The organism is Candidatus Paceibacterota bacterium, assembly GCA_028716825.1.
GTDB lineage: Bacteria > Patescibacteriota > Minisyncoccia > Minisyncoccales.
This window is the reverse complement of record JAQUPA010000002.1, coordinates 1-56,630: the sequence shown is the minus strand read 5'-3', so window position 1 is coordinate 56,630 and position 56,630 is coordinate 1. Positions and strand designations below refer to the sequence as shown.

General features: G+C 32.2%; 56 protein-coding genes and 5 tRNA genes. All 61 read left to right on the top strand.

Annotated features, from left to right (window positions below; genetic code table 11):
• Positions 1–554, top strand: a 554-nt coding sequence (locus tag PHI88_00795; GenBank protein MDD5551687.1) for a hypothetical protein, incomplete at its 5' end; no start/stop codon positions are given.
• Between the two features lie 45 nt (positions 555–599).
• Positions 600–1,910 carry a hypothetical protein gene (locus PHI88_00790; GenBank protein ID MDD5551686.1) on the top strand — a complete coding sequence of 437 codons (1,311 nt, stop codon included), beginning with the start codon at positions 600–602 and terminating at the stop codon, positions 1,908–1,910.
• A 23-nt stretch (positions 1,911–1,933) separates the two neighbouring features.
• Entirely contained in the window at positions 1,934–2,845 is a 912-nt protein-coding gene (locus PHI88_00785; protein MDD5551685.1) for a cohesin domain-containing protein, read from the top strand.
• A gap of 72 nt (positions 2,846–2,917) precedes the next feature.
• A complete protein-coding gene (locus PHI88_00780) occupies positions 2,918–4,294 on the top strand; it encodes a cohesin domain-containing protein (GenBank protein MDD5551684.1) in 1,377 nt (458 codons plus the stop codon).
• 8 nt (positions 4,295–4,302) lie between these two features.
• Positions 4,303–5,526, top strand: coding sequence for a cohesin domain-containing protein (locus tag PHI88_00775; GenBank protein MDD5551683.1), 1,224 nt, complete (start codon positions 4,303–4,305; stop codon positions 5,524–5,526).
• Positions 5,527–5,713: 187 nt separating this feature from the next.
• Positions 5,714–6,148 carry a division/cell wall cluster transcriptional repressor MraZ gene (gene mraZ / locus PHI88_00770; protein ID MDD5551682.1) on the top strand — a complete coding sequence of 145 codons (435 nt, stop codon included), beginning with the start codon at positions 5,714–5,716 and terminating at the stop codon, positions 6,146–6,148.
• A gap of 20 nt (positions 6,149–6,168) precedes the next feature.
• Positions 6,169–7,059 carry a 16S rRNA (cytosine(1402)-N(4))-methyltransferase RsmH gene (rsmH, locus tag PHI88_00765; protein ID MDD5551681.1) on the top strand — a complete coding sequence of 297 codons (891 nt, stop codon included), beginning with the start codon at positions 6,169–6,171 and terminating at the stop codon, positions 7,057–7,059.
• 7 nt (positions 7,060–7,066) lie between these two features.
• The gene (locus PHI88_00760) at positions 7,067–7,456 is read left to right on the top strand and encodes a hypothetical protein (GenBank protein ID MDD5551680.1); all 390 of its coding nucleotides are present in this window, start codon (positions 7,067–7,069) and stop codon (positions 7,454–7,456) included.
• Positions 7,457–7,498: 42 nt separating this feature from the next.
• The gene (locus PHI88_00755) at positions 7,499–9,220 is read left to right on the top strand and encodes a penicillin-binding protein 2 (protein MDD5551679.1); all 1,722 of its coding nucleotides are present in this window, start codon (positions 7,499–7,501) and stop codon (positions 9,218–9,220) included.
• A 79-nt stretch (positions 9,221–9,299) separates the two neighbouring features.
• Positions 9,300–9,372 (top strand) — tRNA-Lys (locus tag PHI88_00750).
• Positions 9,373–9,389: 17 nt separating this feature from the next.
• Positions 9,390–10,379, top strand: coding sequence for an LCP family protein (locus PHI88_00745; GenBank protein ID MDD5551678.1), 990 nt, complete (start codon positions 9,390–9,392; stop codon positions 10,377–10,379).
• 6 nt (positions 10,380–10,385) lie between these two features.
• The gene (locus PHI88_00740) at positions 10,386–11,570 is read left to right on the top strand and encodes a S41 family peptidase (protein MDD5551677.1); all 1,185 of its coding nucleotides are present in this window, start codon (positions 10,386–10,388) and stop codon (positions 11,568–11,570) included.
• Between the two features lie 11 nt (positions 11,571–11,581).
• The gene (locus tag PHI88_00735; protein ID MDD5551676.1) at positions 11,582–12,187 is read left to right on the top strand and encodes a rhomboid family intramembrane serine protease; all 606 of its coding nucleotides are present in this window, start codon (positions 11,582–11,584) and stop codon (positions 12,185–12,187) included.
• Positions 12,188–12,203: 16 nt separating this feature from the next.
• Positions 12,204–12,276 (top strand) — tRNA-Glu (locus PHI88_00730).
• 130 nt (positions 12,277–12,406) lie between these two features.
• A complete protein-coding gene (locus PHI88_00725) occupies positions 12,407–13,519 on the top strand; it encodes a hypothetical protein (GenBank protein ID MDD5551675.1) in 1,113 nt (370 codons plus the stop codon).
• Between the two features lie 614 nt (positions 13,520–14,133).
• Positions 14,134–14,217: transfer RNA gene (locus PHI88_00720), tRNA-Ser, on the top strand.
• A gap of 87 nt (positions 14,218–14,304) precedes the next feature.
• The gene (locus PHI88_00715) at positions 14,305–14,781 is read left to right on the top strand and encodes a DUF4446 family protein (protein ID MDD5551674.1); all 477 of its coding nucleotides are present in this window, start codon (positions 14,305–14,307) and stop codon (positions 14,779–14,781) included.
• A gap of 15 nt (positions 14,782–14,796) precedes the next feature.
• Positions 14,797–16,281, top strand: a complete 1,485-nt coding sequence (infB, locus tag PHI88_00710) for a translation initiation factor IF-2 (protein ID MDD5551673.1) — start codon at positions 14,797–14,799, stop codon at positions 16,279–16,281.
• An 8-nt stretch (positions 16,282–16,289) separates the two neighbouring features.
• A complete protein-coding gene (locus PHI88_00705) occupies positions 16,290–16,613 on the top strand; it encodes a ribosome-binding factor A (GenBank protein MDD5551672.1) in 324 nt (107 codons plus the stop codon).
• A gap of 2 nt (positions 16,614–16,615) precedes the next feature.
• Positions 16,616–17,620: a DHH family phosphoesterase gene (locus PHI88_00700; protein ID MDD5551671.1), complete on the top strand. Its 1,005-nt coding sequence runs from the start codon at positions 16,616–16,618 to the stop codon at positions 17,618–17,620.
• A 16-nt stretch (positions 17,621–17,636) separates the two neighbouring features.
• A tRNA-Cys gene (locus PHI88_00695) sits at positions 17,637–17,707 on the top strand.
• Positions 17,708–17,711: 4 nt separating this feature from the next.
• A tRNA-Leu gene (locus tag PHI88_00690) sits at positions 17,712–17,797 on the top strand.
• Positions 17,798–17,883: 86 nt separating this feature from the next.
• Positions 17,884–20,961 carry an isoleucine--tRNA ligase gene (gene ileS, locus PHI88_00685; GenBank protein ID MDD5551670.1) on the top strand — a complete coding sequence of 1,026 codons (3,078 nt, stop codon included), beginning with the start codon at positions 17,884–17,886 and terminating at the stop codon, positions 20,959–20,961.
• A gap of 2 nt (positions 20,962–20,963) precedes the next feature.
• A complete protein-coding gene (recO, locus tag PHI88_00680; protein MDD5551669.1) occupies positions 20,964–21,701 on the top strand; it encodes a DNA repair protein RecO in 738 nt (245 codons plus the stop codon).
• An 85-nt stretch (positions 21,702–21,786) separates the two neighbouring features.
• The gene (locus PHI88_00675; GenBank protein ID MDD5551668.1) at positions 21,787–22,710 is read left to right on the top strand and encodes a HAMP domain-containing sensor histidine kinase; all 924 of its coding nucleotides are present in this window, start codon (positions 21,787–21,789) and stop codon (positions 22,708–22,710) included.
• A 92-nt stretch (positions 22,711–22,802) separates the two neighbouring features.
• Positions 22,803–23,171 (top strand): response regulator, encoded by a 369-nt coding sequence (locus tag PHI88_00670; protein ID MDD5551667.1) that lies wholly within the window; start codon positions 22,803–22,805, stop codon positions 23,169–23,171.
• Between the two features lie 15 nt (positions 23,172–23,186).
• Positions 23,187–24,944 (top strand): GspE/PulE family protein, encoded by a 1,758-nt coding sequence (locus tag PHI88_00665; protein ID MDD5551666.1) that lies wholly within the window; start codon positions 23,187–23,189, stop codon positions 24,942–24,944.
• Between the two features lie 12 nt (positions 24,945–24,956).
• Positions 24,957–26,165 (top strand): type II secretion system F family protein, encoded by a 1,209-nt coding sequence (locus PHI88_00660; protein ID MDD5551665.1) that lies wholly within the window; start codon positions 24,957–24,959, stop codon positions 26,163–26,165.
• Between the two features lie 14 nt (positions 26,166–26,179).
• The gene (locus PHI88_00655; protein MDD5551664.1) at positions 26,180–26,626 is read left to right on the top strand and encodes a prepilin-type N-terminal cleavage/methylation domain-containing protein; all 447 of its coding nucleotides are present in this window, start codon (positions 26,180–26,182) and stop codon (positions 26,624–26,626) included.
• 9 nt (positions 26,627–26,635) lie between these two features.
• Entirely contained in the window at positions 26,636–27,073 is a 438-nt protein-coding gene (locus PHI88_00650; protein ID MDD5551663.1) for a hypothetical protein, read from the top strand.
• Positions 27,074–27,078: 5 nt separating this feature from the next.
• Entirely contained in the window at positions 27,079–27,888 is an 810-nt protein-coding gene (locus PHI88_00645) for a hypothetical protein (GenBank protein ID MDD5551662.1), read from the top strand.
• Positions 27,889–27,893: 5 nt separating this feature from the next.
• The gene (locus PHI88_00640) at positions 27,894–29,231 is read left to right on the top strand and encodes a hypothetical protein (protein MDD5551661.1); all 1,338 of its coding nucleotides are present in this window, start codon (positions 27,894–27,896) and stop codon (positions 29,229–29,231) included.
• Between the two features lie 142 nt (positions 29,232–29,373).
• Positions 29,374–30,621 (top strand): type IV pilus assembly protein PilM, encoded by a 1,248-nt coding sequence (gene pilM, locus PHI88_00635; protein MDD5551660.1) that lies wholly within the window; start codon positions 29,374–29,376, stop codon positions 30,619–30,621.
• A gap of 4 nt (positions 30,622–30,625) precedes the next feature.
• Positions 30,626–31,297 (top strand): hypothetical protein, encoded by a 672-nt coding sequence (locus tag PHI88_00630; protein MDD5551659.1) that lies wholly within the window; start codon positions 30,626–30,628, stop codon positions 31,295–31,297.
• A gap of 17 nt (positions 31,298–31,314) precedes the next feature.
• Entirely contained in the window at positions 31,315–31,932 is a 618-nt protein-coding gene (locus PHI88_00625) for a hypothetical protein (GenBank protein MDD5551658.1), read from the top strand.
• 37 nt (positions 31,933–31,969) lie between these two features.
• The gene (locus tag PHI88_00620) at positions 31,970–32,242 is read left to right on the top strand and encodes a hypothetical protein (protein MDD5551657.1); all 273 of its coding nucleotides are present in this window, start codon (positions 31,970–31,972) and stop codon (positions 32,240–32,242) included.
• The gene (locus PHI88_00615) at positions 32,232–33,908 is read left to right on the top strand and encodes a hypothetical protein (protein MDD5551656.1); all 1,677 of its coding nucleotides are present in this window, start codon (positions 32,232–32,234) and stop codon (positions 33,906–33,908) included. The genes PHI88_00620 and PHI88_00615 overlap by 11 nt, the downstream gene beginning before the upstream one ends.
• Position 33,909: 1 nt before the next feature.
• Positions 33,910–35,268: a glycine--tRNA ligase gene (locus tag PHI88_00610; protein MDD5551655.1), complete on the top strand. Its 1,359-nt coding sequence runs from the start codon at positions 33,910–33,912 to the stop codon at positions 35,266–35,268.
• Positions 35,268–36,524, top strand: a complete 1,257-nt coding sequence (locus tag PHI88_00605) for a pitrilysin family protein (protein ID MDD5551654.1) — start codon at positions 35,268–35,270, stop codon at positions 36,522–36,524. The genes PHI88_00610 and PHI88_00605 overlap by 1 nt, the downstream gene beginning before the upstream one ends.
• Before the next feature lie 48 nt (positions 36,525–36,572).
• Positions 36,573–37,628, top strand: a complete 1,056-nt coding sequence (locus PHI88_00600) for an AI-2E family transporter (protein MDD5551653.1) — start codon at positions 36,573–36,575, stop codon at positions 37,626–37,628.
• A gap of 60 nt (positions 37,629–37,688) precedes the next feature.
• Entirely contained in the window at positions 37,689–38,666 is a 978-nt protein-coding gene (gene trpS / locus PHI88_00595) for a tryptophan--tRNA ligase (protein ID MDD5551652.1), read from the top strand.
• 10 nt (positions 38,667–38,676) lie between these two features.
• Positions 38,677–39,372: a hypothetical protein gene (locus PHI88_00590; GenBank protein ID MDD5551651.1), complete on the top strand. Its 696-nt coding sequence runs from the start codon at positions 38,677–38,679 to the stop codon at positions 39,370–39,372.
• 11 nt (positions 39,373–39,383) lie between these two features.
• Positions 39,384–39,992, top strand: coding sequence for an HD domain-containing protein (locus PHI88_00585; protein MDD5551650.1), 609 nt, complete (start codon positions 39,384–39,386; stop codon positions 39,990–39,992).
• Between the two features lie 175 nt (positions 39,993–40,167).
• Entirely contained in the window at positions 40,168–40,752 is a 585-nt protein-coding gene (locus PHI88_00580) for a hypothetical protein (protein ID MDD5551649.1), read from the top strand.
• A gap of 15 nt (positions 40,753–40,767) precedes the next feature.
• Complete coding sequence (locus PHI88_00575) at positions 40,768–41,304, top strand: GreA/GreB family elongation factor (GenBank protein MDD5551648.1); 537 nt, start codon at positions 40,768–40,770, stop codon at positions 41,302–41,304.
• A 76-nt stretch (positions 41,305–41,380) separates the two neighbouring features.
• Positions 41,381–41,926, top strand: a complete 546-nt coding sequence (cyaB, locus tag PHI88_00570) for a class IV adenylate cyclase (GenBank protein MDD5551647.1) — start codon at positions 41,381–41,383, stop codon at positions 41,924–41,926.
• Between the two features lie 6 nt (positions 41,927–41,932).
• The gene (locus PHI88_00565; GenBank protein MDD5551646.1) at positions 41,933–43,195 is read left to right on the top strand and encodes a hypothetical protein; all 1,263 of its coding nucleotides are present in this window, start codon (positions 41,933–41,935) and stop codon (positions 43,193–43,195) included.
• Positions 43,192–44,256 (top strand): hypothetical protein, encoded by a 1,065-nt coding sequence (locus PHI88_00560; GenBank protein ID MDD5551645.1) that lies wholly within the window; start codon positions 43,192–43,194, stop codon positions 44,254–44,256. The genes PHI88_00565 and PHI88_00560 overlap by 4 nt, the downstream gene beginning before the upstream one ends.
• A gap of 42 nt (positions 44,257–44,298) precedes the next feature.
• On the top strand, positions 44,299–44,610 hold the full coding sequence (locus PHI88_00555; protein ID MDD5551644.1) for an RNHCP domain-containing protein: 312 nt from the start codon (positions 44,299–44,301) through the stop codon (positions 44,608–44,610).
• A 60-nt stretch (positions 44,611–44,670) separates the two neighbouring features.
• Positions 44,671–45,639: a phenylalanine--tRNA ligase subunit alpha gene (gene pheS / locus PHI88_00550; GenBank protein MDD5551643.1), complete on the top strand. Its 969-nt coding sequence runs from the start codon at positions 44,671–44,673 to the stop codon at positions 45,637–45,639.
• A gap of 2 nt (positions 45,640–45,641) precedes the next feature.
• Positions 45,642–47,672 (top strand): phenylalanine--tRNA ligase subunit beta, encoded by a 2,031-nt coding sequence (gene pheT / locus PHI88_00545; GenBank protein ID MDD5551642.1) that lies wholly within the window; start codon positions 45,642–45,644, stop codon positions 47,670–47,672.
• A gap of 594 nt (positions 47,673–48,266) precedes the next feature.
• Positions 48,267–48,701, top strand: a complete 435-nt coding sequence (locus PHI88_00540) for an NUDIX hydrolase (protein ID MDD5551641.1) — start codon at positions 48,267–48,269, stop codon at positions 48,699–48,701.
• 154 nt (positions 48,702–48,855) lie between these two features.
• Complete coding sequence (locus PHI88_00535) at positions 48,856–49,101, top strand: hypothetical protein (GenBank protein MDD5551640.1); 246 nt, start codon at positions 48,856–48,858, stop codon at positions 49,099–49,101.
• 91 nt (positions 49,102–49,192) lie between these two features.
• Positions 49,193–50,596 carry a radical SAM protein gene (locus PHI88_00530; protein ID MDD5551639.1) on the top strand — a complete coding sequence of 468 codons (1,404 nt, stop codon included), beginning with the start codon at positions 49,193–49,195 and terminating at the stop codon, positions 50,594–50,596.
• Between the two features lie 58 nt (positions 50,597–50,654).
• Complete coding sequence (locus PHI88_00525; GenBank protein MDD5551638.1) at positions 50,655–51,428, top strand: hypothetical protein; 774 nt, start codon at positions 50,655–50,657, stop codon at positions 51,426–51,428.
• 183 nt (positions 51,429–51,611) lie between these two features.
• Entirely contained in the window at positions 51,612–52,379 is a 768-nt protein-coding gene (locus PHI88_00520) for a ThiF family adenylyltransferase (GenBank protein MDD5551637.1), read from the top strand.
• Between the two features lie 158 nt (positions 52,380–52,537).
• The gene (locus tag PHI88_00515) at positions 52,538–53,224 is read left to right on the top strand and encodes a hypothetical protein (protein MDD5551636.1); all 687 of its coding nucleotides are present in this window, start codon (positions 52,538–52,540) and stop codon (positions 53,222–53,224) included.
• Positions 53,225–53,302: 78 nt separating this feature from the next.
• Complete coding sequence (locus PHI88_00510; protein ID MDD5551635.1) at positions 53,303–54,928, top strand: ATP-binding protein; 1,626 nt, start codon at positions 53,303–53,305, stop codon at positions 54,926–54,928.
• A 43-nt stretch (positions 54,929–54,971) separates the two neighbouring features.
• Positions 54,972–55,367 (top strand): GxxExxY protein, encoded by a 396-nt coding sequence (locus PHI88_00505; protein MDD5551634.1) that lies wholly within the window; start codon positions 54,972–54,974, stop codon positions 55,365–55,367.
• A gap of 59 nt (positions 55,368–55,426) precedes the next feature.
• On the top strand, positions 55,427–55,810 hold the full coding sequence (locus PHI88_00500) for a response regulator (protein ID MDD5551633.1): 384 nt from the start codon (positions 55,427–55,429) through the stop codon (positions 55,808–55,810).
• A gap of 131 nt (positions 55,811–55,941) precedes the next feature.
• Positions 55,942–56,538 carry a hypothetical protein gene (locus tag PHI88_00495; GenBank protein ID MDD5551632.1) on the top strand — a complete coding sequence of 199 codons (597 nt, stop codon included), beginning with the start codon at positions 55,942–55,944 and terminating at the stop codon, positions 56,536–56,538.
• The last annotated feature ends 92 nt before the right edge of the window (positions 56,539–56,630 follow it).

Genomic DNA, 56,630 nt, shown 5'->3' with positions numbered 1-56,630 from the left:
GCGTTACTGGTGTTACGGGACCAAAGCAAAGTGGAGCAACCATTAATCCAAAAATAGGTTCTTTACTTTTAGTTTCTGTTTCGGGTCCGATAGAAGAAGATGTTCAGGTAAAAGATTTTTCAGTTCCCGGCTTTATTAGCCGAGGGCCTGTACCTTTAGTTCTTCGTTTGTTAAATGAGGGTACGGTGCATGAAAAACCAACGGGCGTCATTACAGTTACTGATATTTTTGGAAATGAAGTTGCGAAAGTTAACGTTCCACAAAAGAATGTTTTGCCAGGCGCTGTCAGGAAAGTAGAGACCCAGTTGAAAAATCAGTGGCTTTGGGGAATAAGGTACCGAGCAACGCTTTCTGGAAGCTATGGTTCTCAGAATACCCCCTTGACGGCTTCAGTTGATTTTTGGGCTTTTCCTTGGCAAATTGCTCTTCCTGCTTTAATAGTTTTGATTATTGTTGTTTGGATTATTGCTAGGACAAACAAAAAAATCAAAAAAGCAAATCAAGTATTAAAAGAAAAAGAAGGGGGACAAGAGCCGCCGAAAAAAGTAGTATAAATTTTCTAAAAAGAAATTTATTCCTTTTTACATTTATTTAAATGGATGTATTACTTTTTAAATTTAAAAAACAGCTCACCAGGAAGATTCAAAAATAGAAAAATAATTTCTAAAAAATTTTGGATTTTTCTTGTGAGCTGTTTTTTTATTCTTTTTTTCTTTATATTTTTTTCTCCAAAAATAATCGCAGCACAACTTACTAATCAATCAACAACTATTTCTGACTCAAGACCTTCAATGAGTAATGTAACTTATAATTATCAGTGGGAAGGTTCCTCGCCCGACGTTTTGCGTTGTATTATAATTAAATCTTGTACAAGCTCAACGGGCAGTTGTACAACGCCAACAGGAATGCAAACTACGAGCGCTTCAAAAGGAACTTTTACGGGCTTTACTTCTGGCAACTGGACATTAGATACTGCAACAAACGGCACTTTAAAATTAACAAATATAGCAGGAGAGGCACCTGGCGCAAACATTTCTTTGGTTCTTTCTGGAATTAAAAATCCCTCATCAAGTGGATCTTTTGCTACGAGAATTTATACATATTCTAATTCTTCTTGTACTGCCGATGTTGATTTTGCAAGGTCAAGGTTTGATATTTTATCTGGTATAAGTATTACAGCAACAGTAATTGCTCAACCAACTACTGCAGAAATTATTTTTAAGGGCAAGGGTTCTCCAGGTGCATTTGTCACAATTTTAAGAGGAGGTGCTATTGTTGGGACAACGCAAATTTTAACTAATGGATCTTTTTCAAAGAAAATAACAGCTGTGTCACCTGGTATTTCCGTTTTTGGAATTTATGGAAAAGATTCGAAAGGAAGAGATACAAGAACTATTTTTTATACACTTAATCTTGCTGCAGGCACTTCGACCACGGTTTCTGGAGTTTTTTTATCTCCAACAATTTCTCTTTCAACAAATCAAGTTTATAAAGGAGAAAATATTACAATATCCGGAACAACCTATCCTTCAAGCACTGTGACTACATTTTTATCTCCAGGGAATAAATTATTTACAATAAAGGCAGGCATAAACGGAAGATGGTCTTATAGCCTTAATACAGATAATTTTGGGAAAGGAACTTATAATTTAATAGCAAGGGCTTTATCGCCACTTGGTGAATATAGTGATTTTAGCAAGGAGTTAAGTTTTGATATTTTTGCGATTTCTGAAAGAGAGTGTAAAGGGGCTGATTTAAACCTTGATGGAGAAATTAACATTATTGACTTTTCAATACTTCTTTACTTTTGGGGGCAAAGAAATCCAATTAATAATTGTGCGAATATAAATGATTCAGATACGGTAGATCTTATTGACTTTAGTATAATGATGTATTATTGGACAGAATAGTTTAAAAAAAATTAAAAATCAAAATGCAAAAATCAAAATTACAATTTAAAATTAAAAAATCATTACTTAGTATTTTTACCTTCAGTTTTTTATTTTTATTTTTCTATTTTACCAATGCGGCAAATTTATATTTTGAACCCGCAGAGAGTAATTACGCAAAAGGAGATACCTTTATTGAGAACTTAATTTTAGATACTCAAAACGAAACAATTAATGCAATTGAGGCAAAGATTAGCTATTCCGTTGATTTACTTGAAGTTAAAGAAATAAGTACAGGAAATTCTATTTTAGAATTGTGGACCAATCAGCCATCAGCGACAAAAGGAATTATTTCTTTTTCTGGGGGTAAACCAGATGGCTATAAAGGAAAAGATGGAAAGATTATTTCAATCGTTTTTAGAGTTTTAAAAAAGGGAAAAGGGGAAATTAAAATAGACAACAATGCGAGGGTTCTTTTAAATGACGGAAAAGGTACAGAAACAAAATTAGAAACAAAATCCGCTTTAATTAATACTACAGGGGATAAAGCCACGGGAGACGAATGGGAAAAATTACTTAAAGAAGATAAGACCCCGCCCCAACCCTTTAAAATTAAATTATCAAAAGATTCTTTTGTTTTTGATAATCAGTATTTTATTTCTTTTGCAACTACAGACAAAGAAACGGGTATTGATTATTATGAAGTATTAGAAGTGCCTTTAGATAAAAAAAATAATAAAGTTTCTGAGTGGGTAAGAACAGAAAGTCCTTATTTATTAAAGGATCAGTCCTTGAAAAGCGAAATTATGGTAAAAGCAGTGGATAAAGCGGGCAATGAAAGAATAGAAAAATTGAATCCACAAAATAAAGCTTATTATTTAGTAATATTAATTTTGTTAATTATTTTTTCTGGTGTAATTTTTTTGATAGTAAAAAAAAGACGAAAAAGGAACTAATTTTTATCTCTATTTTAAAACTTGTGTTATAATTTATAAAATCAAAAATTATACCAATTTTAATATGAAAATATGAAAAGGAAATTCATATTATTTTTTTCGTTATTAATTTTTATTATTTTTATTTCTGTGTCTTCGGTTAACGCACAAGGTGCGGTTTTAAATTTTTCTCCAAAGACTAAAACTACTTTTGTTGGTAGCACTTTTGATGTTGATATAATATTAGATACCAAAAACCAATACATAAACGCTATTCAGGTTGATTTAAGATTTCCTCAGGATAAAATTCAAATTGTTGAACCATTTTCAGGAAAATCAATAATCCAAATATGGACTTCACCTCCTGATTATTCCAATATTGATGGTACTCTTTCTTTAAGGGGAGGTATACCAAACCCTGGAATTAAAACTTCTTCTGGTCTTATCTTTAAAGTAAAGTTTAGAGCAAAGTCACCAGGAGAAGCTAATCTTTATTTTAGTGGATCTTCAAAAATTCTTTTAAATGATGGAAAGGGGACAGAGCTTCCGATTTCAACAGTGGGGGGAAAGTACACGATTAAAATTCCTCCACCAAAAGGACCCTTTGTTTATTCCACAACTCACCCAGATCAAGAAAAATGGTATAGAGACAATAATCCAATTATTTTGTGGAAAGAAGATACTGGTGTTACAGATTATAGTTATGTTTTGACGCGTGAACCAACAACTATTCCTGATAATGTTTCCGAAGGCATTAAAAATTCTACTTATTATGAAAACATTGAGAGTGGTTTTTGGTATTTTCACATAAAATCAAAAAAAGCTGGTAATTGGGGAGGTGTTACTACTTTTCTTTTGAGAATAGATAATCAATCGCCAGCCGATTTTGAAATTCAATGTGATACACCAAGAACTTCAAGTCCTCGGCCAGTTATTTCTTTTTTAACGACAGATGTTCATTCCGGAGTTGATTATTATGAGGTAAAGATAATAAATCTTAGCAAGCCTGGCGAGCAAGAAATATATCCTTTCTCAGAACAAATTAGTCCATACCAGCTTCCAAAACTAGAAAAAGGCACCTACCAAGTTATTGTAAGGGCTTTTGATAAAGCGGGTAATTGGAAGGATGGAAAAATCAAAATAGAAATTGTCTCGCCATGGATATCTTTTATGGGGAGTAGGGGTATTTCAATAAGGGGAGTTTTAATTCCTTGGTATCTTTTATTACTTCTTTTGATAATTATATCAGGCATAATTATTTTCTTAATTTACTTAGGCAGAAAGAAAGATAAAGAAGAAGAAAAACGTGTGAAGGAAGGATTAGGCAATATGAAAGAGATTATTGATAATGAACTTTTGAGTTTAGATAAAAAACTTAGCGAAAATGTTGCAACGAGAGAAAAGATTCAAGAGAAATTTGAAGAACTGGAAAAACTTAGATCAAGATATTTAAGCAAAGAGCAAAGATAAAAAACAACATGAGGAACAAAAAAATATTTTTAATAATCATTACGATAGCTACGTGTATTTTGTTTTTTGACGTAAAAACTATTCTTGCTCAACCAAAAGCAGCAACTTTATATATTGATCCTGCTACCGGTGTTTACAAAGAAGAGCAAGTATTTAAAGTAAAAATAAAAGTAAATACAGGAGGTTATAGAATAAACTCTGCAAGGGGAATAATTAATTTTCCGAAAGAAAAATTAGAAATTTTAGACATTGAAAGGGGTAATTCTATTTTCTCTTTATGGGATTCTTCAACTCATTTTTCAAATTACGAAGGAAATATAAGTTTCGGCGGGGGCTTGCCAGCCCCAGGATTTTCTGGTAATTCCGGAGAGATTTTAGAAATTTCTTTCAGGGCAAAATCAACTGGCAAAGTTAATCTTGATTTTCAGGAAGGTTCTGTTTTGGCAAACGACGCTAAGGGTACAGATATTTTAAGAGACCTTGAAGGAGCAGAATATAATTTAAATAAAGAAAAAGTGCCTATTCCTACTAAAAAGAAAACAGAAATAAAGAGGGTTCAAGCTCCTCAAATAACTACATATCCCGAAAAATTAAGTTCAACAGAAGTTTTTTTTGTTGAAGGAAAAGCAGATTCAAAATTAACCATAATTTTATATATAGAAAAAGAAGGGGTAGAACCAATTATAGCGACAATAAAAGTTGATTCAGATAATACCTGGTCTTATGTTCATAACAGGTTTTTGCGACCCGGTAAATATCATATTTATGCAAAAGCAAAAAACGAAAAGGGAGAGATTTCTGCACCGTCAAAAAAAATAACACTAACCCTAGAAAGAGGAGGTGTTGTTGTTTTGGGAAAATTTATAAGAGAAGAAATAATTTACGGAAGCATAATTTTATTTTTGTCCATTACCCTTTTTATTCTTCTTACTTATTTTCTCTATAATTTACAAAAACGTGCAAAAAAGAGAATGAATTTGTTAAAAGAAATAAAAGAAGCCAACGATAGTGTTATTGATGGTTTTGGACTTTTAAAAGAAGAAGTTAGTAGAGAAATGAAAGCTTTAAAAGATATGGATATTACAAAAGACCATATTACGGAAAAAGAGAAAGAAGAAAGACAAAAGTTAGTTAATGATTTAATAGAAGATCTCGATCTAATTGAAAAAATACAAAATTATATAAGAAAAGAGATTGGGGATATTGAAAAAGTTTTACCACCGATAAGATAGTAATCTTTTATTAACTTTTTTATAAAAGATGAATCGGACTGCGTCTGTAATGGACGCGGTTTTTATTTTTTATCAAAAAGCCCTTGACAAAATTTTCAAGTGGAATAAAATGTAATTAAAGTGGTTTTTAGTGGAAAAAGGTGGGGAAAACTACTAATATTTGGGGATAATTAACCTAAGATAGTTTATGTTTATCGGTGAATACAAATATTTAATAGATGAGAAAAAGAGATTATCAATCCCGTCTAAATTCAGACGTGAACTTGGAAAAAAAGCGATTGTGACAAGAGGGCTTGATGGATGTTTATTTTTGTATTCACCAAAAGAATGGGAAAAGCTTGCAGAGAAATTAGGAAAACTTCCTTTAGGCCAGGCAGACGCAAGGGGATTTCAACGAACAATGCTGTCGGGTGCGATGGAAACTTCGATTGATAATCTTGGCAGGATTTTAATTCCCGATTATCTTAAAAAATACGCAAGCCTAAAAAAGAAAGTAGTAATTGTTGGTCTTTATAATCATATAGAACTTTGGGATGAAACTAGGTGGAAACAGTATCAGCAAAAATCAGAAAAGGAAGTTGGAAATATGGCAGAAAGGTTATCTGAGATAGGGGGGCTTTAATAATAAACAGTAAATGACTAATGGTAAATAATAGCTTACATGAGTCCGTCCTTAAAAAAGAAGTTATTAAATATTTAAGTCCAAAGCCCAATGAAAATTTTATAGATGCGACTTTTGACGGAGGAGGGCACAGCTTTGAAATTTTAAAAAAGACACTACCAAAAGGAAAAATATTGGGCATAGAGCTGGACAAAGAATTATTAGAAAAGACAAGAAAAAGATTAGAGCAGTTTGAAAAAAGATTAGTTTTAGTAAATGATAACTTTAAAAATTTAAAAAAGATTGTAGATAAAACTTGTCCTGAGTTGAATCGAAGGATATCTGGCGTACTTTTTGATCTAGGTTTTTCTTCCTGGCATATAGAAAAATCAGAGAGAGGATTTTCTTTTTTAAGAGATGAACTTTTAGACATGAGATATGAGAAGAGGGGAATAACTGCAATGGATATAGTAAATAAATGGCAGAAAGAAGATATAGAAAAGATTTTAAGGATTTACGGAGAAGAGAGATATTCAAGAAAAATTGCGGAAAAAATAATTGAAGAAAGGAAGAAAAAGCCAATTTTAAAAACAACAGAGCTTGTAAGGATTATCGAAGAAGTAAAACCAGGAAAGGCCAAAGAAAAAATTCATCCCGCTACAAGAACCTTCCAAGCATTAAGAATAAAGGTAAATAGTGAGCTTGAAAACATAAAAAAAACCTTACCGCAAGCAGTGGAAATTTTAAAACCAGGCGGTAAAATAGTTATCATTTCTTTTCATTCTCTTGAAGACAGAATCGTAAAAAATTTTTTAAAGGGAGAAAAGAAAGTTGAAATTTTAACGAAAAAATCAATAAAAGCGACAAGTGAAGAAATAAACAAAAATCCAAAATCACGAAGCGCTAAATTAAGAGCTTGCATTAAAAAATAATAAAATTATGCCCCAAGCATTATCAACCGTATCTGTTATCAGCCGTCCGATAAACAAACACCAGAAGAACGGGAGTTCTTCTACAAGAACTGCAGTTGTTGTTCCAAATAAGAAAGTTTTTCGAATATCTTTATTTCTATGTATCTTATTTTTAGGAACAATGATTTTTTATCTCTATTTAAATTTACAATTAGTTGAGGCGAATTTTAACCTAAGAAAAATTGTGGAAAAATCAACAGAGGTAGAGACAAAAACTCAGGCTCTTGAATCCGAAATCATTGAAAATGCCTCAATAAAAAGAATAAAGGCAGCAGCGGATAAATTAAAATTAGTAGAAGCAAAAAACGTAAGGTTTGTTAAACTTTCTGAAGTCGGCAGCCTTTCTCTTGAAAAATAGCTTTAAATAATTTATTACTAAATAACTAATTTTAAAATAATAATGAAGAAAGATCATTCGGATTTTCGTTTATACCTTTTATTTTCTTTTTTTATTTTATTAGGAGCGGTCATCTTGGGCCGCTTATTCTATCTACAGGTGAAAGATTATAAAAAATATAAAACCCTAGCAGAAAGTCAACATATTAAAGAGAAAAAAATATACGCAAAGAGAGGTAAGGTTTTTTTCTCGGACGAGGCAACATTACTCGCAGAAAATCAGGGAGTTGCAAATGTTGCCGTTGCTCCAAGAGAAATAAAAAATAGACAGGAATTAATTTCTAAATTGTCTTTAGCGCTTAGTATTTCAGAATCATCTTTATCGTCAAAAATAAAAAGCAATGATCCCTGGATAATTATTAAAAATAAAGTTTCCCTTTCAAAAACAGAAAAAATTGAAGACATTCCAGGAGTTCATTTAGAGCCATATTTTAATAGATTTTATCCCCAGGGAGAGATTGCCTCAAGTCTTATTGGTTTTTATGGGTTTGATCAGACCGGCAAAAAGAAAGTTGGTCAATATGGTATAGAGGGTTATCATGAGAAACAACTTGCCGGAAAAGATGGTTTTAGGAGAGGTGTTGTGGATGCAAATCAAGATCCAATATTTTCTGTGCAAAATCAAGTTAAAGATCCTGTGGATGGGAGTGATTTGATACTTACAATTGATTCTAATATACAATTTTTTTTAGAAAATAAAGCAAAGGAGCTTTTTGAAAAATATAAACCAGATAATGCGACAATTATAGTTATGTCTCCAAAAACAGGAGAGATATTAGGGATGGCTTCTTCTCCTAATTTTGATCCCAATAATTATCAAAAAGAAAAAGATGTTAGTGTTTTTAAAAACCCAGCTGTTTTGCCTTTTGAACCTGGATCAATTTTTAAACCACTTACTGCATCAATAGCTCTTGAAGAGAAAGTTGTAACTCCAGATACAAAATATGTCGACAAAGGAGTGCTTAAAATATCGGGCTTTGCTATTAAAAATTCAGACCTTAAAGCACATGGCACAAAAACAATGACTCAAGTCATTGAATTTTCTTTAAACACAGGAGCAGTTTTTATGCAGCAAAAAATTGGGAGGACAAAGTTTGTTCAATACGTTAAGAAGTTTGGTTTTGGTAAAAAAACCAACATAGATTTTTATGGTGAAGAAGCTGGAGATATAGAGAATATTTTACACCCCCGTTCAAATGCAAAATTAATAGAATGCGCAAATGCATCTTTTGGGCAAGGGATAACTGCAAATCCTGTCCAGATACTTATGGCTTTTAGCGCGATTGCCAACGAAGGAGAGATGGTAAAGCCACATATAGTTAAAAAAATTATACATCAGAATGGAAAAGTAGAAGAAATAAAAACAAAAAAAGTTAGAAAAGTTATTTCTCCAGAATCTGCAAGCAGAACATCTGCAATGATGGTAAGTGCTGTAAAAAATGGCTACGGTAAAAAAGCGGCCGTAAAAGGATATTTAATCGCGGGAAAGACGGGAACCGCTCAGGCTTCTTATTCTTATTTTGGTATTCAAAAGAGCGGTTATTCTTCGCGTACCATTCAGTCTTTTATAAACTTTGCCCCTGCTTTTAAATCAGAGTTTATTTTATTGATAAAAATGGATGGACCAAGAGGAGGTCCAAGATTTTCTTCTGATTCATTAGCCCCGGTTGCTAAAGAGATAAATCAGTATCTTTTTAATTATCTTGGTATTCCTCCAAAAGATTAACAAGGGGTGTTGATTTTTTTATATTTTAAAGTAAAATTATTACGTTTAGTTTTGGCTTTAAAGCTTTTTTATAAAATTTGCCCCGCTAACTCAATTGGTAGAGTAACTGCCTTTTAAGCAGTAAGTTACAGGTTCGAGTCCTGTGCGGGGCATATTTTTAAGTAAAATTATGGAAAAAATTTTAAAAAGAATAATTATAATTTTTATTATTTTGGTGGCTGGCGTAGCTGCTGTTATTTTAATTAAAGGAGTTAATACTTTTTCAACCGTAAGTACGGGTGAATCTCTCTTTGATCCAAACAAAGATAAAAGATGGGACGTTTTAATTCTTGGAAATAGGGGTGAAAAAGCAAGCGGCGGAGGAATTTTAACTGACAGTATAATGGTTCTTTCTTACGAAAAAGAAACGGGCAAAGCTGCGATAGTTTCTATTCCAAGAGACCTTTGGATTGATATTCCGGGCAATGGAAGTCAAAAAATAAACTCTGCTTATGCAGCAGGATTTAATGGTAAGGGAGATCCTAAAGAAGGAATAAGAATGGCAAAAGAAGCAATATCAGAAGTTATTGGTCTTGATATTGATTTTGTTATTGTTGTGGATGTTGACGCTTTAAAAGAAATAGTTGATTCTGTTGGAGGAATTACTGTTCATGAAGATAAATGGTTTTATGAGAATTTTTATGGACATGAAGTTCAAATTAGACCGGGAGAAAATTATTTAGATGGTAGTGAGGTTTTGGGTTATGTGGGTATGAGAAAATATGATTCTGATTTTGCAAGAATGGAAAGGCAACAAAAAGTGGTTTTAGCACTAGAGGAGAAAGCTTTTTCTTTAAAGACGCTTACAAGGCCAGATAAAATTTGGAATGTCTTTAATAGTATTGAAGAAAATATTAGAACAGACTTAAATGGTTCTCAAATTCAGTATTTAGTAAAGAATGCTTCTAAGTTTGACGTTGCCGAGGTGGAACAAGTTGTTTTTGATAATACTAATTATCTTTATTCTACTCAATCAGCGGGAGGTGCTTATATATTATTACCAAAAGCCGGAGATTTTTCCGAAATACAGAAAGTTGCAAAGAATATTTTTAAAGAAGGAGCTTTAACTGAAGAAAAAGAAAACAAAGAAGAGGAAGAGATAACTAAAGTAGGAAAATAAATTTTTATGAAACCGATGCTTAAAATAAAACAAAACTCCAAATTAAAAAATATAATTCTTTTTGTGCTGGTATTTTTTATTGGTTTTTTAATCGGCGGATATTATTTTCAAGCACAGAAAGTAGAATTAATTGAAGGTGCTCGTTATGGCACGATTTTTGAAGCATGGTCTCAGATTAGGAATAAGTTCTATGGATATTCAGAAGAAAAAGAACAGGAAATGATATATGGAGCAATAGATGGAATTGTTGGTAGTCTTGGTGACTCATATTCAGATTTTCTTAATCCAAAAGAGAATTCTCAACTAGGAGAAGAATTAACAGGCTCTTATGAAGGTATTGGTGCTGAAATTACAATAAAAGATAATCAATTAACTGTTGTTGCGCCACTTAAAGGAACTCCGGCAGAAGCGGCGGGTATTATGGCAAATGATAAAATTTTACAAATAGACGGAAAAAATACGAGTGATATGACTTTAGTTCAGGCTGTGATGAAAATTCGCGGCAAAGCAGGAACAATTGTTAATTTAAAGATTAAAAGAAGTAAAAAAACTTTTAATGTCAAAATAAAAAGATCTAAAGTTAAAATACCAGTTTTAAATTTCAAAATGCTTGACGGAAATATTGCCTATTTGCAAATTTTTAATTTTTACGAGAATACTTATACAGAATTTGAAAAGGCGGTAGAAGAAGTTTTAAAAAGTGGCACAGATAGTATGATACTTGATTTGAGAGGAAATCCTGGAGGATTTCTTGACTCTGCAATAAATATTGGAGAATTTTTTGTTCCAAGAAATAAAATAATTTTAAAGCAAGATTTTGGGCAAGGGAAGATAGAGAATATAAAATCTGAAGGTCCCGCTAGTTTTGCTAGGTTTAAAATGATAATTCTAATCGATGAAGGGTCCGCTTCGGCTTCTGAAATTTTGGCTGGCGCAATAAAAGAAAATAATCAAAAAACCATATTAATAGGAGAGAAGACATTTGGCAAAGGCACTGTTCAGGAGCTTATTAACTTAAGTGATAGTTCAGCCCTAAAAATAACAACAGCTCATTGGCTTTTGCCATCTGGAAAGTTTATTGAAGGTAAAGGCATTGAGCCAGATATTAAAATTAAAATAACAGAAAAAGACGTAAGCGAAAAGAAAGATCCTCAACTTAATAGAGCCATAAAAGAAATTAAAAAGAAATAGAATAGGTTTTTATGATTCCTTTGTATGACGAGTATCGTCCGAGCAGAGCCTCGATTGTTACAATCGGGCTTATTTTTTTAAATACAATAATTTTCTTTTTATCTTTTAATAACCTTGAAGCTATCGTTAATAAATTTGGATTAATTCCACAAAACATTCTTCTCGGAAAAGAACTTTATACTGTTTTTACTTCAATGTTTCTACATGCAGGGTTTTTGCACTTAATTGGGAATATGTGGTTTTTGTGGGTTTTTGGAAATAATCTTGAAGCCGCTATGGGGCGTTTTCGTTATCTTTTGTTTTATTTGCTTTGTGGTTTTTTTGCTTCATTTATTTTTGTTTTTTTATCTCAAGAAAAGTTATTGTCCATAGTTGGGGCATCTGGCGCAATTTCAGGAATACTTGGTGGGTATTTTATTTTATTTCCAAAGCACAAAATAAAATCTTTTTTACTGGTATTTGTTTTCCCTTTATTTTTTTCAGTTCCCGCAGTAGTATTTTTAGTGATTTGGATTTTGTTCCAAGTGTTTTATCCTGTACCTGGCGTTGCAACAGGAGCTCATTTAATTGGTTTTTTGGCGGGTCTTTTACTTGTAAAGACGCTTAAAAAGGGTTAATATATTTATCAGTGATGGCCCTATCGTCTAGTGGCCTAGGACGCCAGGTTCTCAACCTGGTAACCGGGGTTCAAATCCCCGTGGGGCCGCAGTTAAACAAATAAGGTAAGACTAACGACAAAAGAGAAGCTCAAAAAATTGGGCTTTTTCTATTGACTTTTTTTACAATAGTGCCAAAATAAAAGAATAAACTTTTTTACATATAAAAATACTAAAAAAATGAAAAAAAATTTTTCAAAATCATTTTTGGTGATTACAATTTTAGCAGTTTTATTTTTTGGACCAAAAATAGTAAAAGCTGCTACTTGGAGTGTAGTAAATGGCGGTTTTGAATCTGGTCCTGGTGTTGGTTGGCTTGAGGGTTGCGATTGGGGAGATTATGAAGATTGTGAAGGGTGGGTAATAGAAAAAAACACCGCATGGGCTGCTTCTGGCAATTGGTTAGCAAGTCTTAGTCCTGGCGATAGTATATTTCAAACAGGAATAACCCTTCCTCAGAATATTTATAAAATACTATTTTCTTTTGATTACGTTTATTGGAATGCTTATAAAAAAGGTGCAGCCATGGGTATTTTTGATTCAGATAGTGATGTACTTTTAGCAATAAAGACTACTGAAAATGGAGGGATTAAATATAATAATTTAGAGTACACAAGAAGTTACATAGACATTACAAAAAACAAGGGAAGAAATATATCTTTAATTTTTTACTCAGAAGACCTTTTTGATGTTGATAATGTAGCGATTTCTGTTTACTTTGGTTCTGTGAGAATTAATAGTGGAGCAAAATATACTCGTTCTCCAAATGTAACTCTTGGAATTAATGCTGTATCGGGAACAAAATATATGCGATTTTCCAACAATGCATCAAAGTGGACGGGTTGGAAAAAGTATGGCACAAGTTATAGGTGGAACTTAGCAAGTTCAACTTATGGAGGGAATACCAAACAAGGAACTAAACGAGTTTATATTCAATTTAAAGATAACCATGGGAATATTTGCTCTGTAAGTTCCGATTCTATTGTTTACGATAAAACGTTTCCTACCGGTTTAATCAGAATTAATAATAGAGCGAAATATACCAAATCAGCAAAGACTACTCTTTATCTTAAAGCTTCTGACAAGGGGAGTGGTGTTCGTTATATGCGATTTTCTAATAATGCAAGGAGGTGGACAGGTTGGAAGAGGTATAAAAGAAGATACTCTTGGCGTTTAAACAATTCTAGATATGGTGGTAATTCAAAAAAAGGCAAAAAATATGTTTATGTTCAATATATAGATAGAGCGGGTAATAAATCTTTAAGGAAATACGATACTATTATTTGGAAATAGAAAAGTTGTTCAATGCCATCATTGAAACACTCTCATTAAATTTATTTTATTTAATATTTTTTAAAATATCTCGCAAATTATAATAGCCAAGGAATGGCTATTTTCTATTGCATAAGATTTTAAATCTTGATATAATTTTAACAGGAAGGTAGGAAAAGAAACCCCTTCCTAGATGATTTTTTACCGTTCTTTTCCGGTGACTAGAGAAGACCGGATCCAGATTTTTCTGGATAGAAAAAATCATCAAAATAGCACATTGCATAATTGAAGTAGTGATAAAATCGCTGATAGCAAAAACAAGGCATCCCACAGAAAGAAACAAGAGAATAGGTAAAAACATATCATGCGGCAAAGGAGGCAAAGGATAAGATAGTCAGATAGACTTAACAGTACTTGATTTTGTAGGGAGATAAAATATTGAAGGGTAAGGTGAGCCCAACCAATAGGAAATATTTCTCCTTGCGATTTCGAGATGATTTCAAGCTGCTTCAAAATATTGGCCGTCTCCAGGTCCCTAGACTGGAATAAGGGCCAAAGAAGCACATTAACTCATACACGAGGAGACCTACGGGCCTCCTCTTTCTCGTTTTAAAGGGTTTGGTATAATTATTTAAGGAGGGTTGGCTGAGCGGTTTAAAGCGCCGGTTTCGAAAACCGGTGGGGTTTTCCCCACGCAGGTTCAAATCCTGCACCCTCCGCACCTTGCAATATATCTCAAAATACAATAGAATTTAATTTAATTTAAAGGTTGGAGGTGCTTTATATTTACTACCAAAACGTAAAATATGATTGAATTTATTGAAAAGAATACAGGTACTATTTTAATTGCAGTAATCTTTATTTTTCTTTTGTGGAACATTTTTCTTGAGTTGAGGTTAAAAAAAGAAAAAGAAAGAACAACTAACTTTTTTAGGGGCAAAAAAGCGGAAAGTCTTGAGTCAATTATTTCTGAACTTTTTAAAAACCAGAAAAGAACAGAAGAGAAGATACACAAGGCATTAAATAGAATAAAAGAACTTGATAAGTCAGCGCTTCACTCAATTCAAAAAATAGGCGTTGTTCGTTTTAATCCTTTCTCGGAGATTGGGAGTAATCAAAGTTTTGCTATAACCTTACTTGATCAGAAAGATGATGGAATTGTAATTTCTTCTTTGCATTCAAAAGAAGGAACAAGAGTTTATACAAAGCCGATTAAAAATGGCGAATCAGAATATTCTCTCTCAAAAGAAGAAGAAGAGTCAATAAAGCAAGCCCTTAAATAGTAAAAGATATTTTTTATGGAAAAAGGAACAAAAAAAATTCCTGTTATTGTTGTTTTGGGTCATATAGATCATGGCAAGAGTTCTTTATTAGAAGCGATTAGAGATGATTTTAAAATAACAAATAAAGAGTCGGGAGGAATAACTCAACATATTGGTGCCTATGAGATAGAATACGAGGGGCAAAAAATTACTTTTATTGATACACCAGGACACGAAGCTTTCTCCGAAATGAGATCGCGCGGAGCAAAGGTTGCGGATATTGCAATTTTAGTCGTGGCGGCCGATGAAGGCGTTAAGCCCCAAACAAAGGAAGCAATTAATACAATAAAAGAAGCAAAGATTCCTTCTGTGATTGTTCTAAATAAGATTGATAAAGAAAATGTTGATATTCAAAAAGCAAAAGGAGAGTTGCAAAATACAGGTGTTTTAATTGAGGAATGGGGAGGAGATATTCCTATTGTCGAAGTTTCAGCAAAGACCAAAAAAGGCATAAAAGATCTTCTTTCTGTTTTAAGGCTTTTGACTGAAGTCTCTGAAATTAAATCAGACGAAGATAAAAAACCCAAAGGGTTTGTTTTAGAAAGCCACCTTAATTCTTTCTGTGGCCCGAAAGCCACCCTAATAATAGAAGAAGGAAGATTAAAAGAAGGGGATGTTATAAAAACAGAAACTACTTTTGGAAAAATAAAAGCAATGAAAAATTTTAAATTACAAGACAGAAAGGAGGCGATCCCGGGCGAAGCAGTTGTTGTTACTGGATTTAAAGATGTTCCGGGCGTTGGTGAAAGTTTTTATTTCTCAAGTTCTGTTGATGATGCCCAAAAAGAATTGTTAGAGAAAAAAACAGAGGAAGATATACCTCCTTTTAAAGAGAAGGAAGATATTGATAATTATCTTAAAACAATTATCAAGGGAGACTGCAAGGGTTCTGTTGAGGTTTTATCAAAGATTTTAAATGATTTAATTCAGGATAAAATAGGTATTAAAATTCTAAACACAGGAGTAGGGGATATTACAGATTCCGATATAAGGCTAGCAGATAATGAAAATGCTTTAATTATCGGATTTAGAGTTTTTCCTAATGCTGTTGCAAAAACGCAAGCATCCCAGAGAGAAGTTAAAATTTTAACTTTTGAAGTAATATATGATCTTATTGATAACATAAGAAAAGAAATGGCAAATATGCGTGAGAAAAAGAAAGAAAGAGTTGATCTTGGCAAAATAAAACCGCTTATTATTTTCAAGACCCAAAAAAGAGGAGAAAAAAAATATAGGCAGATTATTGGCGGAAAAGTTATCGAAGGGGAAGTAAAGAAATCAGAAGTTGAGATTAAAAGGGGCGAGGAAATTTTAGAAGGAGGCAGAATATTAGAACTTCAGGAACAAAAAAAGAAAATAGAAAAAGCGAAATCACCAAGAGAGATAGGCATTTCCTATGAAGGAAAAACAAAAATAAAAGAAGATGATATCTTATTAGTTTTTGAAATTATAGAAACTTAAATTTTTATATGAATTTTCGCCTTCAAAGGATTAATGACCTTTTACGAGAAGAAATCTCAAAAATAATTTTGAAAGAGATAGATTTTGAAAATAATTGTATTGTTACAGTAACCAGAGCAGATACAGCTCCTAATTTTTCAAAAAGTAAAATTTTTTTTACCGTTATACCAGAGACAAAAGAAAAGTATGTTCTCTCGCAAATTAAAAATAATATTTACGATATTCAAAAAATAATCAATAAGAAATTAAAAATGAAGTACGTGCCTAGACTCTTTTTTGAAATTGATACAGGCGCAAAAAATTTATATAAAATCGATAAATTTTGTCATTAAAAATGGAGAAAAAAATAATAGAACAATTTAAAAAATTAGAGAAAGAGATAAAAAACGCAAAGAAAGTTTTACTTTTAGGTCATCGTGCTCCTGATGGTGATGCAATAGGCGGTCTTCTTTCTTTAAATAGCTACTTAAAAAGTTTAAGAAAAGAAACATATATTTTTTCTTCACAGCCTCCCAAATATCTTGATTTTTTACCAGAATATAAAGATATTAAAAAAAAGAAACCAAAAAAGAATGATTTTGATTTAATATTAGCTTTGGATTATGCGGACGAGAGAAGAATCGATATCCCCGCAAATTTTTCTATTGATAAAAATAAAGTTATTTCAATTGATCACCATATTTCTGGAAAAAGAACTGGGAAAATAAAAATTGTAAGTGCGTCTGCCTCTTCGGTCTGTGAAATGATATATTATTTTTTAAAGATGGCCGGAATAAAAATTAATAAAGAAATTGCTAATTACCTTCTTGTTGGTATCTTTACTGATACAGTAGGATTTACGCGTCTGCCAGAAAGAGAAGATATAAAAGAAGTAATAGTAGATCTTATTAAAAAAGGAGCTAATCTTAAAAAAATTACCTCAAGTTACCATCATATAAGTTATCTTCAGTCAAAAGTACTTGAAAGATTTTTATCTCGGGCAAAATGGGATAAAAAATTAAATATAATTTACTCTTGGATTTCATATGAAGATTTTTCAGAGTTAAGAGAAAGAATATATAAAAAGAAAAAACCCTCAGAACTTTTCTTACAAGAACCACCCGTTTTTCCGGATTTTCTTGCAAGGGTTGGAGAAGCCGACGTATATGTTTTTTTAGTGAAATTGAAGAAAGAAAAAATAAAAGTAAGTCTTCGTTCCTCAAGTGAGATTGACGTTGCTAAAATTTCAGAAATTTGGGGCGGCGGAGGGCACAAAGAAGCTGCTGGATTTTTTACCAAAGGAACAGTAAAGGAAGTTATGCATTTGCTTAAAAACGAATTGAAAAAACAAAAGAAATAAGGTATTATTTTAGGGCGGCGCGGTGGCCGAGTGGTTAGGCAACGGTCTGCAAAACCGTGTACATCGGTTCAATTCCGATCCGCGCCTCACTGCCCGGGTGCTGGAATTGGTAGACAGTCCGGACTTAAAATCCGGTGGAGTTCACCCTCCGTGTGGGTTCGACTCCCACCCCGGGCATAAATTAAACGGCTTTTAGCCGCTTTTTATTTTGAAATTCTTTCTATTTCTGATAAAATTGTTTAAATAAGTTCTACAAAAAGAATATGAATTTTGACTTTGCAAAAAAAGAAGAAGAAATATTAAAATTTTGGAAAAAGAATAATATCTTTGAGAAATTAAGAAACAAAAACCAAGGCAAAGAACGTTGGTCTTTTTTAGATGGTCCGATAACCGCAAATAATCCGATGGGAGTTCATCATGCTTGGGGAAGAACATATAAAGATGTTTTTCAGCGTTACAAAGCAATGCAGGGATTTGATGAAAGATTCCAGAATGGCTTTGATTGCCAGGGTTTGTGGGTTGAAGTTGAGGTTGAAAAAGAACTCGGTTTTAAGAATAAAAAAGATATTGAAAATTACGGAGTAGAAAAATTCGTTGAAAAATGCAAAGAAAGAGTTTTTAAGTATTCAAAAATTCAAACAGAACAATCAATAAGATTAGGTCAATGGATGGATTGGGGAAATTCCTATTATACAATGTCAGATGAAAATAATTATGCCATTTGGAATTTTCTTAAAAAATGTGATGAGAAGGGTTGGATTTATAAAGGACACGATACAGTTGCTTGGTGTCCAAGGTGTGAAACTGCAATTTCACAGCACGAAATACTTACAGAAGACTATAAAGAAATTACTCACGATTCAGTATTTTTTAGACTTCCTATAATAAATGAGGGAAATAAAGAATGGGAAAATACTTATCTTTTGGTATGGACAACAACTCCATGGACAATACCAGCAAATGTTGCAATTGGTATTAATAGTAAATATACATATGGTATTTGGGAAGATAAAAAATCAAAAGAAAAATATGTATTTTTATTGTCCGGAGAAGAGAAAAAACCACCAGTAAGGGAAGTGCAAAAAAATGGTGGGGCACTATCTCTTGAGGCCTGGATTATGCAGGATTTAGGAAAGACGTTAGGGAATATAAAAACAATAGAGGCTGAAGAATTATTAAATTTAAAATATAAAGGGCCATTTGATGATTTGGAAATAGTAAAAAACGCACAGAAAGAAAACCCAGAGACTTTTCATTCAATTGTAGACGTGAGGGATATCGTGAATGATGAGGAGGGAACTGGTCTATTGCATATTGCCCCTGGTGCAGGACAGGAAGACTTTAAAATTGGAAAGAAAGAAAAACTTTCTATAATTTCTCCAATAGCAGATAATGCAGATTATCTTGAGGGGATGGGAGAATTTACGGGGAAAAACGCAAAAAAACAACCAGAGATAATAATAAACAAACTCGGAGATTATTTTTTCAACAAAAAATCATACTTACACAGATATCCTGCTTGTTGGCGTTGTAAAGAAGAATTAGTTTGGAAAGTAGCTGACGAATGGTATATTTCAATGGAGAAATTAAGAGATGAGTTGATAGACATAACAAAGAAAATAAAATGGATTCCTTCTTTTGGGCTTGAAAGAGAATTAGATTGGCTAAAAAACATGGACGATTGGTTGATCAGTAAGAAAAATCGATATTGGGGGTTGGCTTTGCCGATTTATGAGTGTAAAAAATGTGGCAATTTTGAAATAATTGGATCAAGAGAAGAGTTGAAAGAAAGAGCAATTGAAGGATGGGAAGAATTTAAAGGGAAATCTCCCCACAAACCTTGGATTGATAAAGTAAAAATAAAATGTTCAAAGTGCGAAGAAGTAGTCTCGCGCATTGCTGACGTTGGTAATCCATGGCTGGACGCAGGAATCGTGCCCTTTTCTACTTTAAATTATTTCTCTGACAGAAAATATTGGGAAGATTGGTTCCCGATTGAATTTATTTGTGAATCTTTTCCGGGACAATTTAAAAATTGGTTTTATTCTCTTATTGTAATGAGTACTGTTTTGGAAGAAAAACCTCCGACCAAAACAATATTTGGGTATGCTAGCGTGGTGGACGAAAAGGGTGAAGAAATGCACAAGTCCAAAGGGAATGCAATTTGGTTTGATGACGCTATAGGCAAAATAGGAGCAGACGTGATGCGTTGGATTTATGTAAAACAAAATCCTTTTTACAATCTTAGATTTGGGTATCACGTCGCGGAAGAGACAAAAAGAAAACTTTTAAATCTTTTAAATAGCTACACTTTTTTCAAGACATATATTTCAGAAGAGGAGATAAACAACTTAGATATAAATAATATTAAGGGTAAAAACGCCTTAGACAAATGGATTCTATCAAAAATTAACGGACTAATAGATGAAGTGAACAAAAATCTTGAGAAATACGACTCTACAAAGGCAAGCATGTTGATAGAAAATTTCTTTATTGAGGATTTATCTCTCTGGTATATTAGGAGATCAAGAAAAAGATTTCAAAAGCCCAAAGATAAGAAAGAGAAAGAAGATGCAGCAGAGACTCTTTATTTTGTTCTTTTCAACCTAATAAAGCTTATGGCGCCGATGGTACCATTTTTAAGCGAACAAATTTACTTGGATTTGAAAAATAAAAATATACCAGAGGAGTCCGTACATTTATTTGATTATCCAAAAGTAGACAAAAATTTAATCGACAAAAAACTAGAAGAAAAAATGAACAAAGTTCGAGAAATTGTTACTTTGGCCCTTTCAAAAAGGAAAGAAGCTGGGATGAAAGTCCGTCAGCCACTAAATAATTTACAAATAAATGATAAAGAAATAGCAGAAAAAAAAGAATTATCAGATTTAATTAAAGAAGAATTAAACGTAAAAGAAGTTACTTTTGGTAAATCCTTAAAACTTGATACAAAGATCACAAAAGAGCTTAAAGAAGAAGGTTTTTTGAGGGAGATTACAAGAGCAATCCAGGAAATGAGGAAAAAGGGCGGTCTTAGCAAGGAAAATGTTATTGAGATTCATTATAAGGGTGATGAAAAAAATTCGAATATATTAAAGAAAAAGAAAAACTTTGTAAAAGAAGAAACATTAGCAAAAGACCTTTTAGAGAAAGAAAAACCACCCTATCTTAAAGAAATAATAAAAGTAAAGGGGAAGATTTTTTATGTAGAAAGAGACGAAAAAGGTAGATTTACAGACATTACAAATATTCGAAAGTCAATTCGGGAAGACATGCAGAAGAAAGCAAGAAAGAAATTTAAAAGAGGAGAAGAACTTTGGCTCGGAATAAAGAAAAAATAGGTATGCTTCACGAAACAATAAAGACAAAAGCAGTTGTTATTGGCGAAAAAGAACTGGGCGAAGATGATAAGTTATTTTATTTATACACAAAAAAATTTGGCAAAATTGAGGTTTTAGGAAAAGCAATTAGAAAACCACAAGCAAAATTAAAAGGAGGTCTCCAGATTTTAAACTTAATTAATCTTGAGTTTGTTAAAGGTAAGAACTTTAATATAGTAACTGATGCTATATTAAAAGAAGATTTTTCGGAAATAAAAGAAAATCCGAAATTATTTAGGATGGCACTTTATATTTCTGATATTTTAAACAAACTTGTAAATGGAGAGGAGAAAGATGAAGAAATTTGGAATTTACTTCTTGAGACATTAAAAAAAATTAAAAAAAATAAACCAGGAAGTGAATGGCTTTTTGTAAGATATTTTGAGTGGGTTCTTTTTTCCTTTTTGGGTTTTGAACCCGAGCTTTATTATTGTATTGAATGCGAAAAGAAAATAAACGAAGGAAAGATTTTCTTCTCTGCAAAAGATGGGGGGTTAATTGACGCAGAACACATTCAAAATAAAGAGAAAAGAGGTAAAGAAATATCAAGAGATATTATTAAGATATTAAGATTAATTATTCATAAAGACGAAAATATTCTGGAAAAACTTAAAATTAACAATTATCAAAAAGAAGAATTAAAGAAAATTACAAAGTATTATCTCTATTATATTATTCAAGAAAAAGTGTTTGTAATTTAACTTTATTATTATATAATTATATAATTTAAATAAGACTGACTTAGTAAAAAATAAATTATTTATTTAAAATTTATAAAACTCAAATATGGTATTTTTTAAAAAAATAAATATATTTTCTGATTATAAAAAATATAATTTACCTCTTTTTGAATATCCCCCCTTTATCTTTTTTGTGCTGGGATGTTTTATAGTGGCAGCAATTCTTATAGCCTATTATGTTGGTAATCGTTATTTAGAGCCAGAACAATTGTCTTTAGTGATTATGGGAATCGCTGTCATACTTTTAGCTCTTAATTACATTATAGTAAACAGTTTTCAGAATTTAGCAGAGGCCAATTTATTAAAATCTGAATTTATGAATATAGTTTCTCATGAATTAAAAACGCCTCTTACCAACTTAAAATGGACAATTGATTTAGCTATGAGCGAGGGTTGTGTAGGGAAAGATAAGGAGCATTTTGAAATGATCCGGGCTCAAAACGAAAGAATGTTAAAATTAATAAATAATATGTTAACGGCTTCCAGGATTGAACAAAAAAGATGGTCTCCAAAAGGAGAGAAAGTAGATTTAAAGGAAATTGTGGAGAAAGTTATTAAAAAACTTAATCCTTTAATTAAAGATAGTAATGTCAAGATTGATTTTTCTTCAAAAAAAGTTCCCAAAATAATAACAGATCCTCAAGCAGTCGAGCAAGTAATAGAAAACCTTTTAGATAACGCTGTTGGGTACAGTAAAGGAAGTGATGTTGTAAAAATTTCTCTCGAAAAAGATAAACAAATGGTAAAATTTTCTGTTTTAGACAAAGGAGTTGGAATTCCAGAAGAAGAACAGAAAAAAATTTTTGATAAATTTTTTCGAAGTAGTAATATTTTTCGTTATCAGACAAAGGGGCTTGGTCTGAGTCTTTATATAGTAAAAGCTATTATAAACGAGCTTAAAGGAAAGGTCGGTTTTATATCAAAAGAAAACGAGGGTAGTACTTTTTGGTTTTTATTACCCTTAAAATGAAAAAATGGAGTTTACGCATTAAATTTTTATCGCGTTGCTCAAAAAATTTAGGAAGCTAACGCATTAAATTTTCTCGCTAAGCTCAAAAATTTATGAAAAAGATATTATTTATTGAAGATGAGTTTAGTCTTCAAAAATCAGTAGGCGAGTTTCTTAAAAAAGAAGGTTATGAAGTGATTCATGCTCTGGATGGAGAAATCGGTTTAAATATGGCAAAAACAGAAGAACCCAATCTTATATTGCTTGATATTATTTTGCCCAAGAAAGATGGTTTTGAGGTTTTAGAAGAGTTAAAGAAAGATAAAAAAACAGAGAAAATTCCAATTATTGTTCTAACTAATCTTGAGAATCCAAAGGACATAGAGAAAAGTTTATCTCTTGGAGCGACTACCTATCTTGTAAAGTCAGATTATGAATTAAAAGATATAGCAGAAAAAGTTAAACAGTATATAGAATCTTAAAAAAAATAAATTTTTATGAGAGTTGAGCCACAACAATTAAAGGCTTTTATATTGGACTCTGGGTTGGTAAAAAAAGAAGATCTTGAAAAAGCAGATAATAAAGCTACAAAGACAGGAAAAAAAATTGAAGATATTTTAATACATGATGGATTAATTAAGGAAGAAGATTTAATTCACTTAAAAGCATATATTTTGGGTATTCCTTTTATAAACCTTGAAAAAGAGAAAATTCCTTTAAGCGTTCTTAAAATCATTCCTCAGCCAATTGCGAGGAAACATAACATTGTATCTTACAAAAAAGAGGACAGAAACCTTGAAGTTGCGATGTTGAATCCAGAAGACTTGCAAACAATTGAATTTATTAAAAAGAAAGCAAACTTAAAAGTTCTTCCTCGTCTAACAACTCCTTCTAGTATAAAAAATGCTCTAATACAATATGAGGAAAGTTTAGAGTCTGAATTCGGGTCAATTATTAAAGAAAAAGTTTCGGAAATAAAGCATGTTTCAGATGATAAAGACAAGAAGACCGAAGAGAAAAATGAACTTGTAAAAGCAGCAGAAGAATTACCTATTATAAAAATTGTAGACGTGCTTTTAAAGCACGCAATATTACAAAGGGCATCTGATATTCATGTAGAACCCGGCGAGAAAGAGGTAGTTGTAAGGTATAGAATTGATGGTATTTTACATGATGCCATGGTGCTTCCAAAGAGAGTGCAACCTGGTATTATAGCAAGAATTAAAGTGCTTTCTTCTCTCAAATTAGACGAACATCGTCTTCCTCAGGATGGTCGTTTCAAAATAGAGACAGAAGAATACAAAATTTCTTTTAGAGTTTCTATTTTACCTACTTTTTATGGTGAAAAGATTGTGATGAGATTGTTGCCGGAAACTTCAAAAGCTTTTACCCTTGAAGAATTAGGGTTTTGGGGAGATTTACTAGAAGACGTTCACGTCAATATTAAGCGTCCTAATGGTTTAATTCTAGTAACGGGGCCTACGGGTTCTGGGAAAACAACAACTCTTTATTCCGTAATGGATATTTTAAATACCCCGGGGGTAAATATTTCTACCGTTGAGGATCCTATTGAATATACAATGCCTCGGATAAATCAAAGCCAAGTAAAACCGGAAATTGGGTTTACTTTTGCTTCAGGATTAAGGTCTCTTGTAAGACAGGATCCAGATATTATTATGGTAGGGGAAATTAGAGACAAAGAAACAGCAGAACTTGCAATAAACGCTGCCCTTACAGGACACTTAGTCCTTTCGACCCTACACACAAATACTGCCGCGGGCGCAGTACCAAGACTCATTGATATGGGAGTTGAACCATTTCTTGCGGCATCAACCCTGAGACTTGTGGTGGCTCAAAGGCTTGTAAGGAAACTTGCTTCTGACATGGAAGAATATTATTTTAAAAAAGAAGAGATACAGAGCCTTGCAAAGCAATATAATATGGAAAAAATTTTAAACATATTTAAAGAAGAAAAAATTATTAAGAAAGATCAGGGTTGGGAAAATATTAAATTTGGAAGACCAAAAAAAACTAAAGGAGTAGAAGGTGGCTATAAAGGAAGAGTTGGTATTTATGAAGTTTTATCTGTTAGCGACGCCATTAAAGAACTGATTATCAAAGAAAGATCGGCTGACGAAATTCAAGTACAGGCAGAAAAGGAAAAAATGTTAACAATGTTCGAGGATGGTTTTGTAAAAGCAGCAAGGAGATTAACTAGCATTGAAGAGGTTTTAAGAGTTGCTACAGAGAAATAAATATTTTTATATATGCCAATATATGAATATCAGGCAAAAGAAATGAATGGAGAAACAGTATTTGGGACAGAGAAAGCAAAAAGCAAAGAGGAACTTGCTAAATTATTAATGAAAAAAAATCTTATTTTAATTTCTACAGATGGTAACAAAGAAAATAAGCGGAAAATATTCAAATTAAAAAGTGGGAAGATAAAACTTACAGATAAAATGATATTTACTCGGCACCTCTCAGTTATGATAGGGGCCGGTTTTCCTTTTGATAAATCTTTAGATGTTTTAGCCAATCAGGCGGAAAGTGATAAATTTAAGGAAGTAATATCAAAAATGAGAGAAGATGTTCTTAGAGGAGAGCAATTTTCAGAAGCTCTTAAAAAGCATCCCCAAGTTTTTAGTGAGCTTTATGTCAATATGGTAAGAGTAGCAGAGGAGACGGGTAATTTAAAAGACGTCCTTGAAACTCTTGCCGAACAAATGAAAAAAGATCAGGAGGTTATAAGCAAAGTTAAGGGAGCCATGATGTATCCCATAGTTCTTCTATGCTTGATGGCAGTTATAGGGACCGGGATGATGATTTTTATTTTACCGCAATTTTCTAAAACTTTTGAAGAGATGGAAGTTGAGACGCCCGTTATAACCCAAATTATATTGTCTTTTGGGGACTATCTTGCTAAGTTTTGGTATTTAATTCCAGTAATAATAGTTTTACTCGTTTTTTTATTTATAAGGGTTAAAAAAAGTAAAAAAGGAAAGTTGGCTTTCGATAAATTGTCTTTAAAGATTCCCGTGGTTGGCCAGATTTTTAAAAAATTAAACACAGCAAGAACTGCTCGAACTTTAAGTTCCTTAATAAAAAGTGGTGTTCCTATTGTAAAAAGCTTAAATATTCTCTCTACTACCCTTACAAATAAATTATATAAAGACGCGTTAAGAGATGTAGCAGATCAAATTCAAAAAGGGAGAACACTTAAAGAATCTCTTATAAGTCATGAAAATCTTTTTTCTTTCTTGTTAATTCAGATGGTAGAAGTGGGAGAGGAGACAGGAAATATGGGAGAAGTTTTAAATGATCTTGCCGATTTTTATGAAACTGAGTTAGATAGAATTACCAAAAACTTATCAACAATAATTGAACCGGTTCTTATGGTTATAATCGGAATTGCAGTAGCCGTTTTTGCAATTTCAATTATTGGCCCAATGTATTCAATGATGAATAGGCTATAAGATTTAAATACCACATGGCAAAAAAATACAAAAAAGCATTCACCTTAGTAGAGGTATTAGTCGTTGTTTCTGTTATTGGAATTATAAGCGGCATAAGTGTTGTTGCTATAAAAAACTATCAGCCAATAATGAATTTAAGTGGTATTGCAAGAGATATAGTAACAGATCTTCGTTATGCCCAGCAGCTTGCAGTTTCGGAGCAAGTAAAACACGGAATTAAATTTTGCCAGATTGAAAAAAAATACCAAGTAATAAGGTACGGTGCAGAGGAAGTCATCATAAAAGAAGCAAGCCTTCCGCAAGGAGTTTCTTATCAATCCATAGAGGGCCTTACTTTAGAAAGAGTAAGGTTTAATCCTTATGGGGCGGTAGAGGAACGGGGAACCGTGATTTTAATTAACCTGGAATCAAAAACAAAAACAATCGAAATAAAGCCATCTGGTTTTGTAAAAATGCAATAAAAGAAAAAAATGGAAAAATCATCTCCAGGAATTAAAAAAAACTCTTTTACATTGATAGAATCACTTTTAGCTGTTTTTATTATAACCGTAGCTTTTGTTTCGGTAACAAGGATTTTTCCTCTAAGTTTAAAAGTTGAAAGATCATCTGAAATGAGAAGTAGGGCAGTTGAACTTGCGCAAGCAAAAATCGAAGAGCTTTCACTTTTGTCGTATGAGGAAATAAATTGTTCAGGTAATATTCCTCCTTGTGAGGAAACAGAAAATCCCGTTGCAGAAGATGCATCTTTTAGAAGAAATATTTCTATAACATACGTTAATCCTCCCGGTTTTGAGGAATCTGTCAGCGATACAAACATGAAGAAAATCAATGTAACTTTATTTTGGGACGCGTCTTTTGATGTGGGAGAAGATAGTATTGTCTTGAGTACAATTATTACAAACAGATAATTTTTATGAAAAAAAGAAAGAAAAATATAGCTTTTACCGCCACAGAGACAGTAGTTGCAATAGCTGTTGCAACTGGCATTATGCTAAGCATTTATTCTTTATATTTATTACATCAACGAGCTTACAGAAAAGGAGAAGAAGCGGGAGAGGTTATACAGAACGGCAGAATAGTTTTAGAAAGGCTTTCAAGGGAATTACGCCAGGCAAAAGAAATAGTAACAGTATTACCTGACACAAGGGATAGTGAAGAATTAAGTCCGCCAAACAATATTAAATTTCAAGACGGACATGCTCCGCAAATAACAGAAGAACAAAATCCACAAGCAGTGAGTGAAAATACTATTACTTTATACGGTTTGGCTTCCGAAACAAATGATTACTACAAAGGAACATTTATTAAAATTATTTCTGGTACTGGAGAAGGCCAAGTAAAGGAAATTATTGAATATGATAGTGCTTCGAAAGTTGCAACAGTAAAAGGAGCATGGGAAATACAACCTACTACTACTTCAATTTATAGAATAGATAGCTCCTTTTATTATATTTATTATTTTAAAGATGGTAGTAATAATTTAAGAAGGCAGGTATTAATTTACCATTTTTCCGATACAAGCCCTACTTATTATGTTCCTTGGAACGCAGTTCCGCCCACGGGAGAAACTTTAGTAGAAGAAATATTAATTGATGAGATAATCGGGGAATATATTACAAGTTTAGAATTTTGGGGAAATCCACTTATAAATATTGCTTTGACTATTACAAAAGGTGATAAAAGCATGGATCTTTTTACAAAAGTTCACGGAAGAAATTTATAATATTTATGCAAAAAAAGAGAAAAAATTTTATTTCCTTGCTTGCTATAATTACAGTTTCTTTGCTTTTGATGGTCGCTATTTATTTCTCAAATTTAGTTTTAACAGAGATGAGAATTTCCCAGAGTCATTCAAAAGCATCACAAGCTTATTATTTGGCAGAAGCTGGAATTAATGAGGCGATTTGGAAATTACAGTATGATACAACTACTGGCGATGGAGATAAAGCTTGGGCAGATGATTTTGTAGAATCGGCGACTTGTGAAACTTTTTCTGATAGCTTTACAAGAACAAACACTTTGTCCCAAGATTCTTCTTATACAGTTACTATTCAAAGTTCTGAATGTGCAAGGGGTGATATAATCTCAACAGCAGAAATTTTATTGCCTAATGGTAATACAGTTCAGCGCGTTGTAAAAACAAGAGTATTTAAATCATTAAATCCAAGTTCAACACAAAATAGTGCTGTATTTACAGGGGGTGCGAGTGAAGTTATTCGTTTTATGGCAGGATATATGAATATTTATGACGGAAATATGTTTTCTAACAACAATATTATTCTTCAATTAGTTAGCACTCTTCGAGCTTATGATAATCCAGAAACAACAGATGTAGAAGAAGGGAAAGTTGCGGCAGCAAACAACATTAATAAATCTTTGTTAAGCACAATTATATCAACTGGTCAGTGTGCTCAAAATATTTTCAATCCTGAGGCGTCGTGTCTTGCCGCTGGATTTACTCGCCCTCCATCAAAAATAGATATGCCGATGATTGATTTTGATTCGGCAGACGCAGCTTCTTATAAAAGCAGAGCACAGGTCCTAGGGACAGTTTATACCTCGGAAGAATTTGAAGACCTTATGTGGAATAATCAAAACCTTACTTTAAATAATGCTGTGACTTATGTTACGGGATCCATAGAGTTAAGAGGCGGTCAGACAATTACTGTAAACGGATCATTGGTGGCTGACGGCAATGTTACAATCGGCGAGAGGAGTTGCTGGTATAAAAATATTTTAAATTGGCGTTGCGGAAATAGCCAATTAACAATAAATCATCCAGCAGATACGCCATCGGGACTTATGACAAAAAGAAAGATAGGGGCAGGACTTTTTTTGGAAACAATAAATATAAACGGACTTTTATATGCTAATGATGAACTTTCGCTAGTTAGTCTACCGGCAAGTTTTAATATTGTTGGGGGCATGATGGCAAGAAAAATGTCATTAGTTAGTGTTTGGCAGGCACTTAATATTACATTAGATAATGATTTAATCAATGAAGCAATAGGCGATCCAACATATTCTCCAATTGTTCAAATTGAGCACTGGGAAGAAACTTATTAAATAAGAAAAATCAATAAATTTAAATAAGTAATTTTATATTTTGTTTTAGAAATAATTTTATATTTTGTTTTGAAAACGTTGTTTTTGTTTGATATACTTAAATAACTTTCATTTTTCGAATTTTAATTTTTGATTTACCATCATGCCATTATTTCTTCCAAAAACTGAAGCGTTTGGGATAGATCTATCTGATCGTTCAGTTAAAATGGGTCAAGTAAAAAAGAAAGGATCTAAATTAGTATTAAAAAGTCTTGGCGAGAAAGAAATTCCAGCCGGCTTTATAAACGACGGTATTATTAATAAAGACAAAGAACAAGAGCTGATAAAAATAATTCAAGAATGTAAAAATAGTGTCTTGGGGGCAAAGATTAAAACAAAAAAAGCTATTTGTTCATTGCCAGAAGAAAATAGTTTTATAAAAGTTATTAATATTCCAGGAATGAAAGAAGAAGAAATGGAAAATGTAATAAAATGGCAAATTGAATCAAACTTTCCTGTAAAAATGCAGAACGTTTATTTTGATTGGCAAATCATTGAGGGAAAGGAAAAAAGCCAGAAAAAACAAAAAAAAATACAGGAGAAAAATAAAGAAAATCAAGAAGAGACACATCCAATTTGTGTATCGGTTGTGCCAAAAGAAGTAATTAACTCGTATTTTTCTATTTTTAAAAATTCTGGCATTGAGCCAATAGTTTTTGAGATTGAATCAATGGCAACAGTAAGAAGTCTTATTAAAAGTTATATAGAGCGTCCGGTAATCATTCTTGACATAGGGAAGTGTGGCGCTGGTCTTACATTTTTTTCTGGAGAGACGATCTTATTCACTTCGCACATTGATATATCAGGACAGAAGTTTGTCGAAGTAATATCTAAGTCTTTAGGGGTAAGTCTTGATAGGGCGGAGAAGATAAAAAGAAAGGTGGGTCTTGCTGGTCTTCAAAAACAAGGTATAAAACTTTCTAAAATTAATTTTCCACTAACAAATCTAGTTGCCGATGTTAAAACTCCTAAAATTGAAGGTGAGAAAAAAATAGGAGAAAAAGAAGATGAAGTCGATGCAGAAAAAGTTTTTAATGCTCTTGTTCCGATCCTTACCGATCTTTCAGAGCAAATTAAACAGTATATTGATTATTTTAAAGATTTTAAGGAAACGAAAGAAATTCCTGTTGGTTCAATTGAAAAAATCATAGTTTGTGGAGGAGAATCAAGATTAATAGGTTTTACTGATTTTATTCACGCCTCATTAAATGTTTCAACGGAAATAGCAAATATTCCAGAAAAAATTTCTATTTCAAAAAACATAACTAAAAACCCTTCGGTGCGTGATTTTTTATCATACACAACAGTTGTGGGTCTTGCTATAAGAGGAGCAACGGCAGAAATAATTTGAATCTATGTTAACTTTTAATCTTCTTCCCACAGAACAAAAAGAAGAAATAGAAAAAGAAAGACTATATTTAATTGGTGTTGGTATTTTAAAATCGCTTTTTCTCGCCCTTCTTATTGTTTTTTTTCTACTTCTAAGTGCTGATTTTTCTTTGAAATTTTTGTCATCTGATCAAAAAAGATCCCTTGAAGAAATTAAAAAAGACAAATTAATTAAGGATATGATAGCCTTAGATGATCAAGTTTTAAAATCGAATGATTTTATTGATAAAGTTTATAGTGCGCAAAAAGACATAGTTTATTTTTCAACAACAATTGAGAAGATATCTGCTTTGGTACCGAGCGGAATTTACTTTACAGAATTAACCATTGAAAAGAAGACACAAGGAGAGACAACCGCTACTTCTCCGGCAGCAGAAGGAGATTCTTCAGAAGAGACTCAGAGCCAAACTACTCCCACTCCAACAACAACTACGGCAACAGAGACGAACAATCAACAACAGGAACAGCAGCAATATTACGAAGTGAAAATTTCTGGAATTGCTAAAAAAAGAGAACAAGTTATTATTTTTGAGAAAAATCTTAGATCTCAGTCAGAATTTATGTCCTTGGTTTCTCCTTTGCAAAATATTTTAAAAGCGCAAGAGGTAGAATTTGAATTTTCTTTTAAACTAAAATAATAAATTATATTTAAATCATGACAGGGCCAAAGAAAAGAAAATTAATTTTTATTATCTGGATTTTAATTATTGTCTTTATTATTGTCGGTATTTTCTTTGCTTTTAAAAGATTAAACTTAGGAATGCATAAATATTTTAAAGAAAAAGAAGATTTTTCTGCTTTTCGAGAAAAAATAAATACCCTTGAGGAAAGGAAAGAAAAATTCAAAGAGCAGAAAGGAAAGATGGCAAAAATTGAAAATTCTTTTTTCGAAAGAGGAGAAAACGAGCTTGAAAGGGTTGGAAAATTTGCAACCAACCTTGAAGCAGTAGCAAGAAAACATAATATTTCTATTGAAGCTAAGGAAATTGTTCAACCAACAAATAATAATAATTTTTATCTTTTAAAATTTAAACTAGAAGGAGTTTTCCCTGGCGTTTTGCGTTTCTTTTTTGCGATTGAAAATACTCCTTTTGGCAATTTTCAATTAATGGAATTGCAGAAAGTTAGTCTTACAAAGTTAATTTCGGGTTCTTGCCAAGAGCAGGGCGAAGGGAAGTGTGAAAAAACAGAAATAGCAGAAGGCGAGTTTGAATTAAGAGTTTATACAGAGCCAAAAGAAGAACAGCAACAGGAGAAACAATTAAATAAGTAATTTATATTTTATAAATAATAAGAAACTAAAATTAACAATGAAGCCACAGTCCAAAAAATTATTATCATTTTTAACAAAGAGATATTCTTTAATTTTACTTACAATGTTTTTATTTGTTATAATATTTGTTATTATTTTTTATTGGACAATATATTCTAAAATTGTCTCTCCGGTTCAAGCGCCGAAAGATACAGGTTTTAATGAATCAAAATTGCAAAAGCTTATTAAAGAAATCCAAATAAGGGAGTCAAAATATAAACAAAGTCTTCAGAAAAAATATAAAGACCTATTTAAAGAAAATGAATCTTAACCGCGATATTCATATAAACTGGAAATCAAAGAAAGTTAAATATTTTATAATATTTTTGATATTAGCTGTTCTTGGCACTGGTATTTATTTTTTCTTTTTTAGAAACACTTTTTCTACAGAAAATGTTGTTGTTAAAATTGATACCCCAAAAGAAGCTTCAAGTGGAGAGGAAATTAGCTGGATTATTAGTGTTAAAAATAATAGCAATATTGAAATACAAAATATAAACCTTAATTTTGAGTATCCATCCGGGACTTTTGACAAAGAAGGTTCTATTAAAAAAAGAGAAGAAATTCAAATTGATAGCATTTTACCCCAACAAGAGAAGACAGAAAATTTCTCGGGGGTGGTTTTTGGCAAAAAAAATGAAAAAAAAGAGTCAAAAGCTTCTTTAACTTATAATCCAAAAGGATTTTCTACGGAATTTCAAAACGAAACCACTGCAGTTACAATTATTACAAACTCTCTTGTTACATTTAACATGAAAATACCAGAAAAAGTAGACAAAGGACAGGAATTTACTATTGTTCTTTCTTGGCAATCTGGTTTTTCTTCGCCCCTTGAAAATGTTCAGGTTAAATTATCTTTACCCAATGGTTTCATAAGAACTTCTGGTATCACCGATAATGAAAGGCCTGAGAATGCTGCCGAGGGAGAAGAAACTTCTCAAAGTAAGATAATTTTTGATGTAGGCACATTAAACGAAGGAGAAGGACAAAAAGTGGAAATAAAAGGAAAACTAAGTGGTGAGGTAGACGATGAGAAAATGTTTAAAGCCGAGATTGGAAAATTTGATGAAGAACTTTATGAATTTATTCCTTTGGCACTTAAAGAGTCGTCGGTAAAAATTATCTCTTCTACAATAGAAGTTTTTCGAAAAATTAATGGACAAGCAAATTATTTTCCTGTTCCTGGAGAAAAATTATCCTATATAGTTACTTTTAAAAATGCGGGTGAAGAAATTTACCGTGATCTGAGCTTAACAGTTGAACTCGAAAGTGATTTTATTGATTTTTCAACTTTAAAATGTCAAGGTGGTCAGGTAAGTGGTAATAAAGTTATATTTTCTTCAGAAAATATTCCCGAACTTTTATATTTAGGACCTTATGATGAAGGTAATGTTGGATTTAGCGTTGACGTAAAAAAAGGAATTTTAGCTTCTAATGCCTCAATTATAGAAAAAATAAAAATTAACAAAGTAAAGAAACAACAAAGAACAAAAATTAGCTCTCAGTCTTCTTTTTATCAGTATGCATATTATCATTTACCATCAAGATTAAGGGGTAAGGTAGCTACTGGAGGAAATTTCCCGATAGCAGAAAATAAAGAGACAACACTAGTTATTCACTGGAAAGCAAAAAACAGGGGCAATAACCTACAGAATACAAAAATTACAGGCACTTTAGGAGAAAATGTAACCTGGACTGGAAAAGTTTATGCTCCTGGTGCAAGATTTTCTTATGACAAAAAGACAAAAAGAGTAACTTTAACCCTGGGAACTATGAGTTATAATTATTCAAGAGATTTCGCTTTCCAGATTAAAATTAAACCAAAAAAACTACCTCAAGATTTAATTACTGGTTCTAAATTTTCAGGAAAAGATAGTTGGACGGGTCAGACTTTTGAGAATTTATCTCCATCTTTAAGCACAGATTCTGTTGAGTAAAATGTCTAAATTATCTAAAATTATATCTCTTGCAAAGCGCCGAGGTTTTGTTTTTCAATCATCTGAAATTTATGGAGGATTTGGTTCTTGTTATGATTTTGGACCGTTAGGGGTTGAATTGAAAAATAATATTAAAAAATCCTGGTGGGACGAGATGACGAAAAATCATGAAAATATTGTGGGATTAGACGCTGCAATTTTAATGTCTCCAAAAGTTTGGCAGGCCTCAGGGCACTTAACTGCAGGATTTGCTGATGAATTGGTTGAGTGTAAAAAATGCAATCAAAGATTTAGGGAAGATCAAGTACCAGTTTTTGGAACAAACAAAGAAAGCGATAAATTTTGGAATTGTCCTGGTGGCGGAAAACATGAATTTACAGAACCAAGAAAGTTCAATTTAATGATGAAAACCTTTATAGGACCAGTTGAGAATGAAGCAGCAACAACCTATTTAAGGGCAGAAACGTGCCAAGGGATATATGTCAATTTTTTGAATATTTTAAACTCAACGAGACTAAAAATTCCTTTTGGCATGGCCCAAATTGGGAAAGCTTTCAGGAATGAAATTACGCCAGGAAATTTTATTTACAGAATAAGAGGAATTGAGCAAATGGAGATGCAGTGGATCTGCAATCCAAAAGCATCGGAAAAATATTTTGATTACTGGAAGAAAGAAAGATTCAAATGGTATTTGGGACTTGGAATGAAAAAAGAAAATTTAAGATTTATTGAAGTTCCAAAAGAAGAAAGATCTCATTACGCAAGGCAGCAATTTGATCTTGAATATAAATTTCCTTTTGGTTGGAGGGAAATTGAAGGGATTCATAACAGAGGCGACTGGGACTTATCTAATCATTCCAAAAATTCAGGAGAAGATCTTAAATATTTTGACGAAAAAACCAAAGAGAAATATTTTCCTTATATAATCGAGACTTCGGTCGGGGTTGAAAGATCTCTTTTTGCGTTTTTATGTGATGGTTTTGAAGAAGTAAAAGGTGGCAGGACAAAAACTACAAAGTCAGCAAAAGAAGAAGAAATTATTTTAAGATTAAATAAAAATTTATCTCCAATAAGGGTAGCGATTTTGCCCCTTGTTAAAAATAAGCCAAAATTAGTAAAGAAGGCAAAGGATGTTTTTAAATCCCTTAAGATTTATTTTTCAGCACAGTATGATGAGGGAGGAACAATAGGAAGAAGATATAGAAGACAGGACGAAGCAGGGACGCCGTATTGTTTGACTATTGATTTTGATACCCTAAAAGACGATGCAGTAACTCTTCGGGACCGCGATACCATGAAGCAAAAAAGAATAAAAAATTCAGACCTTGTTAGTTATTTGCAAAAAGAGATAGCGAAATAATGTTTAAAAAAACAGTTTTAAAGAATGGATTGAAAATAATTACTTGTCCAATGAAAAACACACATAGTGTAACTGTTTTAATTTTGGTAAAAGCTGGCACAAAATACGAAACAAAAAAAGAAAACGGTATATCTCATTTCTTGGAGCATATGTATTTTAAGGGAACAAAAAAAAGAAAAAGTGCTCTTGATGTTTCAAAAGAAATTGATGGTGTCGGCGGGATTATAAATGCATTTACTTCCAAAGATTATACGGGATATTTTGTAAAAGTAGATTATTCCCATTTTAATTTAGCCCTTGATTTGGTTTCGGATATATTTTTAAACTCAACGCTTCCAGACGAAGAAATTAATAAAGAAAGGGGAGTAATTATAGAAGAAATTAAAATGTTTGAAGATACTCCTATGCATTATATTGAGTGGGTGTGGGAGGAGCTTTTATATGGCGATCAGCCAGCAGGATGGAAAATAACAGGAGAGAGAAAAAATGTTTTAAAAATACAAAGAGAAGATTTTTTAAATTACATAAAAAACTATTATGTTAGTCAAAATACAGTTGTTTGTGTTGCGGGCAAGATTGACAATAAAAAAACATTATCTATGATTGGGGATTGTTTTTCAGATATAAGTCAAAAAACTCAAAAAAAGAAAAAATCTGTAAGAGAATTTCAAACAAGTCCAAGGAAATTATTTTTTAAGAAGAATACCAAACAAACACATCTTGCTCTTGGTGTTCGCGCCTTTAATATTTTTGATAAAAGACGTTTTGCTCTTCAGGTTTTATCAGTTATTCTTGGTGGTAACATGTCCTCTCGCATGTTTCAGGAACTTAGAGAAAAAAGGGGTCTTGCTTATTATATTCATACGAGCGTAGAATTAAATCCTGACACGGGTTATTTAGTAACATACGCTGGCATCGACCATAAAAATATTGAAAAGGCAACTTTTTTAATAACACAAGAGTATAAAAAAATAAAAAAAGGAAATTTGACAGAAAAAGAAATAAAAATGGCAAAAGAATACATAAAGGGTTTATTCGGGCTTTCTTTGGAGGAAAGCGACAATATAGCTTCTTTTTATGCAAGTCAGGCCCTTTTGGAAAGAAATATTATAAGTCCGGAAGAAAAAATTAGAGCAATTGATAAAGTAAATAAGAGAGATATTCTTAATGTTGCAAAATATATTTTTACACCAAGTAGGTTAAATTTAGCTGTAATTTCCCCCAAAAAGAAAAAAATACAAAATTTCACACTTTAGTTGATTTTTTTATCCAAATTTTGTTAAAATTAATAATATCAAATTTTTATGGATAAAGTTATTTCTGCCACTCTTAAAGTTTTAGCGGTTTTATTGACAATTTGGCTTTTGTATTTTTTGCGTGATATTGTCGCTTATTTTGTATTCGCTTTTGTAATTGCTTCCGCTCTTAGGCCCGGGATTGATTTTTTAGAAAAAAAGAAATTTCCAAGAGCATTATCCGGTGTATTGATATTTATCTTATTTTTAATTTTTATTAGCTTAATTCTTGCAATAATCTTTCCGCCACTTATCACGGAAGTTCAAAATTTCTTTACTTCCTCTCCTCAAATTTCAGAAAACTTTGTTGATTTAATTTCAAAATTAGACAAAGCAATAGGAGGCGTAGGGTTGTTGGAGGGTATTAAAAATTCTTTATCAGGTTTTATCCAGGGTTTATCTCAAGGTCTTACTGCTGCAGCAGGCGTTCTTTCTGGATTTTTCGGAGGATTATTTAACTTGATATTTGTTGTCATAATTTCTTTCTATTTTGCTGTGGAGAAGAAAACCGCAGAAAGAATTTCAGGACTTATCGCTTCTGGTAATAAGAGATTAGAAGATAAAATTTTAAAAGGATGGAAAAGGGCAGAGAATATAGCTGGTCGTTGGCTTTATAGCTATTTTATCTTAGGAACAATAGTTGGATTATTAGTTTATATTGGTCTTTCTTTGGTTGGTGTTAAATATGCTTTGGTACTAGCGGTTTTGGCAGCGGTGCTTGAGGTTATTCCGATGTTAGGTCCTGTTTTGGCTGGAGTTATTGGTTCGTTTTTGGCGCTTGTTCAGGGTGGCGTTCCTATGGCGTTATGGGCAGCTTTGGTTTTTATAATAGTTCAACAGCTTGAAAACTTTCTAATTGTTCCTTTTGTAATGAGAAGAAGAGTGGATTTGCACCCTATTTTAGTTATAGTCGTCTTATTTATTGCCGGTAAAGTATTTGGTGTTTTAGGAGCAATACTTTCTATTCCTTTAACAGCCATTATTATTGCTCTTGTAAAAGAAAATTATTCAGATTATTTTATAGAGAGAAGAGTAAAACCTCTTTTTAGAAGAAATTCTAAATAAAATTGTCCTAGAATCTCATTTTAGATTTGCCGGATTTTAATCCGTTTTAAAAACACATAAATGCATAAGACAAAAAAAAGATTATTATCGGGAATTAAGCCAACTGGTGATCTTCATATCGGAAATTATTTTGGCGCAATGATGCAGTTTTTGGAATTTCAGAAAAACTATGAAAGTTTTATTTTTATAGCCGACTATCATGCCTTAAACCAGGTAAAAGATCCTAAGAAAATTAAGAAAGATAGTTTAGAAATTGTAAAGGCGTATCTTGCTGCGGGACTTGATCCAAAGAAAGTTCATTTATTTAAACAATCCGATGTTCCGCAGGTTACAGAGCTTTGCTGGATTTTTAATTGTATTTTGCCAATGGCGCTACTAAAACGTGCACACGCATATAAAGATGCAGTTGCGAAGGGAAAGTCAGTGAATATGGGCCTTTTTGATTATCCGGTTTTGATGGCAGCAGATATTTTAATATATAATTCAGATATTGTGCCTGTTGGGAAGGACCAGAAACAACACGTTGAAATGGCTCAGGAAACAGCTAAAAGATTTAATAATATTTACGGAAAAACATTTAAAATTCCAGAAATAATGGTTAAACAAGATGTTGCAGTAATTAAAGGGTTGGATGGTAGAAAGATGTCCAAGAGTTATAATAATGTGATTGGTCTTTTTGATTCAGAAGAAGAAACGAAAGAAAAAATAATGAAAATAGTTACAGATTCAAAGCGGCCCGAGGAGCCAAAGAATCCTGAAAATTGTAATGTTTTTTATTTTCATAAATTATTTAGCCCAAAAAGTGAATTAGAAAAAATCAGAAAAAGATATAAAGAAGGCGGTATTTCTTATCAAGAGTCAAAAGAAATTTTAGCGAAAAATATAAATAAATTTTTAGCTAAAATAAGAGACAAGAAGAAAAAACTTGATAAAAACGAAAACTATATAAAAAAAGTTTTAGAAGAAGGAAAAACAGCAGCTTTAAGAGAGGCGCAAAAGACATTAAATAAAGCCAAAAAAAAGGTCGGTGTGATATAAGAAAAAAAATATGCCAAAATATAAAATAATTTTTCTTTCCGTTATCATTTTTGTTCTTTGTTTGGCCGGTGTGTATGTCTATGCTGCAAGAGAAGGCGTTTTTCATTCTGCGGACGAGGTAGAGCCAGGTTCATTTGCAAATGGCAACTATATATTCAAAAGAAATTTGAATGTTAATGGAGAGGTAAGTTCACCCACTCTAAGTGCAACAAATAGGGTTTGTCTTAGGGGAAATTGTATAACAAGTTGGCCTACGGGTTCAGTTACAGGAAGTGGAACTTCAAATCGTATACCTCTATGGACTAGCTCAAGTCGCTTGGGAAATTCTGCTATTTTTCAATGGTCAAACAATATTGGAATTGATGGCAGTGCTCTTATTGGTGGAGCCGTAAACTCTCAGCTTTTTTATGATACAAACAATTCTTACTATAAAGTAGATCCAACTGGATTAAGCAGGCTTAGTACAATACATGCAAACGGAGAAATAAAAAGCACAAATGGAAGTGAATGGAAGGTTGTGCCTATAAGCACGATAATAGCACATCAACCTATGTGTAATCATGAAGATTTATCTAACCAGAAAAATTTACTCTACTGTATTTCTGGATGTCAAAGATATTGCAGTAATGACTTGGGTTATTCAGGTGGTACGCTTTCAGAATATGACGGCAGTAGAAAACTTGTAGGTTGTATCTGTATTCCTTAAAATTCATTTATATGTTCAAAGGAGAGAAAAAGGATTGTATTGAAGATCTTGTTAATCTTATTTTAGAGGCGCGAATTTTAAAATATATTCCTCGTGCTTCTTATAATTATTTAAAAGGGCCTATTAAAGAAAATGTTGCAGAACATAGTTTTTATACTATTATTTTTGCGTGGATTTTAGCTAAGAAAGAAAAGGTAGACATAGACAAGGTTATAAAAATGGCGATTATTCATGATTTGATAGAGGCTCGCTCGGGCGAGCACAACCTTATAAACAGATATTATAGTTCTCCTTCCAATGATTTAAAAATCATTGAAGAAATTGCAGAAGACCACAATATTCAGGATTTTAATTTTAAAGATTTATTTAAAGAATATTTTAAAGGAGAGACAAAAGAAGCAAAAGTTACAAAAGACGCTGATATTCTAGCTGAAATGCTAACTGAAAAAGAGTGTTTTGAACTTGGCAATAAAAAAGCAGAAAAATGGCTTGAATTCACTCTTGAAAGATTTAAAACCGACACAGCAAAAAAACTTGGCCAAAAGTTAAAAGAAATTGATACTGATAAATGGTGGGTTGAATTAAATAAAAAATACGCCCCCAAAACAAAATTTTTATAAGAAAAAAGGGCCTCGGGCCTGTTTTTTAAAGAATAAAAAGGGATGGCAAGATTTTTTAATATAGATTACTTTATTGACGGTAATTATTTTTTATTATATAAAAAAAATAGTTAATCATTTATCAAAAATGGTGATAGTAATTTAAAAAAATAATCCGATGAATTAATATACGTTTTTGCCAGAAACGGAGAAAGGAGGTTGTGCAATGTTTATACTTTTTGAAGGTATTGATGGTGGAGGAAAAACGACTTTAGCGAAGATGCTTGCTTCTGAACTAAAAGCAAAGTATGTGGTCAATCCCCCTTCTATTTTCAGAATAGGAGAACTTAGATCATTTATGGACGAGGAGGCAAGTCTTCGGGTGAGATTTCTTTATTATTTAATGGGCAATGTCTTTGTTTCTGATCAAATAAAAAGTATTAGGGATTCACATATTATAATATGTGATAGATATATTGATTCAACTCTCGCGATTCATAAGATCTTAGGATTAGAAATAAAAGACGAATTTTTAGGTTCGTTTTTAATCGAGAAACCAGATATTTCTTTTTTCCTTTTTACCTCGAACGAACCAGAGAGAAAAGAAAGAATAGAGAATAGAGGGAAAAAAACAAAATACGACACAATAAAAGAAGATAGCTTTTTCCGGCAGAAATACATAGACTATTTTCAAGAGAAAGGCGGGTATATCTTTATAGATACAAGCAATGAAGAACCTGAACAATCTTTAAACAGAATAATGCAAGAAATTAGTTTATAAGGAAGGGTGAAGACAATGATTAAGGAGAAGAACTATCTTTTAAGAGATACTTATATCTTCATGCGAGAAGAGCTTAAAAGAATAGAGGATATCTTAAGTAAGGAGATACCTCGAGCATTACGTCAAGCATATGATACAGGAGGGTATTGGCATGATAATCCCCATTGGGATTATACTCTTCAGGACCAGGAAAAACTAAGAAAGAGGTATTATCAGATACTTGGTCCTCTAAATGCGCCTGCGATAATTGAAGAGGAAATAAGAGGTATAGATTTCAAAAGCGTGTGGATAGGGACCGAAGTAACAATACGTGACGAAGAAGGTAAAGAGGAAAGTTGGAAAGTAGTTGGATCTTTTGATACCGTCCATAACCCACATTGCAAAAGCGAAGAAGGATTTATTTCTTACAAGGCTCCTCTTATTGCTCCTTTAATTGGAAAAAAGAGGGGCGAGGAAGTAAAAATAATTCTTCCCTTAGGGAGGACTAGAAGAGTCCGAATTGTCGATATAAGATCCTTCGTTCAGGAGGTTGAGCCTCCAAGCCTTAAGTAAGGCTTGGAGGCTATTTTATAGAAAATAAAAAATTGACTTTTAAATTCATTTTTGATATTTTTAAAATAAAAACTATATGAAAGAAATTGAGGTAAAATTCAAAATTAGAAAACCTTCAGGGGTTAGGAAAATTCTTCAAAAAGAGAAAACAAAATATTTAGGAAAAGCTTTTGAAAGAACATTTCGTTTTGAAAAACCAGACGACTTTCTTTCTAAAAAAGGTACATTTTTGCGAACTAGAAAAGGTTTTAAAAATACAATTACCTTAAAAAAGAAAATTATAAATAAACATTTTAAAGAAAGGGAGGAAATAGAACTTGAAATTTTCGATATAGAAAAAATGAATACTATTTTGAAAGAACTTGGTTTTACTAAAGTTAATACAATGGAAAAATACAGAGAAAAATGGTTAATTGGAGGTTGTGAAGTTGTTATGGACAAGTTACCAAAAATAGGAACATTTTTAGAAATAGAAGGTTCACCCCAGAAAATTAAAATTATTTCTAAGAAACTCGGATTAAATTTTAAGGAAAAAATAAATGATACATATTGGGATTTATGGAATGAATATTGGGAAGACAAAAAAACGAAAAGGGCCAACATATCTTTTTCAAAAAAATAGACTAAAATGAAAATTTTTGAACATTATCTAAAAAACCCTACTTCCTCTTTTGTTCTAAACACTAAACTTCTCTTATTGACTTTTGGTCTTGATTTTGATTTTTCTTCGATTCAAGAAGGATTTCCTGAATTTTCCTTAAAATATAAAGCCAATAAAATTAAAGTTTCTGATAGGCATTTTATATCTGTCAAAACAGATAAAAGAAATTTTATTCCGGATGAATTGATCTTAGAGGATGGTAATCAAAAATCAATAGTAAAGGTGTATTTTAGGAAAGAATCTCCTTTTATTTGTCTCGTCAAAAATAAAAAATTCTTAATATTAGACAAAAAAACAGACAAAAGAATGCCCGTTTCTGTTAAGGCAGTTCCTCTATATCCATATAATAAAAAGAAGATTAATGGTATACCCGTAGATGAATTTGTAAGTGTAGTAGGCGTAGATAGAATTTCTATAATACCTTATGATGGTTGTGAAAACTGGATATCTGGAGAACAGTGTAAGTTTTGTGGGGCAAATCCCAAAAGATTAGGTTTTGAGGGGTTTAAACCAAACGTTTTTGAGATTAAAAATAAATTTAACGGAGATTATAAAAATTGGTGGTATTACTATAGAGATAAAACGCTAAAGAGAATTTCTCAGTGCGTCGATCTTTTATTAAGGGATAAAATTGGACCTCATTTTCACTTTTCGATAATTTCTGGAAACATTTCGGATTTAGATTTTGAATGGAAAATGATTTTTGATATAGTTGATTCTATAAAAGATAAAATAGAATTTTCTAAGGTTGATAGTTATTTTAATTTAATGCCCCCTCTTAATTTTGAATATATTGAAAAGGTATTTGATTATGGGTTTAAATACATTTGTTTTAATTTAGAATGTTTCAATAAAAAAATTTTCAAAAAAGTTTGTCCGGGAAAAGAAAAAATTTATGGCTATGATAGAATGTTAGAGTCTTTGATATATAGTGCCGATATTTTTGGGAAAGGAAGAACAAGAACGAATTTCGTATTAGGCACAGAACCATTGAGTGGTTTAATAGCTGGGATAGAAACCCTTGCAAAGAAGGGTGTTGTTTCCGATTATACTGTTTTTTTTCCTAGACCAGGTTCAGTTTGGGGTAATCGTAATCCATTGCCCCCTCAGAAAATTTTAGATTTCACAGAAAAATTAGTAAGCATCTATAAAAATTATAAATTTAAGCCTTTTTGTTGTACCTTAAGTTCAAGATCGAGCATAGCAAATGAATTTTATAAATTTTTATGATAGATAAAGAAGGTTTATTAGACGAAACTTATAATACACTTAAGCCAGTTCAGGAATTAAAAAATGGTATTCTTGTTTACAATAAGCCCCATTTTAAAAGTAATTTTATAGACATTACTACAGATAGAGATAAACTTGCAGATAAACTGAGCAAGGGATGGTCTTTTTATCCCGGAAAATATAGGTATATTTTACGTGCACCAGAGGTAGTGCTTTGTGATCTCAGTGAAAATTATATAAATCCAACTTTAAATTTGGCAGAGATATTTACTCTGCATAAACTTTTCACTTCTGAAAAAGTTCATTATTCGTTTAAAAAAGACATTTCATCTAGATTTAAGAATCTCGAAATTGTTTATTTAGAAGGACCACATTCTAACTTAGAAATTAGAATCGCTGGTTCTGATAATAGAATAAATCAAATTCCCAAATTTATTTATTATAAAATTAAAAAAACAAATCATTGGAAAAAAGAATTAAAAAAAATAAAGGCTATAATAAAAGAACGAGAAATTAAAATAAAAAATAAAGAAATTAAAAGGTGCTGTTTTAAGACAAAAGATTTTTATTCCCGTCTCAAAAAAGAATATTCTATTTTTGGGAAAATTAACTTTCCTAGGTTTGCTATTTTTGGTTTTTTTAAGACATTACCGAAAAGCGACATTTATATTTTTATACCAAAGGCAGGATTGAAATATGCCCTTGGTTTTATAGAGGAGATAGGAATAAAAAAGAAGATAATGTTGTGGGAGTGTCATTTAAGTTTAGATATGACAAAAGAAATGGAATTATTCAGAAAAGATTTAAGAAATAAAAAAATCTCAATCATCGATAGGTCTTATTCAAGTAATACACTTGACTATCTTGAACGAAAAGTAAAAAAAAGAGGAGGAAAACCAATAAAAATTGCTTTGTTTCCAAAATCGAAAAGAGCAATTAAACATTCAAATTACATTCTTTTTTTAGATAAAATAATACCTAGTAAAAATATAATATTTAGAAAAAATTGGGAAGAGGAATTATTTATAAAAGTTATAAACAATGAGACAAAATTTTTATAAGAAAAAAGGGCCTCGGGCCTGTTTTTTCTTTTATTATAGAAAATGTTGAAGCAAAAAATATTTCAAAAGAAAAAAGAGGATTTTATCTGTGAAAAATGTGGTTTTTCTGTTAAGGGAACGGGCTATACTGATCATTGTCCAAGATGCCTTTGGTCAAAGCATTTAGATATAAATCCAGGAGATAGAAAATGCGATTGCAAAGGCTTAATGGAGCCAATTTCAGCAGAGAAAAGATCAGGAGAATATATAATTTATTATAAGTGTCAAAAATGCGACAAGAATCACCGTATAAAGACAGTAAAGACTGATAATATCGAAAAAATAATAGAATTATCCACAATGCCAAGAAAGTAATTACTATTTTCAATTTCTCGTTTTTTTGTTACTATTATAAAAATAAGCTTAATTTTTGTTATGGATTTAAAAAAACAAATTAAAAGTGAAATCGAAAAAGCTCTTTCTTTAAAAGAATTAGAGCAGCTTCGTATTAAATATTTAGCAAAAAAAGGTAAAATCAACCAATTATTTAAAGAAATCGGTAGTCTTTCTCAGGCAGAAAGAAAAAAGAAAGGACAGGAGATTAACAAACTCAAAGAAGAGACTGAAAAATTCTTTAAAGAGAAGAAAGTCCAAATTGAAAAGAAAATTTCTTTTAAAGAAGATAGATTTATTGATATTTCTTTACCAGGTAAAAAATTACAAAGAGGTCATATTCATCCCTTATCCCAAGTTTTAGAAAAGTGTGAAGATATTTTTGAAAGAATGGGATTTTCTGTTGTTGAGGGGCCTGAGATTGAAAATGAATGTTATAACTTTGATGCTTTAAATTTCCCAAAAGATCACCCCGCAAGAGATATACAAGATACTTTATGGCTCAAAGAAAAAAGGAGGTTGATGAGAACGCATACCTCTCCAGTCCAAGTGCGCTATATGGAAAAAAATAATCCTCCTTTAAGGATTGTTGTTCCTGGTAGGGTTTTTCGTAATGAAGCAACTGATGTATCTCATGAAGTTCAGTTTTATCAGTTAGAGGGATTGATGATAGAAAAAGAAACTTCTGTTGTTGATTTTAGAGCAGTTATCCAAAACTTTTTTAATGAATTTTTTGGAAGAAAAGTTGATGTCAGAATGAGGCCAGGATTTTTTCCTTTTACAGAACCAAGTTTTGAGATTGATATAAGGGGAGAAAACGGAAAGTGGCTTGAATGCGCAGGAGCTGGTATGGTACATCCCAATGTTCTTAAAAACGCAAAACTTAACCCTAAAGATTGGCAGGGATTTGCATTTGGTTTTGGCATAGATAGACTTTCAATGATTAAATATAATATTGACGATATACGTTTATTTTACAGCAGCGATATTCGCTTTCTTAATCAATTTTAATTATGAAATTTTCATATAACTGGTTACAATTATTTTTTCAAAAAAAATTACCCAATCCAGAGAAATTGGCAGATCTTTTAATGATGCATACATTAGAAGTAGAAGATTTAATTAAAAAAAGCGATGATTGGATTTTAGATATCGATGTTTTACCAGACAGAATGCCGGATTGTTCTTCTCATATTGGAATTGCAAGAGAAATTTCTGCAATCTTAGGATATAAATTTAAAGCACCAGAATATAAATTTAGCGAAGAAAAGAAAATTAAAACAGCTGATATTTTAAAGATTGAAATAAAAAGTAAAGATCTTTGCCAGAGATACTGCGCAAGGATAATTGATAATGTTAAAGTTGCTCCATCCCCAAAATGGTTAAAACAAAAGATAGAAAGCTGTGGTGTTCAGTCGATAAATAATATAGTAGATGCTGCAAATTATATTATGTTAGAAACGGGCCAGCCTCTTCATGCTTTTGATTATGAAAAGCTTTTTGGTAAAAAAGAAAAAAAAGAAATTATTGTAAGAAAGGCAAAAAGAGGCGAAAAAATTACCACCTTAGAAGACAAGAAATATACCCTTGATAAAGATAATTTGGTGATTGCTGATGCAAAATATCCAATTGCAATCGCAGGCATTAAGGGCGGGAAAAAAGCAGAAATTAAAAAAAATACAAAGAGAATAATTTTAGAGTCTGCGAATTTTAACGGTGTTAGTATTTATAGAACGTCAAAGAAACTTAAATTACAAACAGATGCTTCAATGCGTTTTTCCGCAAATATTGACCCTAATTTAGCTAGAGAAGCGATAGATAAAGTCGCAGGCCTTATAAAAGAAATTGCAGGGGGAGATATTAAATCTGGCGTCTTGGATTTTTATCCAAAAAAGACTTTCCCAAATATTATAAAAATTGATCTTAATTATCTAAGAAGTCTCTTGGGAATTAAAATTTCAAAAGATAAAGTAGTAAAGATATTTAAGGATTTAGGATTTGAAATTCAGCGAGAATCAGAAGCTGTCTTAATTTTAAAAATTCCTACTTTTAGGCGAGATATTTGCATTCCAGAAGATTTAATTGAAGAAGTTGGAAGGATTTTTGGATACGAGAACATACCATCCACTTTTTCAATTTTACAAAAGGCATTGCCACCAAAGAATTTAGATCTTTTATGGGTTAAAAAAATAAGAACACTAATGAAAGGGCTTGGTTTTACAGAGACCTATAATTATTCTTTTATTTCAGATAACGAAGGAGATTTTTTCAAAAAATTAAACAAAAAATTAAAACTAACAGAACTTGGTAACCCTATTAGTTCAAATACTAAATATCTAAGGTTTTCTTTAATTTGTAATCTCTTAAAAGCAGTGACTTTAAACCAGAAGAGATTTAAAGATGTTAGATTTTTTGAAATTGGAAATATTTTTAAAGAAAAAGAAAAAAGATTTTTTGCTGGTATTATCGCAGGCAAAACCGAATTTTACGAGCTTAAAGGGCTTCTTGAAAGTTTTTTTGAAGAACTTGGGATGGTTGATGTTTTCTACGGTCACACAAAAGAAAAAAATATTTTCTGGGAGAAAGGTAAATCAGCTGAAATCGAGACTGGAAATAAAAAGATAGGATTTTTGGGAGAAGTATCAAAAAAAATTCTTGGTTTTTATAATATAAAAATACCCGTTTTTGCTTTTGAAATTAACTTTAAAACACTTCTAGACTTAATTGAAGGGGAGCATGAGTATAAAAAACCTTCAGTCTATCCAGAAACGATAAGAGACATTTCCGTTGTTGTTCCTGAGAATGTTCTGGCAGGAGAAATTATCCAGAAAATTTATTCTACAGGAGGAGAAATTATAAGAAACGTTGAAGTTTTTGACATTTATCAAGAGGATATCAATCAAAAAGAAAAAAACAAAAGCCTGTCTTTTCATATAATTTATCAGTCAGAAAAAAAGACCCTTTCTTCAAAAGAAGTTGATAAAGTTCAAAAAAATATTATAAAGAATCTCGAAAAAAACCCTCAGTGGAAAGTAAGGCAATAGCAGTTTATAAGTTAAAAGACGAAAGGCCTAGCGTATTACACTAGGCCCTATTTGTTACCCCGGAAGATTGTCATTCAGACCAGTCAAAGGAACCCCGGTGAGAATTAACCACCATTGCTGTTATTGTTCTGTTTACTGCGTAAGGTGAGTTATTGAAGTGCCAGGGGCAGCTTGTTGGACAGTTCTCTGTAAGCTTTTGTATGGCTTGTTTTTGGTTTCCGTTTGAGACCCAAAGTTTACCACATTCTTTCCACTTACCGGGTTGGTTCTCTTTGCAGGTTTTTTCTGGATCTGGATCTACTTTCGTTGCGCATCACTCCTTTCTTAATCTTGAACACTTTCTATATTCCTTTTATTGGGATAGATTCTGTCACAATTGTTGCAGAAATCAGAATTGCTGTAGCGTTCCTTACAGATTTCTTTTTCGTTAAGCGAGCGGTGGTCTTTTATCTTCCTTTCAAAGAGCTGAACGTTATGGTTTTTCCACAATCATATTTTTTACAAAAAAAATAAGAATTTGTCAATACTCATTGTTTAAATTTTATTGACAATAGATCTTTATAATGTAAATTAAAAGTAAATTAAGATAACAACATGCCTAAAAAATCTAATAAAGTTATAGAATCAAATAAGCTTATAAATTTAGGTGTAGTTTTAAATAAAAAAGGAGAGGTTTTAATGATAAGAAGAAAAAAGCCGGAGAAAGGTAAAGATGGCGCAATTTTAGAATGGGCTTTCCCCGGCGGAAAACAATTTTCAAACGAAGAAAGAGAGGAAGCCGTAAGAAGGGAAGTCTTAGCAGAGACTGGATATGATGTTACTTCAACAAAGCAAATAGACCTTTCTTTTCATCCCCAGATTTCAGTTATAATTATTTATCACCTTTGTACCCTAAACAATGAAAAACCCATTGCAAATCCAAAAGAAGCGCATGAAGTAGCGGAAATTAAATGGGTTAAACCAGAAGCCATAAAGAGTTTAATTACAACAGAGCTTAATCCAAAAGTAGCAGAGGAACTTGGGATTTAACACTTTACCTTTAAAATAGCTTAGCGCGGGGGAATCCCGTGCTTTTGGTTTGACTTTTAATAAAAAATGAATTGATGAAATGATACTTGTTTTGTCCAAATATTTGACAATTTGGGTGATTATTATAAAATATTAGTAGTTTTTGAGTAGTTTTTTGAACCTTGAAATTTTAATAAGAGAAAAGGAAGCGAAGGAACATAAAGAAGGCGAAAGGAGGGTGAGAGAACGTGGAAAACAAGAAGGAACCGAAGAACGTTGTGGTTCTAGTGCCGACGGAGAAACAGTTTGCCCTTATCAGGGGCAAAGTAAAGGATGGAATGCAGATGCGTTGCGGGGGAATCTGCGGAGGAACGTGTTACTGCGAGAATTCTCCTGGGACAAAGACCAGAACGAGGAGTAGTTGATGATCTGTGCCACAGGGGTAAGAGAGAATTCTTCTTGCCCCATTTTTATAATATAGAGTGTCAAGAACGATTACAGGAGGTTGAATAATGAATTTAAGAATTTCTGATTTTTGTCATTTTGTAGAAGGAATCAATAACCTGACGGCTTTATACAATGCACTTACTTTAGATGTAGTTATTGTTGATAAAGAAACGGCAAAGCTTTTTAGGCAGGCTAAACACAAGATTATCTCTTATGATCAAATTAACTCTTTAGACGATAATCTTGTTAGCGAACTAACAAGACACAAGCTTGTTTTTCCATTAGATCGACGTCTTGACCTTGAAGAATACGCAAAGATTCAAACGAAATTTAGAAACAAGGAAATTGGTATACTTTATCTGCTCATGACAGATGTTTGCAATCTTGCCTGCATTTATTGCTTCATTGAGGGTGCAATACCAGAAAACTACCAATTTTCTAAGATGTCGACAAAAACTGCCCAGTTCGGTATTGATTTATTCGCAAAATTAATAGGTAAAAACAGTACCGTAGAGACTCCTCAGATAATATTCTATGGAGGCGAACCATTTCTAAACTTCGAGGTAGTTGAAAGAATGCTCAGGTATATTGAAAGCCTAAAAAGTAAAAAAACCCTTCCTTCCACTACCTTTATCACAATAAATACAAATGGTGCATTAATTAACGAAACAATTGCTTTAACGCTTAGAAGCTTTGGAAATGTTAATGTGGCAGTTTCGTTGGATGGTCCCAAGGAAATTCATGATAAGTGTCGTAGACGTCGTGATGGCCATGGATCTTTTGATGATACCATAAGGGGCTATCAGCTTCTTGTTAAAAACGGAGTTAATACGGGGATTTGTTGTACAATCAGTCAATACAATGTAGAACAATTGGAAGAGATTTCTAAGTGGTTTGTAAATGAATTGGGTGCAACCTCGATAAGCTTTAACATTTTGATAGAAAGTATTGGCATAGAAGGTATTCGTGGAGATGCTAAAGTATATGCCGAAAAGGTTGCTAAACAGATTATTAAGTGTTACCGTTTCTTTAGAGAAAAGGGGATTTATGAAGACAGAATAATGCGAAAAGTAAATGCTTTTGTTGAAGGCTACATTTATTACAATGATTGTGGCGGTTGTGGCGAGCAAATAGTTATAGCTCCAGATGGTATGGTTGGAGTCTGTCAGGGATATTGCGGAAGTAGAAAATATTTTATTCACCCAGATATTACCTTTGATCCCTTCAATCATCCTATTTGGGAAGAATGGAAATTCCGTTCCCCACTTTTTATGGAACAGTGCTATAACTGTATTGCTTTAAGTATCTGCGGAGGAGGTTGTCCCTACAGTGCCTACAAAAGTAAAGGTAGTATTTGGGAGGTAGACGATATTTTCTGTGTTCATGCTAAAGCGACGGCCGAATTTCTGATTCGGGATCTAATAGAAAAAATGGATCCCAAAACATCCTTTCCTTCGACAGAAAATTAAATTCCTTTTAACCCTAATTCTATTTATGGTATAATCTTGACAGAATTAGGGTTTTTATATGTTTACTCCAAAAGTAAAATTTATAAACATTACATTACTTAAAGAAGTTGATTGGATGCACAGTTTTTTAATTCAAGATAATTGGGGGTGGGATAAGTATATAATTAAAAAGCATCCTAAGATCAAAGAAGTTTTTTCTTTTAAAAACGAGAAGGAAAAAGTCAAATTTTTAAAAGGATATATTTTTGAAACCAGAGAAGAGAATCAAAAAATAATAAATAAAAATAAGGTTAGATATGAAAAAAATTGGCGAAAAACTGAAAAAGATTTTTTTATTTTACTTTCAGAAATTTTACAAATCACTTGGCCCTTAAACAGAGACATAATTAAAGCAATGATATCTATTAATCCTATTTGCCCGCGTTTTTTAAACGACTGGAGTTTTTTTATATATTTTAATTACAAAAATATCAAAGATGCGATGGAGATTATTATGCATGAATGTTGTCATTTTTTGTATTTTGAAAAATGGAAAAATATGCATCCAAAAATGAATTCTGAAAAATTTGAATTTCCCTATATTGAATGGCATTTAAGTGAAATTATTGCGCCCATAGTTTTAAATGATAGTCGCATCCAGAAATTATTAAAGAAAAAAGCAGTTTTTTATACGGAATACAGAAAAATAAAAATAGGCGGTAAAACCGTTCCAAAGTATTTTACCGACCTATATAATAAAATTACTAAGAATGATAATTTTGAAGATTTTTTAAAAGAGTCATATCGAGTGATTAAAGTTCATAAAAAATTGTTTAAGGAAATAAAAATTTAAATTACAACAGAACTTAATCCAAAAGTAGCAGAGGAACTTGGGATTAATTAATCTTTTTAAAAAATAATCTAAAACGCAGGGGAACCTGCGTTTTTGTTTGACTTTTTCAATTAAGCGGTGTATAATATAAAATACAGAACCTAAAAAATCTAATCGATATACGAAGAAAGGAGGTCGATTAGAATGTTCCGTTATAAGGAACTCATTTCTCGCAATGCTGGCCTCCTTTCAGAGGAGGAACAGAGGAGCTTGCGAGAACTCACTGTCGGTATTGCTGGCTGCGGAATGGGATCGTTCGTAGCAGAGGCTTTGTGCCGACTTGGGGTGGAAAACTTCGTTTGGGCTGACCCTGATACAGTCGAGGTAGCGAACCTAAATCACCAGGCTTTCTTTCTGGAGGACGTTGGGAAGGAAAAAGCAATTGTCCTGATAGACGTCCTTTCCAGGATTAATCCTGATGTGAGGGTAGAGGCCTGGGCGGATTTTATCAAACCGGACAACGCCACTGATTTTGTTGCTAAGTGCGACATAGTAATCGATGGTATCGACCCGGATCCGGGAATCTCCGCCTCTTTGGAGCTTGCAAGGGCTTGCCGTCGGCAGAAAAAGATCTTTCTTTACCCGATTGATGTCGGGTGGGGATCAGTTCTTTTCTGCCTGACTCCGAACGGAGAGACATTCGAAAACCTTTTGGGTATCCCTCAGGGGATTATCCCACAGGAACTCGAGAAAATCTCTGTTTGGGAGTTGATGTTCAACATGGCAAAGAGGGTAGAGCTTAATCCCTACTTTCTGCCTGTTCTCGGACAGGTGATTGAAGGGGAAATTGAGCATTATCCTCAGCCAGTGATAGCGGCTTGGATAGCTTCAATCCTTACGGTTTCTGTCGTAATCAAGACCGTAAAGGGTCATGAGCTCCCGTTCGTTGTTCAATTCGATCCCATGGGGTAGTGCGAAAGTGCTACCCCGCTTTTTTAAATTGACATTATTAATAAAATATGATAGAATTTAAATATCTGATTGTAATATTATAATGTATTGCAGTCATTTTTAATAAAGATACACAAGCACGTTACAATAAGAGGACTGCAGAAGGGAGGTGAAACTAAATGTCTGTCTTAGTGGTAAAAAAAGCAGAGACGAGAAAGGAGCTAAATGCGTCATATCGACTTCGATACGAGATCTATGTGGGGAAGCTAGGGTGGTTAGCCAACAATTACTCATTTCGTTCAGAACAGGACGAATATGATTCTCCCGAAAGATCTTCGACCTTCATCGCCTATAGAGATGGATTGCCGGTGAAAAGTGGAATTATAGGAATGGTGAGGGCGATCTATCCAACAAAAGACTTGCCTCTGCCAATCTATAGGGATTTTCCGGAATGCTATTTTCCGCCTAAAGCGGAAAAATCTTGCGAAATCTCTCGATTGATATGTTCCGACGTCTTTAAGGCGTTGAACATGGAAGAGCGTTCTATGTACGCGAGGCATTCAATATCTCTTGCCTTGATCAGAGCGCTTTACCGAGAGACTTGGTACGAAAAGAACATCACTCATTGGTTTGCAAGCCTTGATGTTGTTGTTCTTGGTCTTATTCGCTTTCTTGGTTTCCCATTTGAGGAGATAGGGGAACCGAAGTACTATATGGGCAGCTTGACTGCTCCAGTGGTTCTTCCACGCGATAAGGCCAATGCAGCTTTCCTGGAAAATCCCCCACTTTACGAGTATCTCAACGGCGATGTCATTGAAGAAGAAGTGGTGGAGGAAGCAAACGCAGTCCTAAACAGTTCCTTGTAAGATGCCAGGCGGGCTTATATTGCAGCCTGGCATTTTGCTTTTGTTTTGAATATAATAATATAATTATTCTATTTATTTATGATTGAGATATTAATTTGGGCTACTTTTTTTATAGTTTTGATTATAAACTTTGTTTTAGCATTCATTGTTTTTTGGACAAACAAAAAGAAGAGAGTTAATCAGGTTTTTGCTCTCACGGTTCTTTTTATTGTTGCATGGATTATAAGTAATTTTGCCGCGGACCACGTAAAAAACTATCCTCATACTTTAATAGCAACAAAATTAACCTTTACGACTACAGGTCTTTTTGCTTTGGGTCTCTTAATTTTTACGATGATATTTCCTCGACAAGAGAAAAAAATGTCGTTAAAAAAGAAATTATTGATAATATTACCCGCTCTATTTGTTGTTGTTTTAACATTTACTGACTTAATTGTGAAAGATATAGCAATGAAAAAAAATGTTGGAGTAGATTTAGTTTTCGGAAATTTTGTTATTGTATTTGCACTTTATTTTCTCGCTTATATTATAATGGCTTTTGCAATATTAGTAAGGAAATATATTCGTTTAAAAGGAATAGAAAGACTTCAGTTAAAATATTTAGCAATAGGCTTGATTGTCGCAGGCACTCTGGCTACATTTACAAATTTTTTAATTCCTTTATTTTTCGGAGCATTTGAACCATCTCAGTTTGGACCATATTTTACTCTTTTCTTTGTTGGTTTTACGGCTTTTGCAATTATATCTAAAAAACTTTTTGGAATTAGGGTAGTTTTGACAGAACTATTCGTAGGCTTAATTGGACTAATTTTATTATTCCAAGCTATTGTTGCTCCAAGTATGGCTATGAGAATTTTAAATAGCGGACTTTTCCTTTTTTATTGTTTCTTTGGATATCTATTAATAAGAAGTGTTTTGCGGGAGATAGAATTAAAAGAACAACTTGAAGCAGCCAATAAAGAACTTAAAAGATTAGACGAGGCAAAAACCGAGTTCTTGTCAATTGCATCTCACCAGCTAAGAACTCCTTTAACCGCGATTAAAGGATATGTTGCAATGGTACAAGAGGGAATTTATGGAGATATTTCAGATAAAGTAAGAGTAACGCTTGATAAAGTTAATGATTCAAGTGAAAGACTTATAAGATTGGTAAATTCGCTTTTGGACATATCTCGTCTTGAGATGGGAAGAATGGAGTTTGAATTTAAAGAAACCCAACTTGAAGATCTTATCCAAAGTATAGTAGATGAACTTTATGTAAGGGCATCAAAGAAAAAACTTAAACTTATATACAAAGAACCCGAGAAGGATTTATCTAAAATTACAATTGACCCTCAAAAAATAAGATTAGTTGTTTTAAATTTAATTGACAATGCAATTAAATATACTGACCATGGTAATGTTGAGGTAAAAGTTGAAGAAAAAAACGGAACACAAAAAAGAATATTAATTACTGTTTCAGATACTGGTATGGGAATTTCCAAAAAAGATATGAGTCAGCTTTTTAAAATTTACAGGAGAGGAACTGGCGTAAGATTATTTCCTGAGGGTTCTGGCGTTGGGCTTTATGTTGCCAAAAAATTAGTTGAGGCGCACAAAGGAAAAATTTGGGCAAAGAGCGAAGGGAGAGGCAAGGGAAGTCTCTTTTATGTAGAATTGCCGATAAATGGAGCTAAAATGCAGAAATTTTTAAAAGATTTTTGATAGTTCCTACGAATTTACGAATATATACGAATTTACGAATATAATGGACAAGACAAAGATAATAAAAACAGATTTGATTTATCCAGAATTGAGCTATAGAATTATTGGAATAATGTTTGAAGTATATAACAATTTAGGCGTTGGCTACCAAGAAAAATATTACCAGAGAGCTATTGCAGCAGTTTTTAAAAAAGAAAAATTGAATTTTCAAGAGCAAGTTTTGGTGCCTTTAAAATATTTAGATGAAAAGATAGGCAGATATTTTCTTGACTTTTTGATAGAAGATAAAATAATATTAGAAATTAAAAAGGGGGATAGATTTTCAAGAAAAGACATAGAACAAGTTTATGCATATTTAAAAGCGAGAAAATTAAAATTAGGGCTTTTGGTCAATTTTACAAATAATGGCGTAAAGTTTAAACGTATTTTAAATTTATAAAGGTTTTGTTATAATATAATAAGTATATTCGTAATTATTAGTAAATTCGTAGTAATTATATGGCAAAGAAAATATTAATGATAGAGGATGAGAAAGTACTTGCTGAAATGTATGGCGAACGGCTTAAAGTAGAAGGTTATGAAGTTTCTCGTTCTATAGACGCAGAGAGTGGCGTTGCCATTGCAAAAGAGGAGAAGCCAGACTTAATATTACTTGATATTATTTTACCAGACGCTAATATGGACGGAACAGACGCTCTAAGGAAACTTAAAGCAGATCCACAAACAAAAGATATTCCAGTTATTCTTTATTCAAACTACGACACGCCAGAAGTGAGAAAAATTGCTCAAGAGTATAATACAAGATACGTTTTAAAAGCCAGCACTACAACAAAAGACTTGGTTAATCTTATAAGAAAAGAACTCGGAGAAGAACTAAAATAATAAAAAAGAATACCACAAAAAATCGGCTCCAACGAGCCGATTTTTTTGTAGTGTAATTTGAAAATAAAATTTAATAATGTTAAAATAGAAAAATTTATTATTGGATTAATAAAAATTAAAAATATAAAATTATGAAAAAGAAATTAGTAATTATATTAATAATAGTTGGATTATTAGTTATCGTTGCTGGTATTGGATATTATTGGTGGTGGCAGAATCAGCCAGAGAATATGATTGTTATAAAAGATACACCTGAAGGAAAATTAGTAATAAACAGAAAAGAAGGTATTTCAATGAAGGTTCCAGAGGGATGGAAGGTTAAAAAATATGTTTCAGATGAAGTTTTAGAAATACAAAAATTTGGTCCAAACCAGATTATAGATACAGAATTACAAGATGGTGTAGTAATGGAAGTTTATATCCAGCTTAATCCTCAACGGCTTAACATAAAAGAGTTCGCAACACAAAATTGGGATTATTCGAAGAAAGAATTGAAGTTTTCTGAAATAAACGGCAAAGAAACAATAAAGACTGTTGATAAAATGAGTTATGCCGCAGACGAAAATGATAAACCTATCTATCTTGAGAAAAGCAGAGTTATTGATATTTCTTTTGCTAAAAATAAAAAAGTTTATATATTTTCCTGTACTTCAGTTGGTCAGAATTATAAAAAATATAACGCAGAGTGCGAAAAAGTTATTAAAGATAAGATTAGAAATGAATTTTAATATGATAAAAAAAACATATATAATATTTATATTTGTTTTTTTATTTGCATGTCCTTTTTTTGTGTTTGCAGATAATTTTCCATCTTTAAAAT

Bases quoted from the DNA above. Each gene is read 5' to 3' on its own strand.
- PHI88_00755 (MDD5551679.1), top strand. From the start codon at position 7,499: ATGAAGAAAGATCATTCGGATTTTCGTTTATACCTTTTATTTTCTTTT.
- PHI88_00605 (MDD5551654.1), top strand. From the start codon at position 35,268: ATGTTTAAAAAAACAGTTTTAAAGAATGGATTGAAAATAATTACTTGT.
- PHI88_00495 (MDD5551632.1), top strand. From the start codon at position 55,942: ATGAAAAAGAAATTAGTAATTATATTAATAATAGTTGGATTATTAGTT.
- infB (MDD5551673.1), top strand. From the start codon at position 14,797: ATGGAAAAAGGAACAAAAAAAATTCCTGTTATTGTTGTTTTGGGTCAT.
- PHI88_00610 (MDD5551655.1), top strand. From the start codon at position 33,910: ATGTCTAAATTATCTAAAATTATATCTCTTGCAAAGCGCCGAGGTTTT.
- cyaB (MDD5551647.1), top strand. From the start codon at position 41,381: ATGAAAGAAATTGAGGTAAAATTCAAAATTAGAAAACCTTCAGGGGTT.
- PHI88_00705 (MDD5551672.1), top strand. From the start codon at position 16,290: ATGAATTTTCGCCTTCAAAGGATTAATGACCTTTTACGAGAAGAAATC.
- PHI88_00590 (MDD5551651.1), top strand. From the start codon at position 38,677: ATGCCAAAATATAAAATAATTTTTCTTTCCGTTATCATTTTTGTTCTT.
- PHI88_00600 (MDD5551653.1), top strand. From the start codon at position 36,573: ATGGATAAAGTTATTTCTGCCACTCTTAAAGTTTTAGCGGTTTTATTG.
- PHI88_00560 (MDD5551645.1), top strand. From the start codon at position 43,192: ATGATAGATAAAGAAGGTTTATTAGACGAAACTTATAATACACTTAAG.
- rsmH (MDD5551681.1), top strand. From the start codon at position 6,169: ATGGTAAATAATAGCTTACATGAGTCCGTCCTTAAAAAAGAAGTTATT.
- PHI88_00675 (MDD5551668.1), top strand. From the start codon at position 21,787: ATGGTATTTTTTAAAAAAATAAATATATTTTCTGATTATAAAAAATAT.
- PHI88_00525 (MDD5551638.1), top strand. From the start codon at position 50,655: ATGTTTACTCCAAAAGTAAAATTTATAAACATTACATTACTTAAAGAA.
- PHI88_00565 (MDD5551646.1), top strand. From the start codon at position 41,933: ATGAAAATTTTTGAACATTATCTAAAAAACCCTACTTCCTCTTTTGTT.
- PHI88_00515 (MDD5551636.1), top strand. From the start codon at position 52,538: ATGTCTGTCTTAGTGGTAAAAAAAGCAGAGACGAGAAAGGAGCTAAAT.
- PHI88_00585 (MDD5551650.1), top strand. From the start codon at position 39,384: ATGTTCAAAGGAGAGAAAAAGGATTGTATTGAAGATCTTGTTAATCTT.
- PHI88_00740 (MDD5551677.1), top strand. From the start codon at position 10,386: ATGAAACCGATGCTTAAAATAAAACAAAACTCCAAATTAAAAAATATA.
- PHI88_00760 (MDD5551680.1), top strand. From the start codon at position 7,067: ATGCCCCAAGCATTATCAACCGTATCTGTTATCAGCCGTCCGATAAAC.
- PHI88_00645 (MDD5551662.1), top strand. From the start codon at position 27,079: ATGAAAAAAAGAAAGAAAAATATAGCTTTTACCGCCACAGAGACAGTA.
- PHI88_00520 (MDD5551637.1), top strand. From the start codon at position 51,612: ATGTTCCGTTATAAGGAACTCATTTCTCGCAATGCTGGCCTCCTTTCA.
- recO (MDD5551669.1), top strand. From the start codon at position 20,964: ATGCTTCACGAAACAATAAAGACAAAAGCAGTTGTTATTGGCGAAAAA.
- PHI88_00650 (MDD5551663.1), top strand. From the start codon at position 26,636: ATGGAAAAATCATCTCCAGGAATTAAAAAAAACTCTTTTACATTGATA.
- PHI88_00540 (MDD5551641.1), top strand. From the start codon at position 48,267: ATGCCTAAAAAATCTAATAAAGTTATAGAATCAAATAAGCTTATAAAT.
- PHI88_00640 (MDD5551661.1), top strand. From the start codon at position 27,894: ATGCAAAAAAAGAGAAAAAATTTTATTTCCTTGCTTGCTATAATTACA.
- PHI88_00530 (MDD5551639.1), top strand. From the start codon at position 49,193: ATGAATTTAAGAATTTCTGATTTTTGTCATTTTGTAGAAGGAATCAAT.
- PHI88_00555 (MDD5551644.1), top strand. From the start codon at position 44,299: ATGTTGAAGCAAAAAATATTTCAAAAGAAAAAAGAGGATTTTATCTGT.
- PHI88_00790 (MDD5551686.1), top strand. From the start codon at position 600: ATGTATTACTTTTTAAATTTAAAAAACAGCTCACCAGGAAGATTCAAA.
- pheT (MDD5551642.1), top strand. From the start codon at position 45,642: ATGAAATTTTCATATAACTGGTTACAATTATTTTTTCAAAAAAAATTA.
- PHI88_00655 (MDD5551664.1), top strand. From the start codon at position 26,180: ATGGCAAAAAAATACAAAAAAGCATTCACCTTAGTAGAGGTATTAGTC.
- PHI88_00660 (MDD5551665.1), top strand. From the start codon at position 24,957: ATGCCAATATATGAATATCAGGCAAAAGAAATGAATGGAGAAACAGTA.
- PHI88_00615 (MDD5551656.1), top strand. From the start codon at position 32,232: ATGAATCTTAACCGCGATATTCATATAAACTGGAAATCAAAGAAAGTT.
- PHI88_00735 (MDD5551676.1), top strand. From the start codon at position 11,582: ATGATTCCTTTGTATGACGAGTATCGTCCGAGCAGAGCCTCGATTGTT.
- PHI88_00745 (MDD5551678.1), top strand. From the start codon at position 9,390: ATGGAAAAAATTTTAAAAAGAATAATTATAATTTTTATTATTTTGGTG.
- PHI88_00505 (MDD5551634.1), top strand. From the start codon at position 54,972: ATGGACAAGACAAAGATAATAAAAACAGATTTGATTTATCCAGAATTG.
- PHI88_00700 (MDD5551671.1), top strand. From the start codon at position 16,616: ATGGAGAAAAAAATAATAGAACAATTTAAAAAATTAGAGAAAGAGATA.
- PHI88_00620 (MDD5551657.1), top strand. From the start codon at position 31,970: ATGAAGCCACAGTCCAAAAAATTATTATCATTTTTAACAAAGAGATAT.
- ileS (MDD5551670.1), top strand. From the start codon at position 17,884: ATGAATTTTGACTTTGCAAAAAAAGAAGAAGAAATATTAAAATTTTGG.
- PHI88_00715 (MDD5551674.1), top strand. From the start codon at position 14,305: ATGATTGAATTTATTGAAAAGAATACAGGTACTATTTTAATTGCAGTA.
- trpS (MDD5551652.1), top strand. From the start codon at position 37,689: ATGCATAAGACAAAAAAAAGATTATTATCGGGAATTAAGCCAACTGGT.
- mraZ (MDD5551682.1), top strand. From the start codon at position 5,714: ATGTTTATCGGTGAATACAAATATTTAATAGATGAGAAAAAGAGATTA.
- PHI88_00625 (MDD5551658.1), top strand. From the start codon at position 31,315: ATGACAGGGCCAAAGAAAAGAAAATTAATTTTTATTATCTGGATTTTA.
- pheS (MDD5551643.1), top strand. From the start codon at position 44,671: ATGGATTTAAAAAAACAAATTAAAAGTGAAATCGAAAAAGCTCTTTCT.
- PHI88_00725 (MDD5551675.1), top strand. From the start codon at position 12,407: ATGAAAAAAAATTTTTCAAAATCATTTTTGGTGATTACAATTTTAGCA.
- PHI88_00775 (MDD5551683.1), top strand. From the start codon at position 4,303: ATGAGGAACAAAAAAATATTTTTAATAATCATTACGATAGCTACGTGT.
- PHI88_00780 (MDD5551684.1), top strand. From the start codon at position 2,918: ATGAAAAGGAAATTCATATTATTTTTTTCGTTATTAATTTTTATTATT.
- PHI88_00630 (MDD5551659.1), top strand. From the start codon at position 30,626: ATGTTAACTTTTAATCTTCTTCCCACAGAACAAAAAGAAGAAATAGAA.
- pilM (MDD5551660.1), top strand. From the start codon at position 29,374: ATGCCATTATTTCTTCCAAAAACTGAAGCGTTTGGGATAGATCTATCT.
- PHI88_00670 (MDD5551667.1), top strand. From the start codon at position 22,803: ATGAAAAAGATATTATTTATTGAAGATGAGTTTAGTCTTCAAAAATCA.
- PHI88_00575 (MDD5551648.1), top strand. From the start codon at position 40,768: ATGATTAAGGAGAAGAACTATCTTTTAAGAGATACTTATATCTTCATG.
- PHI88_00665 (MDD5551666.1), top strand. From the start codon at position 23,187: ATGAGAGTTGAGCCACAACAATTAAAGGCTTTTATATTGGACTCTGGG.
- PHI88_00510 (MDD5551635.1), top strand. From the start codon at position 53,303: ATGATTGAGATATTAATTTGGGCTACTTTTTTTATAGTTTTGATTATA.
- PHI88_00500 (MDD5551633.1), top strand. From the start codon at position 55,427: ATGGCAAAGAAAATATTAATGATAGAGGATGAGAAAGTACTTGCTGAA.
- PHI88_00785 (MDD5551685.1), top strand. From the start codon at position 1,934: ATGCAAAAATCAAAATTACAATTTAAAATTAAAAAATCATTACTTAGT.